The organism is Streptomyces sp. NPDC007905, assembly GCF_042959345.1.
Taxonomy (GTDB): domain Bacteria; phylum Actinomycetota; class Actinomycetes; order Streptomycetales; family Streptomycetaceae; genus Streptomyces.
Genome location: NZ_JBIBKS010000041.1, coordinates 1 through 45,940, shown reverse-complemented (window position 1 = coordinate 45,940; position 45,940 = coordinate 1). Strand labels below are relative to the sequence as shown.

Sequence of the window (45,940 nt, the reverse complement as noted above, 5' to 3'; positions counted from 1 at the left end):
CGGTCGCCCTCCCGTACCCGCACCGTGCGCGGCCGGATGCCGTGTTCCTTGAGCTTGGCCTCCAGGAACGCCAGCGTCAGCTTGGAGCCGACGACCGGAATGTCGGACCGCTCACGCAGCAGGTACGGCACGCCGCCGATGTGGTCCTCGTGACCGTGGGTGAGTACCACGGCCACGATGTCGTCCAGCCGGTCCCGGATCGAGGTGAAGTCCGGCAGGATCACGTCCACGCCGGGCTGGGTCTCCTCGGGGAACAGCACGCCACAGTCGACGATGAGCAGCTTGCCCGCGTGCTCGAAGACGGTCATGTTGCGGCCGATCTCACCCAGACCGCCGAGCGCGACGACCCTCAGCCCTCCCTTGGGCAGCGGCGGGGCGGCTTTCAGCTCTGGATGCGGATGACTCATACCTTGACGCTACCGGAGAGTCGGAGAGCGTGATCCATTGCCTGCGCGATCTCTCTGCTTCTCGACGGACGGGGGTTGCCCGTGACGGGTGCCCCGGAACCTTCGGCTCACGCCGACGGCCGGGGCGGGGAAGGTTGAAGATGGTACCGCTTGCCGTGCGTAAGCCACGCCAGGCGTATGGGAGAAGATCTCGTGCACCCTGTCGTGCCGCCCGGATTCGGTGCCTCCTGGCAGGCCTCGGCACTGGTCCACTCGGAGGAGTCGAGACGCGGGCGCCGTCGCCGCTCAGCAGCAAGTGGGCTGAGAGGGCCCCGAGGCGGCGGCACAGCCTTGTCCCCTCGGGGGCTTCGCGGAGCGGGGGGAAGGGCGCATGGGGATCCCGTGCGCGGCCCGTTCATGGCCGGGCGAGCCTGCCGGCCTCTCCATGTGCGGTATGGAGTTGGGGGTCTCGCGGGGTCTCGGCTCCTCCGCAGCGGTTCGGGCGTCCAGTTGCTGCCGGCGGGCAACCCATGCGGCGGCAGTGACGTGGTCGATCGGGGCCCTGGGCGCGCGGTACCCGGGAGCGGTGCAGGAACGCCTGGCCGAGCAGCCGACCCGCCGCACGAAGGCACTCTCCGGTGCGAAATACTCTCCCGATGAGTTCACGTACGTCCCCGATCAGCCGGCCGATCACGATACGGAGGGCCGTCGCGCGGGATGCCAAACGGCTCACGCGGCTCGTGCGTGGCTCGGGCGCCTACGAGGGTAAGTACGCAGCGGCAGTCGCGGGCTACCGGGTCGGTCCTGATTACATCGAGGCCCACCGCGCTTTCGTAGCCATCGGCGCCGGCGAGCAGGGAGGCCGGGTCCTCGGGTTCTACTCGCTCGTCCTCGCTCCACCGGAGCTCGACCTGCTGTTCGTCGCTGACGACGCGCAAGGACGGGGTATAGGACGACTGCTCGTCGCGCACATGCAGTCCGAGGCCCGTGCCGCCGGGCTCGACCGCGTCAAGGTCGTGTCGCATCTTCCCGCCGAGGGCTTCTACCACCGCGCCGGTGCAGTGCGGATCGGGACCGCGCTCGCGAACCCGCCCGCCGTGCCGTGGGACCGTCCCGAATTCGAGTTTCGCATTCCTTCGGAATGACGCGGTGTGCCGGTTCGCAGGGCATGGCTTCGCCTGCATGGATGGTGGCCGGCATGCAGGAGCCGCTGGACCCCGCGCGCTCCGTGTGTGCCGTCGTCTCTGCCATGCGGGGGGATCGCCTGCGCCAGTGGTCTCTCGCGGCGAGTTCGCCATGTGCGCCCTGGGGGGTCGGTCCTCGGTCGTTCTGTCCACCATCGCGCTGTACGCGAGGAGGGGCACCGCGGACTGCGGTCTGCGCGCGCCGCGCTCTGCCCCTCGTGCTCTGCTCCTGGTGCCTGCAAGGCGTCCGCTCCGGCCAGTGCCGCGAGCGCGCCGCCGCAGCGTCACGCCGCAGCCGTCCCGCTCGTGACGTGCTGACGGCGTCATCAGGGCGACGGTCTCAGCTCGCCGGAGTGACCGGTCCCTGGCCATGCCGCGAGACCAGCCGGAGGCCGGCAGGCCGGGCCAAGTCGCGAACCGCATGTGCAGACAGGTGATCATCTTGTTTGCCGCTCGACCTCGCCGGTGGTGATCGGCACCGCATAATCCTCGGAGCGGCTGTTTGTCCGTCGCCGGTAGGGGGACCCTCCGCCCATGAGGAAAAAGCCAGGTCGTCGCCGTATGGGGCAGAACCGGATGCTGCGGCTGTTGGACGCCCTGGAGCGTGAACCCAGGGCGGACGCCGTGATCGACGCGCTGACCGGGGGAGTACGGGCCCTGCCGCTCGGCCGCGTCCGAGACGGACTGCATGGCAGATGGCTCGGCCATCCCGTGCACCCCTTGATGGTGCAGGTGCCGATCGGCAGCTGGATGTCCGCAGCGGTACTCGACCTGTGCCCCGGCCGCTCCCGGGAGGCCGGCCTCCTCGTGGGCGTCGGGCTGGCGGCGGCCGGGCCCGCCGCGCTGGCGGGCGCCGTCGACTGGTCCGAATTGCATCGTCAGCAGAGGCGGGTGGGGCTGGCGCACGCCGTGGCCAACACGGCGGCCGTGGCCCTGTACGGCGCCTCACTCGTTTGCCGCCTGTCCGGGCGAGCCGGAGCGGGCCGGGCGACGGGTTTCCTCGGGCTGACCGCGGTCGGTCTGGGAGGGATGCTGGGCGGTCACATGGCCTACCGGCAGGCTTCCGGCGCCAACCACGCCGAGGAGGTGCCGCACGTCGTCAGTGAGGGCTGGCATCGGATCGGTTCCGTCGACGAGTTCCCCGCAGGCCGGCCCGTGCGGCGGACCGTGGACGACGTGCCGGTGCTGGTGGTGCGCGAACCCGGCGGAAGCTTCCACGCGCTGGCCGAGCGGTGCAGTCATCTGGCGGGGCCGTTGTCCGAGGGCACGGTCGCCGACGGGTGTGTCCGGTGCCCCTGGCACGGGAGTGTCTTCCGGCTCTCAGACGGCTGGAACGTCCGCGGACCCGCCACCGCGCCCCAGCCCGCCTTCGACACCCGCGTCGTCGACGGGTACGTGGAGGTCAGCCTGCGCCGGGAGGACCGGACGACGCGGGAGCCGGCCGGCCGCGAGATGGACGAGACGTCGACGGGGACGGAAGAAGGCAGGGATCATGGGCACAGCGGCTGACGGCCGTTTCGCGGAACGCCTGAGGCGACGGCTGCGACGCACCGGGCGTACGTACTCGGCGGGGCAGGAGCGCCCGCTGCGTGGTTACACGGCGGCCATGGCGGCCTTCGGCGCGTACACCGCCGCCTGGACGACGGTGGTGAAGATGCGCGGGCGCCCGCTGCCGGACCGGCCCGTGCCCTGGGATGTGGCTCTGACCGCCGTAGCGACGTTCCGGCTGAGCCGGCTGCTGAGCAAGGCGTCGGTGACCAGCCCGCTCAGGGCCCCCTTCACCACGTTCCGCGGCCCGCAGGGGCCGGCAGAGCTGCATGAGGAGGCGCGGTCCGAGGGTGGCAAGGACACGGTCGGCGAGTTGGTCACCTGCCCGTTCTGCATGAGTGTCTGGGTGGTCTCGACCCTTACCGCCGGGCAGCTGCTCTGGCCACGCGCCACCCGCACCGCCATGGGGGCGCTCGCCGCGCTGGCCGGCGCGGACGCGTTGCAGCTGACGTACAGCGCGCTGGTGGACAAGACCACCGGTGAGTGACCCCTCCCACGAGCACGCCGCAGCTCCGCGGCGGAGCTGCGGCGTGACGGTCACCGTCCCCGGCGCAAGGGGTGCGCCGGGCTGGTGTGGAGGGCACCGGAACCTTCGGCGCGGGCCTGTCCCGCTACCTGCTGGCTCGGGACGTACGAGGTGAACCGGCCCGACCGCTCTGCCCGCCGTCTGCTCGGGAAGTCGAACCCACCCCGGCCATCGTGGGCGAGGCGAGCGGGACGACTGCTTGGTAGGACTCGGCGATCTCCGCCGGGGCGAGTCGGCGCGCCACCACGTTCCGCGGGTCAGCGACCGTGAGCAGCTCGTCGCCCACCGTCGGCTCCACACGCGGCTCGCAGAGGTGTCCGAACAGCAGCCCCAAACGGGTCCTTGGCCCACCAGATGATCCGCACCTGCAGCGGTCGGCGCATGCAGGCCCCTTTCCTGGGAAAATGGGGTTGGTCTGTTTCCGCCGAGGAGGGCCATGGACGTAACCGGTTCCGGCACGGGACGTTCTCCCGTGTCCGGTCACCCGATGTGGCCTGGCGCTTCCCTCGGTACAACCCTGGAGGACGTGCAGGCGGCTGTCGTTCTCGTCGATGACGACGGCCTCATCGTCTCCGCCAATGCCGCGGCGCAAAGTGTGCTGGGCCGCAGCTCGGAGGGACTCGTCGGGCAGGATTTCCACGACCTCCTGCACCGTGACAGTCATGGGCACGCCACGCCCCGCACGCGCTGTCAGCTGAGGAGGGCGCTTCTCGCCGGGAGGACCGAACACGGCGACTACGAGTGGTTCGCCCGCGGGGACGGGACGCTCGTCCGACTGGCCTGGCTCGTCGCGCCCTGCTCACCCGTATCGGGGAAGGCGGCTGCGCTGGTGCTGTTGTACGGATCGGACCGGAGCGCATCCGACGGGGACTCCGATGAGATCCCGGCCCAGCTGACGGAGCTGGACCGCCTTGCCCTGCTGGCGGAGACGACCACGCAGCTGACATCCACCTTGGATGTGGACGAGGCGCTGCGTCGGCTGGCGGGGCTGACGGTGCCCCGGCTCGCGGACTGGGCGGTGATCGACCTGCTCACCGAACGAGACGAGGTACGGCGTGCTCTGGTGGTGGAGTACGAGGGCGGCATCCTGGTCGAGCGGGAGGACCTGCAAGGGCCCATGCCGCCCGTGCCGGAGGAGTCCCCGATGCCCCTGTCACGGGCTCTGCGCGGCGCCGCGTCCTCTCTCGCCGGCCCCGCCACCTATCAGGGGCCGCCCGATTCGGGGATCGCGGTGGAGCAGCGTCGTCTGTTCACCGAGACGGGTATGCACTCCGCTGTCATCGCGCCCATCCGGGGTCTGCGCGACGTGCTCGGAGCGCTGACCCTGGGACGTGCGAAGCGTTCTGGTCCCTTCACCGCCGCCGACCTGCCGCTGCTGGAAGACATCACCCGCCGGGCGGGCCTGGCGCTGGACAACGCGCGTCTGTACCAGCGCCAGCGCAAGGTCGCCGAAACCATGCAGCGCCACTTGCTGCCCCAGCTCCCCGTCGTGCCCGGGGTGGAGATGACGGCGCGGTACGTACCCGCTCCGCACGCCTCCTCCGTCGGCGGTGACTGGTACGACGCCTTCGCCCTGACCGACAGCACACATGCCCTGGCCATCGGTGACGTCGTCGGACACGACCTCGATGCGGCAGCCGGAATGGCGCAGCTCCGCAACATGCTGCGGGCCTTCGCATGGTCCCGGCCCCAGGCCACGGCCAGCGCCGTCGTCACCCAGCTCGACGAAGCCGTGAAGCACATAGCCGAGGTCCCCATGGCCACCATGATCCTGGCCACCCTCGCCCTGGGGGAGGACCGGTGGTGGCGACTGCGCTGGACGAACGCCGGCCACCCTCCCCCTCTGCTGGTCGGCCACGACGGTCAGGCCCGCTACCTCGGCGACGCTCACGGCATTCTGCTCGGGACCGGAGTCAGTAAGCCCCGTCCCGATGCCGTCACCGTCCTTCCGCCCGGCGCCACCGTCCTGCTCTACACCGACGGCCTGGTCGAGTCTCCGCACCACTCCATCGACCAGGGACTGGACCGGTTGCGCCGGCACGCGGCCTCTCTTGCCCACCGCCCTCTGGATTCCTTCTGCGACATGCTGCTGAAGCGGGTACGCCCCGACGACAACGACGACGACGTCGCCATGCTGGCGCTGCGCACGCCCGCTCGCGCATAGAGCGGTGATCATGAAGAGTGCTTCGGCACTGGTCGGCGCCCACCGGACAGTCCGGCACACGACACGCGCCGAGCAGTCAGGCGCGCTGCCTTCACCAAGCCCTCCACGGCAGGTTGGCCGGCAAGCCGTCGTCACTCGGTGCTTCGTCCAGCCCAGCGAACGCCGCGGCCGCCGTAGCTGGAAGGCGGACCGCAGCAAGCCCGTCACGGTTGAAGGGCCTCATGTCAAGGAGGGGAAACAGGGTCCGGGAAGGGCGGTGTCAGTTGATCCGGGCGTACTCGCGGAACTCCCAGTCGGTGACGTAGCGGTGGAACCGGGCGAGTTCGTCCCGCTTGAAGGTGAGGAAGGCGTCGACGAACGACTTGCCGAGGGCGTCGACGAGCTGATCGTCGGCCTGCAGGGCGTCGAGGGCCTGGCCGAGGTCGGTGGGTAGCCGGTCGGCGGTCCCGGTGTCGGCGGCGAGGCCGGTCGCCGGCGCCGGAGGCTCGGCCGCGGCAGCAATGCCGAGGTGGAGGGCGGCCAGGAGGCCGGCGACGGCGAGGTACGGATTGGCCGTGGCGTCGCCGAGGCGGACTTCCAGCCGGGACGCGGCACCGCGCTCCGGCGGGATGCGCACCATGGCGTTCCGGTTGTCCAGGCCCCAGTTGATCAACCAGGGGGCGGTGGTGCCGGGACCGAACCGCTTGTAGGAGTTGACGGTGGGGTTGAGCAGCGCGGACAGGGCGGGCGCGTGTACGAGGACGCCGGCCAGGGCGTGACGGGCCGTGGCCGAGAGGCCGTGGGCCTCGCGGGGGGCGTGGAAGACGTTGTTCCCGTCCGCGTCGATCAGGGAGACGTGCAGGTGGAATCCCGATCCGCCGCCGTCGTTGAAGGGCTTGGCCATGAACGTCGCCAGTCGGCCCTCGGTGCGGGCGAGTTCCTTGACCGCGGCCTTGAACCGGAAGGCGCGGTCCGCGGCGTTCAGTGCTTCCGAGTGGTTGAGGTTGATCTCGAACTGTCCGCCGTCGAACTCGCGGTTGCCGCCACTGACATCCAGGCCGAGGGCGTGCAGGGCGCGCACCGTGCGCAGAAGGTGTCCGTCCGGGTCGGCGCGGCGCCCGGTGGTGTAGACGTTGCCCGGGGCGGGGGCGTAGCGCCGCCACCCTGTGGGCGTGTCGGCGTCCGGTTCGAGCAGGACGTATTCCAGTTCGGGGCCGACGAGCGCGGTCAGGCCCGCGTTGTTCAGGCGGGTGAGGACGCGGCGCAGCAGGTCCCTGGGCGATTCGGGCACGCTCCGGCCGGTGGCCGGGTCCAGGACGTCACCGATGCACCAGGCGGCGTTCGGCTCCCACGGCAGCGGGACGACGGTGTCAAGGTCCGGGCGCACCAGGACGTCGGGCATGCCCGCCTGAATGCCGCCGGCGATGTCGGAGTGATCACCCAGAGCACCGGTGTGATAGACGGCGCGGCTGAAGGCGAGGCCGTGTCCGGCCGCCTGCGGCAGATGGTGCAGCAGGATGTCCCGGCTGCGGTCGGATCCCATCAGGTCCGGGTAGGCGACGCGGAGGACGTCGATCCCCTGGGCGTCAAGCGCCTCGATCGTCTGTCGGACCTGGCGGTCTGTGTGCGCGCTCAAGGGAACTCCAGGGAGGCGGTGAGGGCTTGCATTCTGTCCGATGCGCCCGCACGGCATCTATGCGGCCTCATGGCCGATCTATGCGGCCTCATGGCCGAGCGTCGGCGCCGGGACGTCTTTCATTTGGCATCAAACGATATGGGCCGGCCGCACCGCCCACAAGAGGGGCACGCGAGTTCACCTGCCTCGGGCCAGGGCCGAGGATGCCGGATCCGGCGGCTGCGGAGATACATTTGGCTGCAAATGAAGCCTGGGCGGCCCCCGTCGCCCCGACGACGAGGAGAAGCCCGTGCCCGGGCCCCGCCGATCCATCACCGAAACCGAGCGGGCCGTGCAGCGGCGGCTGGGTGGCCTGACTCTGCAACGCGAGGCCATGGCCGCCGTGGGCAATATCCACCGGGCGGCCGCCGCCGTCCGGCAGCACCTGGAGAACTCGGTGCTGCGTCCGCACGAGCTGACGTGGACCGGCTTCGTCGTGCTGTGGGTGCTGTGGATCTGGGGCGAGGCGGAAACCTGGTCCGTGGCCGAGGAGGCGGGGATCTCCAAGGGCACCCTGACCGGCATTTCGCGCACCCTCGAGTCGCGCGGCCTCGTGGCTCGTTCCCCCCACCCCGAGGACCGCCGCCGGGTCCTGCTCTCGCTGACCCCTGAAGGGGAGAAGCTCATGGAGAAGCTGTTCCCGGCCTTCAACGCCGAGGAAGCGTTCGTCGCCGCCCCGCTCAGTCCCGACCAGTGCCTCCAGCTCGCCGACAGTCTGCGTGTCATCGTCGGCCGGCTCGAGGAGCACGGGGAGCAGCGCAGGCGGGAGCTCCTCGATGGCGAAAGCCTCGCCCCACGGCGCTCGGGCCGCCGCCCGCGCCCGTAGCCGTCCGCCGCCCGCGCCCGCGCCCGCGCCTGTAGCCGTCCCCCGCGCGCGCCCGTAGCCGGACCGTCGGGGGCCACGGGCCCCGGCGAGGTGCCGCTCGCGCCTCGGAGTGTCGCGCTCATCGCCAGAGGTGGCGAGCGCTCGCCCGACCCTGTCGGACCCCGCCGGATCCGCGGGCCCCGTCCGATCCGCCGGGCTCCGGCTCGAGGAGTGGTCTCGCCCTTCAGGCGGAAACGTTTGAGCCCAAATAAATCCTCCGGCAGGGGCTTGACGCTCCCCCGACTCGGCTGTTTATTTGGGTTCAAACGAACTGGAGGTCGGGACATGACCCGCGAGTCCCAAGCGGCTGTCATCGCCGGGGTACCCGTTGACACCCGGCACTGGATAGGCGGCGAGCGCGTCGCCTCCGGTGAGACGTTCACCGACATCTCACCGATCGACGGCAGCGTCATCGGGGAGATCGCGCGGGGTACCGCGACGGAGGCCGCCGCGGCCGTTGCCGCCGCCAAGGCCGCCTTCCCCGGCTGGGCCGCCACCCCGCGCTCCGAGCGCGCCCGCATCCTGCACGCCATCGCCGAGGGGGTCGAGAAGCGGATCGAAGAGCTGGCCATCGTCGAGACCACCGACAACGGCGCCCTTCTGCGCTCCCACCGCAGCGGCGTCATGCCCCGCGTCGCGCACAACTTCCGCTTCTTCGCCGACTGGTTGCTGAAGCTGGAGCAGGAGGACTTCGAGACCCGCGGTCACACCAACCACGTCAGCTGGGACCCGGCCGGCCCGTGCGTGCTGATCACGCCCTGGAACGCACCACTGATGCTGGCCACGTGGAAGGTGGCCCCGGCGCTGGCGGCGGGAAACACGGTCGTCCTCAAGCCGGCCGAGTGGTCTCCGCTGACCGCCTCGCTGCTGGCCGACATCGCGGCCGAGGCCGGGCTTCCGGCCGGTGTCCTGAACGTGGTGCAGGGCTACGGCTCGGAGGTCGGCGACGCGCTCACCTCGCACCCGGACGTGCGCCGGATCAGTTTCACCGGCTCCGTTGCGACCGCGCAGCGGATCGCCGCGTCGGCCGCCGCCAACCTGACGCCTCTGAGCCTGGAACTGGGTGGCAAGTCCCCGCTGCTGGTGTTCGCCGACGCCGACCTGGACCTGGCCGTCGAGCTGGCGGTGGAGCAGTACGACAACGCAGGGCAGGTATGCCTCGCCGCGACCCGCATTCTGGTCGAGGAGACGGTCGCGGAGGAGTTCACCCGCCGCTTCGTCGACAAGGTGTCCCAGCTGAAGCAGGGCGACCCGCGGGACCAGGCCACAGACATCGGCCCCACCATCCACCCCCGCCAGCTGGAGAAGATCGACGGCTTCGTACAGCGGGCACTGGAGGTCGGCGCCCGCTCGGTCGTCGGCGGACACCCCAAGGAGCGGCTGTACTACGCGCCGACCCTCCTCACCGGCGTTGCCCAGACGTCCGAGATCGTCCAGGAGGAGGTCTTCGGCCCGGTCCTGACGCTCCAGACCTTCACCAGCGAGGAAGAGGCGGTCCGGCTCGCCAACGGTACCCGCTTCGGCTTGGCCGCCACCGTCGCCACGAGCAGCCCCGCCCGCGCCGAACGCGTCACCGCGCAGCTGGTCGCCGGCACCGTCTGGGTCAACTGCTTCTTCGTCCGCGACCTCAAGGCGCCCTTCGGCGGCTCCCGCCAGTCGGGTGTGGGCCGCGAGGGCGGCACCTGGAGCTTCGACTTCTACTGCGACGTCAAGAACACCGTCACCGCACCGAACGGATGGAAGCACCATGGGTGAGATCGTCGGGGCGGGCCTGCTCGCCCACGTCCCCACCATCGTGCTCCCGGAGGAGACCCGGCGGGAGCTGAACGAGGGCAAGGAAATCACGCTCGTCACCGGCCTGAGGCAGCTCCGCAAGGACATCTTCGAGCGCGATGCCCCCAACGAATACGACACGGTCGTCGTCCTCGACTCCCACTGGGCCACCACCGTCGAGTTCGTCGTCACCGCACACCCCCGCCGGGCCGGCCTGTTCACCTCCGAGGAACTGCCGCGCGGCATGTGCCGCATGCCGTACGACTTCCCCGGTGACCCCGAACTCGCCCACAACATCACGTCGTTCGCGGACAAGCACGGCACGTTCATCACGGCGATCGACGACGCGTACCTGCCGATCTACTACGCGACCGTCAACCTGTGGAAGTTCCTCGGTGAGGGCCTGCCGGACAAGCGGTGGGTGACGATCGGCGTCTGCCAGACCGGTGACATGGAGGACCACCTGCGCCTCGGCCGGGCGCTGGCCGACGGCATCGCCGCCACCCCGGGACGCCGTGTCCTGCTCATCGCCTCCGGAGCGCTGTCGCACACCTTCTGGCCGCTGCGTGAGATCCGGGACCACGAGGCCAGCGACCCGCTGCACATCTTCACGCCCGAGGCGCGCGCGGCCGACGAGGAGCGGATCGCCTGGTTCAAGGAGGGCCGCCACGACAGGGTCCTCGACACCATGGACGCGTTCTGGAAGCACAAGCCCGAGGCCAAGTTCTTCCACTACCTGATGATGGCCGGCGCACTCGGCGAGCGGGCGTGCACGGCCCCGGCCCGCCAGTACGGCGAGTACGAGAACTCGGTCGGCACCGGTCAGGTCCATCTCTGGTTCGACCGCCCCGCCGACGGCTGGACCGGCACCGGCCTGCCCGCCGCGCGCACCCCGCACAGCCGTATCTAGGAGCCCTTCATGCCCGAGTACCGCCGCGTCCTCCTCGACGGCGCCGCCGTCCAGGTCACGGTCGACGGGGACGAACTCGTCGCCGGGGACGGCCGTCGCCTCAGGACCGAGGAGGCCCACCACCTGCCCCCGGTGCTGCCCTCGAAGGTGATCGCCGTCCACCTCAACCACCGCAGCCGCGTCGAGGAGTTCCGGATCGGCCTGCCGGACACCCCGACCTACTTCCACAAGCCGACCTCCGCCCTGAACAGCCACAAGGGCGCGATCGTCCGCCCCGAGGGCTGCAAGTGGCTCAACTACGAGGGCGAGGTCGCCATAGTGATCGGGAGGACGGCCCGCAACATCTCCCCGGCCGAGGCGGGGGAGTACATCGCCGGCTACACGATCGCCAACGACTACGGCCTGCATGACTTCCGCGACACGGACGCCGGGTCCATGCTCCGGGTCAAGGGGGCCGACACCCTGTGCCCGCTCGGTCCCGGCCTGGTCACCGACTGGGACTTCCACGGCAAGCGGCTGCGCACCTACGTCAACGGCACGGTCGTCCAGGACGGCTCGACCGACGAGATGACGTGGGACATGCACTACCTCGTCGCCGACATCGCCCGCACCATCACCCTGTGCCCCGGCGACGTCCTGCTGTCCGGCACCCCCGCCAACTCCCGTCCCGTGCAGCCCGGCGACGTCGTCGAGGTGGAGGTCGAGGGACTGGGCCGACTCACCAACCACGTCGTCACCGGCCCCACCGCCGTCCGCACCGACGTCGGTGCCCAGCCCACCGAGTCCGAGGAAGTGCTCTCGACCGCCCTGGGCGGCGACTGGGAGTTCCGCGGCATCCGCCCGCCCAGGCGCTGAGCCCCGGCCGCGTCCATGGTCGATACACCAGATCGAGGAAGAGGGACGGAATGGATCTGAACAAGTGGCTGGCCTCGGCGGTCGCGTCGAACGCCGAGTGGGCGAAGACCTTCGGCCCCTTCGATCCGCACCCGGCACTGGCCGTCGACGACAACCGCTTCGCCGCCGCGTTCGAGGTCTTCACCGATCGGCTGAAGGACAACTACCCCTTCTTCCATCCCCGTTACGCGGGCCAGATGCTCAAGCCGCCCCACCCGGCAGCGGTGGTGGGCTACCTGACCGCGATGCTGATCAACCCGAACAACCACGCCCTGGACGGTGGTCCGGCCACCGCCGCGATGGAGCGGGAGGTGGTCCAGCAGCTGGCCGCGATGTTCGGCTACGACACCCACCTGGGGCACCTGACCACCAGCGGCACCATCGCCAACCTCGAGGCGCTGTTCGTGGCGCGCGAACTGCACCCGGGCAAGGGCGTCGCGTACAGCACCGAGGCCCACTACACGCACGGCCGGATGTGCGGGGTTCTCGGGGTGGAAGGCTTCCGCGTCCCCACCGACGACCTCGGCCGCATGGACCTCGACGCGCTGGAGGAGCTGCTGCGCGGCGGCCGGGTCGGCACGGTCGTGCTCACCGCCGGTACGACCGGGCTGGGCGCCGTCGAGCCGGTCCACGAGGCGCTGGCGCTGCGTGAGCGTTACGGTGTGCGGATCCACGTCGACGCCGCCTACGGCGGATTCTTCACCCTGCTGGCCGGTGCGGACGGCCCCGAGGGTCTGCCTGCGGAGCCCTGGCAGGCCGTCGCCCAGGCCGATTCCATCGTGGTGGACCCGCACAAGCACGGCCTGCAGCCCTACGGCTGTGGCGCGGTCCTCTTCCGCGACCCCTCGGTCGGCCGGTTCTACCTGCACGACTCGCCGTACACGTACTTCACCTCCGAGGAACTGCACCTGGGCGAGATCAGCCTGGAGTGCTCCCGGGCGGGCGCGGCGGCCGCCGCGCTGTGGCTCACCTTCCAGTTGCTGCCGCCCACCCGTGAGGGGCTGGGCCAGGTGCTGGCGGCCGGCCGGCGGGCGGCGCTGCGCTGGGCGGAACTGATCGAGGGTTCCGAATCCTTCGAGCTCTACCAGCCGCCGCAGCTCGACATCGTCAGCTACTTCCCGCTGACCGCGGGCACCGCCCTCTCGGAGATCGACGCGGCCAGCAACCGGATCCTGCAGGAAGGGATGACCGACACCCAGGACCCGGTCTTCCTCAGCACCCTCCGCGTGGGCGCCGAGCGCTTCACCAGCCGCCACCCGAAGATCACCGCCGACGCCGACGGCGCGCGCATTCTGCGCAGCGTGCTGATGAAGCCCGAATCCGAGACCCACGTCGAGCACCTGCACCAGCGGCTGGAGCAGCTCGCCCGCTCCTGACCGCCCCGTGCGCCACCGGCTGACCGGGGCCCGGCCGACGGTGATCCGACCAGCCGGGGCGCCCCATTCGAACCTCACGCGACGGCACACCTCTCCCCGCCCGCCGCGTCTGTCGCAGACGGCGTCTGAGCCCCTGCTGATCTCCCTGGAGCGTGACGACATGGCCCGCGTCCGTGGCTACTTCCCCCCCAAGACGGCGACGGGTGCCTCGTCGCTGATCCCCTCCCCGCCGTGGCACTACTCCGGCGACCTGCTCACCGTCGAGTACCGCACCGACCCGGCCCGGGTGCGCGAGCTGCTGCCCGAGCCGCTGGAGCTCGCCGACGAGGACCCCGGCGCGGTCGCGCTGATCTGGGCCGACTGGCAGTCGTGCTCGGCATCCGGCGCCGAGCTGCTGGATCCGGTGCTCGCCCAGTACAAGGAGGCGTTCGCCGTCGTCCGCTGCAAGTACCAGGGCCGGACCTACACCCGCTGCGTGTACATCTGGGTCGACAAGGACTTCGCCATCGCCCGCGGACTGCACCAGGGCTACCCGAAGAAGCTCGGCTCGATCCACCAGAGCCGCCCGCACCCCTACGGGCCGGCACCCCGGATCGAGGCCGGGGCACGGTTCGGCGCGACCCTCGCCGCCGCCGACCGGCGCCTGGCCCAGGCCGTGGTGACCCTGCGCGAGCCGGCGGACACGAACGGGTTCGTCAACGCCCACCCGATGGCCCACCACCGCTGGCTGCCGTCGATCGAGAAGGGAAAGGGCCTCGCCCTGGACGAGCTGATCGAGTCCGGCGCCGCCTCCTTCGAGGGCGGCAGGCCCTGGGTCGGCGACGCCGAACTGGAACTGTTCGAGTCACCCACCGAGGAGCTGGCCCGGCTGGAGATCCGCGAGCCGATCGCCGCGTACTACCGGCAGGTCGGCGTGGTGTGGGACGGCGGCCGGCTGCTCGAGTCCGCGACTTCAGGCGCCGAGTGAGAAGGCCCGGAGACCCCCATGCACACCGTCACCCATGAGGAACTGCTGAGACGGGCCGAGAATCTCCGCCTGCCCACCCGGCACCACATCGGCGGCCGGGACGAAAGCGGCAGCGGCGCGGCGTTCGCCGTCGTCGCCCCCCGCGACGGACAGCTCCTCACCCACGTCGCCGACGCGCGCGAGGCCGAGGTCGATCTCGCCGTCGCGGCCGCACGCCGCGCCTTCGACTCCGGCCCCTGGCCGCGCATGGCGCCCGCCGACCGCGGCCGGACCCTGTTGCGGATCGCCGACCTCCTCGAAGAACGACGCGAGCAGCTCGCCCTCACGATCAGCCTGGAGATGGGCAAACCGATCACCGAGGCGCACGACATCGAACTGCGCGCCGCCATCAACGCCTTCCGCTGGTACGGCCAACTGGCCGACAAGCTCACCGACGAATCCCCGCACACCGCACCCGACACCCTCGCCCTCGTCACACGGGAGCCGGCCGGCGTGGTCGGCGCGGTCGTACCGTGGAACTTCCCGCTCACCCTGGCCGGCTGGAAAGTCGCCCCGGCCCTCGCCGCAGGCTGCGCCGTCGTCCTGAAGCCGTCCGAATCGTCCCCGCTGTCGGCCCTGCTGCTGGGCCGCATCGCCACCGACGCCGGACTGCCCCCGGGCGTCCTCAACGTCGTCACCGGTGACGGCCCGACGGCAGGCCGGACCATCGGCCTGCACCCGGACGTCGACGTCCTGGCCTTCACCGGCTCCACCGCCGTCGGCCGCCACTTCCTGCGCCACGCCGCCGACTCCAACCTCAAACGCGTCTGGCTGGAGCTCGGTGGCAAGTCGCCCAACATCATCCTTCCCGATGCCCCCGACCTGGAGAAGGCCGCCGCCACCGCCGCCTGGGGCATCTTCTTCAACCAGGGCGAGATGTGCACCGCCCCCTCCCGGCTCCTCGTGCACTCCTCCATCGCCGAGCAGGTCACCGACGCCGTGGTCCGGCGGGCACGGGAGCTGAGAGTCGGCGACCCGCTCGACCCGGCCACGCAGATGGGCGCCCTGGTCTCCCAAGCCCACCTCGACCGCGTCCACGGCCATATCGTCACCGGCCAGGCCGAGGGTGCCCGGCTGCGCACCGGCGGGGAGCGCACCCTGACCGCCACCGGTGGCAGCTTCCTCCAGCCCACCGTCTTCGACCACGTCGGCCCCGGCATGCGGCTGGCCCGCGAGGAGATCTTCGGCCCCGTGCTGTCGGTCCTCACCTTCGACGACCTCGACGAGGCGGTACGCCTGGCCAACGCCACCGAGTACGGCCTCGCCGCCGGCCTGTGGACCTCCGACCTGTCCACCGCCCACCGGATCTCCCGCGCCCTGAAGGCCGGCACGGTCTGGGTCAACTGCTACGAGGAGGGCGACCTCACCGTGCCCTTCGGCGGCATGAAGCAGTCCGGCAACGGACGCGACAAGTCCGTCCACGCCCTGGAGAAGTACACCGAACTGAAAACCACCTGGATCCAGCTGTGACACGCCCGCTGATAGCCATCCCGGCCCGCTTCTCCGCGACCACCTCCGCCCTGCGGTACGAAGCCGAGGTCACCGCCCGCGCGCTCGTCGAGGCGGTCTGGCGCGCCGGCGGCGAACCGGTGAGCATCCATCCGTCGGATCCCACCGACACCGACGTCGCCGCCCGGCTCGCCCGCTTCGACGGCGTCCTGCTTCCCGGCGGCGGCGACATCGCCCCTCACCGCTACGGCGCAACCGACCGCCACGACAGCGTCTACGACGTCGACCACCTCCAGGACGCCTTCGACCTCGAAGTAGCCCACCAGGCACTGGAGAGGGGGATCCCGCTGCTGGCAATCTGCCGGGGCCTCCAAGTCGTCAACATCGCCCGCGGCGGCACCCTCCACCAGGACATGGGCGGCCCCGACCACGAGCACCGCCACCTGCTGCACCCGGTGACCATCCGCCCAGGAACGCGGACGGCACACGCAGTGGGTGCCGAAAAGGCCGAAGCATCCTGCTACCACCACCAGCGGGTCGAGCGCCTGGGCTTCGGCCTGACCGTGGCAGCCACCGCCGAGGACGGCACGATCGAAGCCCTCGAACTACCCACCGCAAGCGGATGGTTCGCCGCCGTACAGTGGCACCCGGAGGACACCGCGCACAGTGACCCCGCCCAGCAGAACCTGTTCGACACTCTGGTGTGCGTGGCTATGGCCGTCTCGGGTTGAGCAGCCCGGACGGCACACCGGCGACCCGGTCCGGCTCTGTCGATCGTCATCCGACCCCGGGCCCGCCGTGCGGGCCCTGAACTATGACGCTGACTACCCCAACTACCGTAATCCCAGCACTGGATGCGTCCGTTACGCACGCTGAACGCAGCGGTGCCCGGTTCTCGCCAGTCCGAGGTAAATGCCTGGACTGAGGACCTCTCCCGACGGGACACTTCCGACTTCCGAACCTCCGGGAGTGTGATGGCGACAACAGGTACGCGAGGGCCGACGCCCGGCAGGAGCGCGGTCGTTCTGGCGCTACGCCGCTACGGCCGGGAACTGCTGCGACTACGACTGCTGACCTTGCCCGCGCTGCTGTTGCCGGCCGTGGGCAACATCGGCAACCGCTACGTCACCCCCCTGCTGATCGCCAAACTGGCAGGACAGGCCGCCGACGACGGCGGTCTCTCCCTCAGCTCGGCGCTGCCGTACGTCTTGGGCTTCGGCGTGACGCTGCTGCTCGCCGAGGCCGTGTGGCGGATCGGGCAGCACTGCCTGAACCGCGTGGACGCCCTTGGCATGGAACACCTGTACGTGAGCGGCATGGACGAACTCCTCGCCAAGGACGCGGCATTCTTCCACGACAACTTCGCCGGCTCCCTGACCAAACGGGTGCTGAGCTTCGGCAAGCGCTTCGAGGACTTCGTCGACACGGTGACGTACCGGATCGTGGGCAGTCTCGTCCCCCTGGTCTTCGGGGCCGTGGTGCTGTGGAGCTACGAACCGATGCTCGTCGCCGGCCTACTTGTGATGATCGTGCTGACCGTCGTAGCCGCGACACCTCTGATCCGCCGCCGGCAGAGGCTCGTCAACGACCGTGAGGCGGCGATCGCCCGGGTCTCCGGCCACGTCGCCGACAGCCTCATGAACATGGAGACCATCCGGGCGTTCGCGGCCGAGGGGCGGGAGGCCGACGAACACCGCAGCCGTGTCGCGGATTCCCGGCGCCTGACGCTGAGGTCGTGGGACTACGGCAATCTGCGTGTCGACACCCTGATCGCCCCCATGTCCGTGCTGACCAACGTGCTGGGCCTGTTGGTCGTCATCGCCTTCGGCGGCTCGGGCCAGGGAGTGGAGGAGGTCATCGTCGCTTTCACCTACTACTCCAACGCGACCCAGATCATGTTCGAGTTCAACCAGATCTACCGGCGCCTGGAAAGCTCGATGACCGAGGCCGCGCAGTTCACCGAGCTGCTGCTGGATCCGCCCACCGTGCTCGACCCGACGGAACCCGAACCGCTCGCACCGCGGGACACAGGCATCCACTTCGAGACGGTGACCTTCGCCCACACGGGTGCCAAGCCGATTTTCCAGGCACTCGACCTGGAAGTGCCTGCAGGCGCACGCATCGGTCTGGTCGGCAGGTCCGGCGGCGGCAAGACCACACTCACCCGGCTCCTGCTGCGGATGTCGGACATCGACGACGGACGCATCCTGATCGGTGGTCAGGACATCAGCCGGCTGCGCCAGACCGACCTGCGCTCACTGATCGCCTACGTCCCGCAGGAACCCGCTATGTTCCACCGCAGCCTGCGGGACAACATCGCCTTCGCCCGCCCCGGTGCCACCGACGAGGAGATCCACGCCGCGGCCGCGGCCGCGCACGTCACGGAGTTCGCCGACCAACTCCCCGACGGCTTCGCCACCCTGGTGGGGGAGCGGGGAGTCAAACTCTCGGGCGGCCAGCGCCAGCGCGTCGCCCTCGCCAGGGCCATCCTGCGCGACGCCCCGATCCTGCTGCTCGACGAGGCGACCAGCGCGCTGGACTCGGAGAGTGAACTGCTCGTCCAGGACGCCCTGTGGCGGTTGATGGACGGACGTACGGCCCTCGTGGTCGCCCACCGCCTGAGCACCGTCGCCGGCATGGACCGTCTCGTCGTCCTCGACCGCGGAAGCGTCGTCGAGCAGGGCACCCACGAAGAACTGCTCGCGGCGAACGGTGCCTACGCCAAGCTGTGGCAGCACCAGTCGGGCGGCTTCCTCGGCGAGAGCACCGAGTCGACCCTCGGACGCCCGGTCCCAGAAGCCGGTCTCAACGGGCTGCCCGGACCGGCCGACCCGGCGCCGGACGGTGGCCGCGGGACGTCGTCACACGCTCGTACGAGCACCGGGTTCACGTGATCGAGTCGGTTCCCGGACATCCTCGACCGTTGGCGGCGTCACGCTGATACGTCGCGTGCGGCAAACGGCGAAGCGCCGCGGGAAAAACGACCACTGCTCCCGGACCGGCTGACGCGGTCGGGAGCACTCGGGTGATGCTGCTTGCCGGTACCGGGCCGGCTGGGTGTGTCTCGATAGGGGCCTGCCGACCAGGCGTCATCACGGTTCTGACCGTTTGCGGCTGCCCGGGGCCGGCTACGCGATGCGCCGTCGGGTCGGAAGGTGAACGAGCATGACCGGCATGTCCCCTGCCCCGCGTACCCGCCGACGTCCGAGGGGGGCGGTGGGCCCGTGGCTGTGGCTGTGAGCGTGTCCGTGCCTTCGGCGCTCGCTCCGGGGCCGTGTCCGGCGCCGGCCGCCGGGTGGTGTCGTCATCGTGCACGAAGCCGCGGGCCAGGAAGTCGGGGGCCTCGGCGAGGGCGCCGGTGTCCGCGTCGACGATCGCCCCCACCGTGAGCACGCCCGCGGACCGCGCTGCCGTGGCGAGCGCCCCACCGGGGCTGCCGGGGTCTGCCCTTACTCGGCCGAGGCGTCGGCCCCGGAGTCGGCCGCGTGGACCGGGACCAGCAGGGTGAAGGTGGCCGGAGCTCTGCTGGTAAGGGAGAGCCGGCCGCCAAATGACATGGCGAGGTCGGAGGCGAGGGCGAGGCCGATGCCCGTTCCGTGACCGCTGCTCGTGTGTCCGCGGTCGAACAGCCGGGCCGGCTCGCCCTCCACGGTCCCTTCGTCGCTCACGTCGAAGGCGAGGGCGTCGTCGAGATCGCGCACCACGACCCGCACGGTTCCGCGCCCGTGCAGGCGGGCGTTGTCGAGCAGGATGTCGAGCACCTCGGTGACCGGCCCGCCGGGGATCTGGACATCCCTGGGCGCGTCGTGTGTGCCGCACTCCAGCCGCCTGCCGTCGGCGGCGAACTGGCCGTGCCAGTGCTCCTCCGCTTCCCGGAGAAGCTGTGACGCCGCGGTGTTCCCGGCGGCCGGCCGGGGGCGGCCTGGGGTGCGGGACAGGCGCAGTACTTCCTCCACCGTGTGGTGCAGGCGATGGGTGGTGGCCAGTGCCTCGGCCAGCACCGGCCGCAGCCGGGCGTTGTCGTCCTGAGCCAGGCCCGCTTCCAGGGCGAGTTGCAGGCCGGTGAGGGGAGTGCGCAACTGGTGGGAGGCATTCGTGGCGAATTCGCGCTCATGGCGGAGGAGTTCGGCCAGGTAGTGCAGCATGGCGTTGTGGGTGCGGGCCACCTGGTCGATCTCGGCGACGCTGCTGGGGGCTGCCCTTGCGTTCAGGTCGCCTTCCGCAACGGCCCGGCAGTGGCGGGAGAGGTCCTCCAGGGGTGCGGCCAGCACCCGGGCCTGACGGCGGGCGACGAGCACCGCGACGGTGAGCGCGACGACGGTCACGCCCAGCAGGGCGGCCCACGCGGCCAGCACCCGAGCGCGTACTGCGCCCGCGGGCGAGGACGCCCGGACCACACCGATCACCCGTTCGGCGTGGGAGACCGGTACGGCGGCGACCAGATCGCCGCCCGAGCGTCCGCGGACCAGCTGCCCTGCCAGGGCACGGCGGACCGGAGCGTCCCCCGTCTCGGGGCCGTTGCCCGCCCGCAGCCGCTGCTGCGGGTCGTACAGGCCGATGCGTCCCCCGGCGGGCGCGTGGGACAGTTCCACCGGGTCGCCGACCGCGTAGTCCGGGCTCACCCGTACCGCGGCGGCCAGGGCCGCGCGTTCCAGGGTGTCGCGCTGTCCGGCGTACAGGGAAAACCTGATGGCCAGGGCCAGGGGTACGGCGAGCAGTACTACAGCGACCAACGCGGCGGTCAGGGCGACTCGCACCACGCGCTGTCTCATGCCCTTCATGATGCGCCCTGCCCCGTCCCTGCGGAGACCCGTGCCTCCGCGTTCCGGTGACGGCTCTCAGCGTCCTCTCCGCAGGCGGCTCCCGGGCTGGCGGGGCGGACCGAACCCCCCGAGCAGCCCGAGCACCGCGATCCGCCCACCTCAGCTGAGCCCCTGACTTCCGATGTCACCGCTCCGGGGCGCTCGGCCAACCGTTCGCACACCATCTGCAGCGTCTGGGCATCGGCTCGGGCAGCCGCGCGGCCGTGCTCTGCCGAGGGTCGCCGGTCGCCGTGCCACGGATGCGACACCAGTTATCGGGGCCGTCGCTCGTGCCCGCACGCTTCCGCGACACCGCGGCAGCGACCCGGCCATCGCGTCGACACCGTCATCGGATACCGCGGCCGCCGCACACTCACCCAGGCCAACCGTCCGGAACCCGCCTGATCGTCCTGCTGTGCGCGGAGTAGGTCTGACTCCATGTAAGCCGTCTCGGTCGCCTCACAGGGGCTGACGGGCGATGAGCACGAGATACGCGCCGTAGACCAAGGACATCGCGGCCACGCTGCCTCCCACCAGCGCCGCCTGTTTCGGTCCTGTGCGCCATGCCCGCACCAGGCCACAAGCCATGGGCAGCAGCAGCGGGAACGCCGGGAGCAGGAAGCGGGGCTTGGATGAGAAGGGGCCGGAGACCGTGATCACCATCGCCAGCAGGACACCGGCAAAGACGACCAAGGGCAGCGGTCCCCTGTCCAGACACAGCAGGAGGAACAGCACGAGACTCGCCGCGACGATCACCAGGGCGAGCGGTTGTACGGCCCCGCCGCCGTGCAGCAGCAGCGCCTTGAGGAATCTCAGCGTGCCGGCGCCGAGGTCGAGGCGGGAGTTCCAGGCGCTCTGGGCCTGGAAGTACCCGTGCAGCAGATCACCGGACTGCTGCCCAACCCACAGCACGTAACCGGCCCAGCCCAGCGGGGCGAGGAGAGCACCTGCCCAGAGCCCGGGAGGTACGCGGCCGCGGCGCCGTACCGCCTCGCAACCGGCCGCCGTGACGACGGCCACTGCCGCCGCGATGCCGCTCGGCCGGGTCAGGCCCGCCAGCGCGGCGAGTGCGCCGGCCGCCATCCAGCGGCCCTTGAGCACGGCATACAGGGACCAGGCAGCGAGCGCGCTGAACAGTGGCTCGGTGTAGGCCAGGGAGAGGACGACCGAGTGCGGCAGAGCGGCCCAGAGGGCGACCAGGACCGTGGCCACCGCGCGCCCGTGGAGCCGGTGACCGATCGCGTAGATGCCGTACGCGGCCAGCGCCGCCGCGCACCAGGCGATCAGCAGCGCCGCTGCTCCCGGACCTACGTGCAGGACGCGGCTGAGCACCCTGATGAGCACCGGGTACAGCGGGAAGAACGCCCAGTCCCTCTGCAGCGCGCCCGTTGCGGAAATGTGGATGCGGGTGCCGTAGCCGTGCTTGGCGATGTGCAGGTACCAGACCGAGTCCCAGGAGTGGGCGAGACTCTTCAGCGGGGGCCGACCGGTGAGCGCGGCCAGGAGGGCCAGCACCGTGACGCCGGTGAGGCGGATGGCCGCGAAGAGTGCCAGGGCCGGAACGACACCTGGCGGCTGGGCGCCCAGCGAAGCGCGACCGGAGGAGGCTGCCATGTCCCGTCCGAAGGGGAGGCGCGGACCCTTACAAGCGGAGGTACTCACTCTCCGACGGTGAGTGAACCGGCTCGCACCCGCAAAAGGAGCCTCCGCTGTCGGTGCTCGGCCGCAAGCGTGGCCGTGAGGCTTTTGCCGTCGTCTAACCATCGGCGAGCAGGGCGTTAACCGGCCGTTTCCTAGCGTGGTTGCCATGACCGCCCGGTCGGTCCTTGAAGACGGTTCCTGAGCCGCAGGTCAGAAGCTTGTCGCAACGCATTTGATACACCCGACAGCAAGTGACCGGCCAAAGGGCCGAATGTGACAGGCGAAGCGGTACCTGGGATCGAGATGCTCGTGATGCCTTCCAGAACAGGATGGTGGCGCAGGGCGGTGGCAGCAGCCGCGGCCACGCTGGGCGCGTTCACAGCCGCGTCGGGCCTGCCATCATCGACCGCCGCTGCGCTGTCCCACGGGCCCGTTCGGTCCGACGCCGGCGCACCGGCTCCGGTCGTCGACTGCCGGGTCACCAAGTGTGTCGCCCTGACCTTCGACGACGGACCGACCCAGTACACGGCGGCCGTACTGGACGCACTCGAGCGCCAGCACACCGTGGCCACGTTCTTCCTGATCGGGCCGCACGCTCTTCAGTACCGGAAGGATGTACTGAGACAGCAGCGGGACGGCGACGCTGTCGGCGACCACACGGTCACCCACCTCCGCCTCACCCGCCTCCGACCCGCCCGGATCGACTACGAGCTGGAGACCGCGGCGGGGCAGATGGCTTCCGTCACAGGGCACCTGCCGACCCTTTTCAGACCGCCCTTCGGAGCATGGAACGCCAAGGTGCGTGCGGCAGCAGGTGCGGAAGGTCTGTCGGTGGTGATGTGGAGCATCAGCGCCAAGGACTGGAAGTACCACAACGCGCACCTCATCGAGCAGCGCGTGCTGACCCGTGTGCGACCGGGCGCGATCATCGTCCTGCACGACCGATACGCGACCACCCCACCAGCCGTCCCCCGCATCGTCCACGCGCTGAAGGGCCGCGGCTATGTCCTGGTCACCGTCCCCCAGATGTTCGCCACGACCGGCGGTCTGCAACCCGGCGTGGTCTACCACCATGGGCCGTCGCCGAGCTCTCTGTAGGGCGGCACTGCACTCGGCAGTGCCGAGTGCAGTGCCGGATACACAGCCGCAACCGCCCTGTGCCAGTCCATGGGGCGTGAGGCGAGACAGGACGGCGGCCAACCGGGTGCTTCACCAGGCCACACCGGGCGGTACCGCATCACCTGCTCGGTGCACGGATGTAGTCCTCCAGGCGTGCCACGGCGAATGTCGGCGGTCACGTGAGGACGCCGAGTAACCACCATCCCTGGCTGCGCTGCGCTGCTCTGCTGTGCGGGCGGTGCACCGCGCCCGGAAGTTTCTCACGGCGGCAGTCACGGTCGTGCTCGTCATGGCGGCAGGCATTGCGGTCACTGCTCGGGGCACCGGCCGCAGACGTCGCCGTCCGCTTCCTGGCCCAGTGCCAGGCGAACGGCTACCAGGCGCTCAGTCACTACTCGCCTTCCTCAACACACACGCAGGGCGCACGCCCGCCCCTTGCGCCCCTTTCCGCACCGATGCCGACTGAGGTGTGGCAGACAGGGGGCCCGGGCGGGCACAGCGGACCTCGAACCTCCTCCACCTCCGGACGCTGCCCAGCCGAAGACCCCGTTGCCCCGCGTAATCTCCGGTCAGTCAGCCGGAACGCCCGGCCGACACCATCTCGAACCGCTTCGGGAGCCGATGGACGGCACCGGAGGCCCTTGCCGGATCGGCGATCGCGTCGGCAGCGGACCCTGGCAGTTCCTCCTCCGCGCACCAGCGCTGCGGGAGGAGCAGGACGCCGGCTGTGAGCAGCAGTACGGTCCACAGCCGCAGGGTCCCGAGCAGGGGCGCGTCGCCGATGACACCCGGCGCCAGATGCAGGCCCGTGAAGGCGGCCGGAGACCACACCGGGACGGGGCGCCGCAGGCCCATGAGCTCCCAGCACAGTGCGCCGAGGAGCAGGCCGGCAGTGTAGTAGTCGTAGACGCCCGGGTCCAGCGCGATCCGGGCGCCGACCCCCAGCAGCAGCACCGCCTGCCAGCGGCGTCGCACGACCGCGAGCACGCCCAGGCCGCCGCCCAGGCAGAGCTGCGCCATGCGGTCCCACGAGGGCGTCCCAGCCGTGGCGACGCCGAGCGCGCGCAGGGCGGAGGAGGGCTCGTTGACGATGGTGTACTGCGCGACGGTGAGCGTGCCCGGGTCGGCGATCACGAAGGGCAGCCAGGCGAGCAGGACGGTGGCGGCCGCGTAGACGGCGACGTGCCACCGCCGAATCCGGGGCGCGGCCAGGACCAGCGGCAGGAAGGCCAGTGCCCAGGGCTTGGAGTCGGCGGCCAGGCCCAGGCAGAGACCCGCCAGCGCCGGGCTGTCCGCGATCAGGGCCCGGACAGCGAGCACGGCGAAGAGCAGCGCCAGCACGTCGTCGAGGTGGCCGTAGTGCACGGACAGCGACTCCCACACGACGAGGAACACGCCCCCGCCCAGGAGCACGGTCCGCCGCAGGGCCGTCGGCCGTCGCAGCAGGTCCGGCCGCGCGAGCACCGCGCAGCGCTCCAGGGTGTGCAGCGCCAGCAGGCCGGCGGCTGTCATCGCCAGCTGGCTGGCCACCATCCCGTTGTCCGACCCGATCGAGCGCAGCACTTGGGCGCCGACGAAGGCGACCGGACCTATCTGGAGGCTCGGATAGTTCGCGTACAGGTGCAGGCCGCCCGCCGGGCTCGCGCCGGAACCGTTGAACAGCAGCGCACTGCCGTGGGCGAAGTAGTGCCACGAGTAGCCGCCGCCCGGCAGGTACGCGAGCAGCCACACCAGCGCCCACAGCCCGAGCGCCCACCGATGCCAGGTGCCTCGCAACGACACGTTCCCCACCTCCCCTTCAGCTGATCGCTTGTGTGCGGATCGCATCCTCGAGGAAAGACGTTCATCCCGTCCGGCCGGTTTCCGCCGTTTGGTGTGATTTTGCTATGACTTGCGCCGCCGGACGCTTCCAGCTGACCGGCTGGACTGGCACATGCAGCACCTGCCCCGCCTCCCGCGCCTCGGTGTTGCGCCGGCGCAGGCACGCGTGAAGGGCCCGGGTCCGAGTGCTCGCCGACGCCTGCTTCTGGCGTATCCGCCGCCACCGCGACTGATCAGCCTGGGGCAACAGCGGGGCGGTCGAAGCCGTTGACGCCGGTTGCGACCGCCCCACGGGAGTCTGCGGACATGCCTGGGCTGCCGCAGGCGGCTCGGCCGCCTGCGGCAGCCCGCGACTCATCGGTGTCAGCCCATGTCCGTCAGGAGGGTTTTCAGTTCCTTCTGCTGCTGGGCAGGCGACATCGGCGGGTTCGAGTGGTCGATGCCGAATGTCTTGAGGACCTTGTCCATCTGGGCGTCGATGGAGGTCCAGCCGGTCTGGTCGAGCGGCTGCAGTGACGCCTGGTCGGCGTCCCACAGGTCACGCAGTGACTGGGCTGCCGCGTGCGCGCCGGTCGCGTTCCCGGAGCGGGCGTCCTTGAGCGAGGTGGAGGCGAGCTTCTTGAGTGCGGCGACCTTGGCGGGCGGGAACTTCTTCACCGCCTGGCCGGGAGCCATCTGGACGGCGGAGGTGTTGTCTTCCTCCGCCGCCGGGCCGACGTGCGGCTGGTTGTGGGCCCAGACCAGCAGGCCCGCGGTGGCGACGGCGAGCAGTGCGAAGCCGGCCAGCGCGGTGCGTTCCTTGCGCGGGTTGCTGGTGGCCGGTGCCGAGTGGGTCGCCTCGTGGGTCTCGGTCACGTCCGAGCGCGTCACTGTCAGGTAGACCACCGTCGCCAGGATCAGGCCGAGGAAGATCAGGCTGGTGGTGAACGTGCCCAGGTCGAGACCGGTCGGTTCGCCCGGCTGGGCGACCTTGGGGGAGGCGAGCCAGTCGCCGATGTTGGCGCCCAGCGGGCGGGTCAGGATGTAGGCGAGCCAGAAGGAGAGCACCGGGTTGGCGCCGAACTTCCACAGCGCCGTGATGGCCGCGATGAGGCCGAGCGGCAGCAGCACGGAGACGCCCGGGCTCCAGCCGGTCAGTTCCAGGGTCCAGTCGCCGGTTGCGGTGCCGAGCGCGAAGGTGACGAGAACGGCGAGCCAGTAGAACGACTCCCGCGGCAGCGTGGTGACCGAGTGGATCGACAGGGTGCGCTCGCGCAGCCACCACACGCCGAAGACCACCGCGAGCAGTACCGAGAAGACCGCGGAACTGATCCACAGCGGCACGTTCAGCTGGTCGGTCAGGATGTCGGTGTACAGGGTTCCCGTGACGCTGACAACGACCACGGTCAGCCAGTAGGGGAACGGGACGTACCGCTTCAGCCGCAGCTGGACGGCCAGGACCACGACGAACACCGCGGTGAAGATCCAGGCGGTGTTGACCAGGCCGACGCCCAGCTTCATGTTGATCCAGTCGGCGAAGCTCTCACCGACGGTCGTGCACAGGATCTTGATCACCCAGAACCAGATGGTGACCTCGGGGACCTTGTTGAGCATGAGGCGCCCGCTGCGTGTGCGTGCTTCGGTTGTCGTTGTCATGCCGGGAGGCTTACGCGGGGAACCTGCACATAACCTGACTACGCGGTCGCACGGGCGGCCGGGAGTGTCACCTCGACGTGACCGCGGCCGTCCGCGATCGCGCGGACCTCCGCACCGGCCGAGGCGGCGATGCGCCGGACCACCGGCAGCCCCAGCCCGTACCCGCCGCCACCGCTCACCCCCGCTTCGAAGACCCGGTCGACGTCCGCGGGATCGAACCCGGGGCCGTCGTCCAGGACATCGACCACGATGGCCTCGCCCTGGTCGCGCGCGGTGATCCACACCCTGGACTTCGCATGCCGCAGGCCGTTCTCCAGCAGGGGTGACAGCAGCGACACGGCGACGTCGGCCGCCACGGCGACCTCAACCTTCGCGGGAAGGGCGACCTCGACCGCGCGGCCGGCGATCGCCTGCCGTGCGGCGGAACGCAGATCGCACCGGGTCCCCGGGTCCGTCCGTGCGCGCGCGGCGCGCAGAAGCGTCGTGATCGCCGTATCGAGGCGGTCGACCTCGCTCAGCACCGCCTCCGGCGGCACCGGCCCGCCGGACAGCTGCGCCAGCTGCGCCTCGGCCCGCAGGACCGTGAGCGGTGTGCGCAGCTCGTGGGCGATCTCGTCGGTGAGCCGGCGCTCGTCCGCCAGCGCGTTGTCGACGCGCTCCAGGAGATGGTCCAGGGTCCGCCCCAGTTCCCCGAACTCGTCGCGGGGGACCCCGAGGTCGAAGCGGCGCCCGGGTTCGTGATGGCCCCAGTCGTCGGCGAGGGCGGCCATCTCGTGCACGACCCGCAGCGCGCGGCGCACCACGAGGTGTGCGACACCGCCGGCGAGGAGGATCGTGAGGCCGCCCAGTATCAGCGACAAGGTCAGGCTGCGCTGCTCGGACGTCTCGTAGGGCGTGAGGTCCACCCGGACGATCACCATGACGTGGTGGCCGCGGACCGGGACCTTCCGCGCGTACAGGAGGTAATCGCCGACCGTCGCGGTCTGCGGCCGCCTGGAGTCCGCCAGCTCCTCGACACGGCCGACCACACCCGGCGGCACGTTCCCGTCGACCAGGCGGCCGTCGGCATACACCCAGGCGACCTCGTCCAGCGCCTCGCTGCTGTTCTCCGTCAGGACGACACGGCCGCCCTCGGCGGTGACGTTCGCCGCGACCGCCTCGGCGCGAGTACGCGCCAGATCGTGCGCGTCGGCGTCCGTCACCCGGCTCAGCAGCACGTGCGAGACCACGACCAGGATCGCCACCACGGCGGTGGCGATCAGCACGGTGAGCGCGACGACCCGCTTACGGAATCCCGTCACTGCCATCGGTAGCCCACACCGCGGACGGTCGCCAGACGCCCGGCCACACCCAGCGGACCGAGCTTGGCCCGCAGCCGGCGCACATAGGAGTCGAGGGTGTTGTCGCTGACCTGCGCCCCGTGCGGCCAGCCGGCGGCGATGAGGGCGTGGCGGCGCACCGCGTCGCCCTGCGAGGCGATCAGGCGGCCCAGCAGCCGGAACTCGGTCGGGGTCAGACTCATGCTCACCGCATCGTAGGTCACCACGTGCTTCGCCGGATCGAGGACGACCTCCCGCGGTGCGGGCGCCACGGTGGCCCGGCGCAGCAGCGCCCGGACACGGACCAGCAGTTCCGGGATGTCGAAGGGTTTGGTCATGTAGTCGTCGGCGCCGGCCTCGAAGCCGCCCACCTTGTGATGCAGGCCGTCCAAGGCGGTGAGCATCAACACCGGCGCGTCGACGCCGCGCGCCCGCAGGGCCAGGCAGACGTCGCGGCCGTCGGCGTCCGGGAGCCCGAGATCCAGGACGACCAGATGGGGCGCTGGTACGAGCTGCCGCAGCAGGCCGTCGGCCGTGGCGGCGACAGAGACCGTGTGGCCGTCGTGCTCCAGGGCGCGCTTGAGGACCCCGCGGACCGCCGCGTCGTCTTCGCACACCATGATGAAAGCCACGTGCAGACCCTAGATACTCCCGTCCCAGTTCTCCATCCGCCCTGGTCAGCCGCCTGACGGTCGGGAGCAGACCGCTGGTGCCGCACGCCCCTGCCCTGCCATGAAGCCGCGACGGTCGTGCCCGAGGGGCCGAGCCCGCAGCAGCGGGGGGCGCGGGACGACCACAATGGGTGCGCCATCAGCCCGGCGGTGCGGAACGGCCCGGCGCTGGTCATGAGTACGCCGCGGTGGGATGCCGGACCGCGTTCAGCCTCGGCGTGACAGGAGGGCGGGCCCGTCCTGAGGCCGTGGTGGCCGGGCACCTGTCACTACGGTCGACGACGCCGGGCCGGGGTTCATCCACCGGCAGCCGGGTTGGGCACGCCCCAGCGGTGCCCGCCGGGCCCACGAATAGCTGGGTCCTCACGGCGCACCCTTTCCGACCGCAGGGCCTCGCGGGTAGAGCCCATGCGCTTGTGGGCGCAAGCGGACGGCCGGGCGATCGCTGATGGCCGGGTTCGTACCAGTGTGGACCGCTCGGACGCCGCCACCTGTATCGATACTCCAGTCTGCCTCGGGCAGGGACAGGAGACGTGCGGTCGTCCTCCAGCGTGCGTGGTGACTCCTCGCGCGGGAAGCGCGCGACCGGTCCCCGCCGGGCACGACCGCAGTTCATGGTGCATCGGGTGGCAGTTCGGCGCGCCCTTGCATCAGCGGAAGATGCCTGTGTGACCCAGCGAGTAGCGGCCCGGCTGCGGATAGACCGCGAGGCCGTGCGGGCCGCTGCCCACCCTGATGCGGGCGAGCTGTGCGCCGGTGGCGGTGTCGATGGCGTACACCTCGGAGTTGTAGCGGCCGGACAGCCACAGGACCTTGCCGTCCGCGGAGACGCCGCCCATGTCGGGGCTGCCGCCGTTCGGAAGGCGCCACTTCTTGGTCAGCCGGTTCTTGGTGAAGTCGAACACGGAGATGGTGCCTTCGCCTCGGTTGGAGATGTACATCTCGCGGGAGTCACGGCTGATGTAGAGGCCGTGCGCGCCCTTTCCGGTGGGCAGGAGGGACGGCTTGGAGAAGGAGTCGCCGTCCAGGACCCACAGGCCGTCGGCCATCATGTCGGCGATGTAGAACTTCTTGCCGTCCGGGGAGATCTTCACGTCCTGGGGCATGGCACCGTTGAGGGGCAGCTTCTGCTGGCCGGTCACCGCCATCTTCTCGGTGTCGACCTTGAGCAGCTCGCCGCTGAACTCGCAGGAGACGATGAAGTAGCGGCCGTCCATGGAGAAGTCGGCATGGTTGACGCCGTGGCAGCTGGCCGGGACAGCCTTGACCATCTTCATGGTGTGGGCGTCGCGGAAGACCAGCTGCCGGTCGTCGGAGGCCATCACGACCGCGTACTTGCCGTCCGGCGTGAAGTACAGGTTGTACGGGTCATGTACGGCGACCGGCTTGCCCGCCTCGCCGGTCCTTGGGTCGATGGGGGTGAGCGAGTTGCCCAGGTCGTTGTTGACCCACAGCGTCTTCAGGTCCCAGGAGGGCACTACGTGCTGAGGCTGCCTGCCGACCGGGATCGTCTCGATGACCTTGTAGGTCTTCGGGTCGATGACCGACACCGTGTCGGAGTTGGTGTTAGGGACGTACACGCGGGACGGGAAGTCCTTGACCGTCGGCGAGAACTGGTTCGGGCGGTCGGCCGCGTAGAGGTCTTTCGGGTCGAGCACGGGCGGCATGCCCCTCAGACCCGTCTCCTGCTGCTGCTCGGGGTTGAAGGGGGCCCTGGAGGCGAGGGCCTCGTCCTTGTGGGGGATCGCGCTGCTGCAGGCGGCGAGCGCGGCGAGGGCGGCGCCGGTGATCAGCAGGCGGCCAATGGTCGTGGGATGCATCAGCTCAGCAGCTCCCTGATGGTCACCGCGCGCAACCGCGTCGGTCGAGTTGGGGGGAGGTCGGGTGGGGCGGCAGCCGTATCCGCGTCCGTGGAGCGCATGTTCATCACGGATCCGTTGCGGATCTCCCCGATGACCTTGCGCGTGACGGCAGGGGCGACGCGGGAGCCTCTGCCGGTGCGGCCGAAACTGCACGAGGCCGTGCAACCAGCAGCTTCGACCCGTGCTACGCGTGGGGGAGGGAGCGGCCGAGATCGCGGGCGAGCTCCGGGGGTCCTCGACACGCTGCTGCGGGGACTGCGGCTTGTGCCGCGGGCCCCGGCCTCGGTCAGGACACCTTGACGATCACCGTGGGGGAGTGCGTCGTGCCGGACGTCGACACCCGGAGGTGCTGCGCGCCTTTGGTGCTGAACTTGCCGGTCAGCGCGTAGGTGTGGCCCTTCGTCACCGTGGTGCTCGAGCTCAGCGTGGTCCACTTGCCGTTGCGCAGGTGCTGCAGGACCAGTTTGGTGCCGGACTTCAGCCCGTTGGTCTGACCGGTGAACGTGAGGCTCTGCCCAGCCTTGACCGACGTGTTGTTGGCCTTGATCGTGATCGATGCCTTGGTCGCCGGCGTCTTGCTGTGCGTCGCGCTCGGTGTCGGCATCGGCGCGTTGCCGGCGGCGAAGGCTCCGGCCGACCCGGCCGATACCAGCGCGGCGGACAGGGCGCCTGCGGCGAGCGCACGGACGCAGCGGCTGCGAGTGGCCTCCATGGTGGTCTCCCGTTGGTCGACGAAATTCCTCCTGCGGCGCGTACGCCCCACAAGGACGATCGCGCCCCTCCAGGTTTGCCCAGGATCATCTGCGTGGCGACTCGGGAGTGGTCGAGAACGAGATCAGAGGGGGACATTTGGCGTAAAGTCGCACCTCGCCCCACGGGATCCCACTTACTCGCTCCAGGAAGCCCCGTACCGGTCGGGGAGTGCGCGCGGCCGCGCAAGGGCGGCGGCCAGCCCAAGGAATACAGGGTCGGTCGGCGGCCGGCCAGGTCCACACCGGTCTGCCGGACGCTTGGGAACGGCAAAGCAGCGTGCCCCGCCCACACCGTGACGGCCAGAGCACGGCATGGCCACGGGCTGTCCCCACACGCAGTTCACATGCACGGGCTCCTACGGTGGAAGTGTGCGGGTGCTGGTGGTCGAGGACGAGGTCCGCACGGCGGCGCTGCTGCAGCGCGGGCTGTGTGAGGAGGGGTATGCCGTCGATGTCGCCGGTAACGGTCAGGAAGCGGTGTGGTGGGCGCAGGAATGCCCCTACGACGTGATCGTGCTGGATGTGATGCTGCCGGGTTTCGACGGTTTCGAGGTGTGCCGCAGGCTGCGGGCCGGAGGATGCTGGTCGCCGGTGCTGTTGCTGACGGCCCGGGGCGCGGTCACCGACCGGGTGCGGGGGCTGGATGCGGGCGCGGACGACTACCTGACCAAGCCCTTCAGCTTCGCCGAGCTGTTCGCGCGGCTGCGGGCCCTGATACGGCGGGGGGCCAGGGAGCGGCCCGCGCTCCTCGCCGTGGGTGATCTGCGGTTGGACCCGGCCAGTCGGCGGGTGTGGCGGGGGCAGTCGGAGCTACAGCTGTCGCCCAAGGAGTTCGCATTGTTGGAGCTGTTCCTGCGGTATCCCGGCGATGTACTGACCCGCACCCGGATCCTGGAGCACGTCTGGGACTTCGCCTACGACGGCGTGTCCAACGTCGTCGACCAGTACGTGGCCTACCTGCGCCGCAAGATCGACGAGCCGGGCGGAAAGTCCCATCTGCAGACCGTGCGCGGAGCCGGATACCGGCTGCGGATGCCGGCTTCCGCGAAGGGCGGATGAGCCGTCATGACCCTGAGGTGGCGGCTGGCGCTGCTGTTCGCGCTGGGCACCGCGGTCGTCATCGCCATCGCCGGGCTGCTGTTCCTCCAGCAGTTGACGGCAGGTCTGAACAACTCCCTGACCGCCACACTGCGCGCGCGGGCCGACGCGGAAGTCGCGCGCCTCTCCTTGGCCGATCCGCTGCCACCGCTTCCCCAACCCCCGCCTTCCGAGAGCCGGGACACCGGCCAGCAGGGGGACCAGCACGGCCAGAACCCGGTATCGGACGACATCACGCAGGTCCTGGCCCGTGAGGGCGCGGTGCTGGCGACCACCGACCCGGCCGTCCGGCAACCGCTGGCGGACGCCAGGCAACGGCGGGCCGCCGCGCACGCCCCGGTGCGGTTCACCACCACAGTGGAGGGCGAAAAGTACCGGATGCTGGCCGTGCCCGCCCATCATGGCGCCCGGCTGGTCCTCGTCGTGGTGGGCACCGCCTCTCACCTGGCCGAAGATGCGACCGCACGCACCAGCACCGCGCTGTGGATCGCCGGACCGTCGGCCGTCGTCCTGGCCGGCCTCGGCGCCTACGCCCTGACCGGCTCCGCGCTGCGCCCGGTGGAACGCATGCGACGACGCCTGGCAGACATCTCCGAGCACGACACCGCCGCCCGCCTCCCGGTGCCCGGCACCCGCGATGAGATCGCGACACTGGCGAGCACCATGAACGCCGTACTGGAGCGCCTGGCCCGGGCTCTGGACCGGGAACGCGGCTTCGTCGCCGACGCCGGCCACGAACTGCGCACGCCGCTGACCACGCTGAAGGCCGAGCTGGAACTGGCGCGCCGGCCGGGCCGCTCCCCCCAGGCACTGGTGAACGCGATCACCGCGGCGGAGGCCGACACCGACCGGCTGATCAGGCTGACCGAGGACCTGCTGGTACTCGCCCGCGAGGACGAAGGCCACGCCTTCCTGCGAACCGAACCGATAGCCCCGGCCGACATCCTCACCCGAGGCGTCCACGCGGCTTCGGCACGCGCCGAGACCCGCGGCGTCCGCCTGGCCCTGCGAGCCGACCCGCACATACGTGTCGCAGCCGATCCCGACCGGCTGCGCCAAGCGGTGGACAACCTTCTCGACAACGCCCTGCGCCACAGCCCGGACGGCGCCGTCATCGACGTGACGCTCAGCACCCGTCACGGGTCCGGAGGCGATGTCGCCGTGATCGAGGTACGTGACCACGGGCCCGGGTTCCCGCCCGCGTTCCTCCCGCTGGCCTTCGAGCGGTTCCGGCGCGCCGATGCCGCACGGGCCCGCGCGAGCGGTGGCGCCGGGCTGGGCCTGGCGATCGTGCGGTCCATCGCCGAGGCCCACGGCGGCAGCGTGGCGGCGGACAATCCCGAGGGAGGAGGCGCCCGGGTCCGCCTGGAGCTCCCGCTCGCCCCGGCCCCTGAGCAGGGACCGAGTCGGCGGTGAGACGTCATACGCTCGCCCGGGCCCGACGGCACCGCGGTGCCGTACGGGCGTGGAGCCGGTCGGGAGACCGTCCCGCAGGCGCGGAAGATCCCGTCAGTGATCCAGCCGACCTCCGGTCCGGGCGTTGGGCCGGTCGTCCTGCAAAAAGCGCGGCAAGACCTTGCCCATGGCGGTGTTCACCGCGGCAGTCAGCCCGACGGTGCCGTGCCAGCCGCGGTCGCGCCCATGCCGAACGCCACATTCCAGCATGTCAGCGTTCACATCAGCCGCACACGGTCGCTTCACGAGCCGCTTCGCACACTGAGGGCATCAGCATCGATCCGTTCGAAAAGGCGGACATCATGAAGTTCCATCAGAAGATCGTGGCCACGGCGGTCGTTGCCCTGACTGTCGGCGGGGCAGGGATCGGCACCGCCGTCGCTGGGTCCAGCGCGAGTACGGCTCCGGCCGCGTCCGTCGTGCGACAGGACACGCCGCCGGAGCCACCCGGACCGGACATCGACAACATCCAGCACGGCGACCAGAACGCCCCCGACAACGAGCGGCCGGGCGAACACGGTCAGGCGGAGACTCCGGAGGGCGCCGACGGCCCCGGCGGTCACGCCGATGCGTCCGCAGGTGCCCAGCACGAAGCGGGCAGCGCCGAGAAGTGAGGGAACAAGTGACAATCAGGGCGTCGGCGGCGACCTCATCACGCGGCCGGCGCCTCATCCGGTGGCGCCGTACACAAACAACCGCTACCACGGCCCCGCGGCGTATACGTGACCAACTTGCCGAGCACGGACCATACGGCCGTAGGGGCTGGGGGTAACCGGACACCGAGGGCACCGCCTCGACGAAGCGTCACAACTGATCAGGCATACGCCCAGGGGCGAGCGACGCGCGTACCGGTGCTTGTGCACGCTCCCGCCCCCTTCGACCGGCTCAGCCGGTGACGGGGAGTGGCAGCGGCGGGGGACGACGAGGGCCCGTCCGAGGCGTCGCCGCAGCCAGAGCAGCGAACGTCGGGTGGGTGTGGACGAGATCTACTCAGCGTTCGTCGCTTTGAGGGCTGAGCCGGTCACGGATCCGGAGAGGGGTTCACCAGGGTGGCCGGTGGCTGGGCAGAGCCGGCCCGGCGGATGCGACGCCGGCCTATCTGGTGATCATCAACCGGCTGCAACGGACCGCTGTGCAGATGATTCAGCCGGAGGCAGACCACGGCAACCTCAGTGGAACTCGGCGCTCGCTGAACCGGGCCGACGGCCCTCTCGTCAACATGCTGGTGGGCATGGATGGGCTGCGTGTTCGCGTGCAACGCTGGTTCGGCGTACAGGGGACACCCGATGGCAAGGGCCATGGGCAGGAGGACGAGGGCGACCAGGACGACGGTCAGGGCCACCCGCACCACACGCTGTCTCGTGCCCTCATCATGCGGGCCGCCCACCGGCCGGGACGGGAGGGGCACGGACTTTTGCCGTCGTCTAACCCTCGGCGAGCAAGGCGTTAACCCACTGCTTCCTAGCGTGGGTGCCATGACCGTCCGGCCCGGGAATGCCTGGAGGCAGTGGTGATGGCAGCACACGCACGGATGTCCGCCGCCGTGGGACTGGCGCTCGTGGCGGCGGTGACCGCGGGCTGTTCGGGCTCCGGTTCGCACTCCGGTTCCGGTTCGGCGTCGAAGCCGCCGGCTTCCTCGTCCAGCGGCGTCGCGCAGAATAACGCGGCGCCCACCGAGTCGAATCCGCCCGGCGACATCCCCGACAACCAGGCGTATGTCGTCTACCGGCCGACCGGCGGGTCCTTCACCGGCTTCACCGTGAAGGTGCCCGAGGGGTGGGCCCGTACCGACCAGGGCAGCACGACGGTGTTCACGGACAAGCTGAACACCGTCAGGATCACGGCGGTCTCCGCTTCCACGGCTCCCACGGTCGGCTCGGTCACCCACACGGTGGTCCCGCAACTGCGCGCCCGGGTGCCGAAGTTCGCCGCGCCGAAGGTGTCGGAGGTGTCCCGGCACGCCGGCCGTGTCGTCCTTCTGACGTATCAGGGCGACTCGGCGAAGGACCCGGTCACGGGCAAGGTCGTGCGCGACGCGTTCGAGCGGTACGCCTTCTACAAGGCCGGCCATGAGGTGGACCTGACCCTGTCCGGCCCGGCCAACGCGGACAACGTCGACCCGTGGCGCGTCATCAGCGACTCCTTGGCTTGGAAGTGACCACCGTGGTGGACGAAGCGGTCCTCACCGCTCGCGAGCTGTATCGCTTCTACCGGGCCGGCGAGGAGGAGACGCTCGCGCTGCGCGGGGTGTCGCTGCGGGTGGGCCGAGGCGAGACGGTCGCGGTCGTGGGGCCCTCGGGATCCGGCAAGTCGACCCTCCTCGGGTGTCTCGCCGGACTCGACGAGCCCTCCGGCGGCGAGGTCCGCGTGGACGGCGTACGGATCAGCCACCGGCCCGAGACCGAGCGGGCCCGGCTGCGCGCCCGGCACATCGGCGTGCTGCTCCAGACCCGCAACCTGCTGCCCCACATGAGCATCCGCGACAACATCCGCCTCGCCCAGCGCGCCGCCGCGGGAAGACCCGCCCTCTCCGCGCAGGAGCTGCTCGACCAGGTGGACCTTGCCGGACGGACTCACGCCCTGCCCCGGCAGCTGTCCGGCGGTGAACTGGCCCGCGCCGGGCTGGCCGTCGCACTCGCCAACTCCCCCGACGTCCTGCTGGCCGACGAACCGACCGGCGAACTGGACGGCGCCACAGAGCAGATCATCCTCACACTGCTGCGCGAGCGGGCCGCCCGGGGTTGCGCGGTACTCATCGTCACCCACAGCGCGGAAGCCGTACGCGTCGCCGACCGGGTCATCGGTCTGGAGGACGGAAGGACGGTCGGTGCCTCGGCGCAGCCCGAGCCGGAGCCGCAGGAGGCCCACGATGTCACCGGATGAGCCGCTCGTCGTCTGCCGGGACGCGGCCCTCACCTTCGGCAGCGGCCCACAGGCCGTCGTGGCCGTGCACGGAGCCGACCTGGAGATCAGGGCCGGTGACCGGCTCGCGGTCGTCGGCCCCTCCGGGTCGGGGAAGAGTTCGCTGCTGCACCTGCTGGCGGGGCTGGAACGGCCCACCAGTGGCACCGTCAGCCGGGCCGAGTCACTGGACCCGTACGACATCGGTCTGGTCTTCCAGGGCGACAGCCTGATCCCCGCCCTGAGCGTGGCCGAGAACACCGCCCTGCCCCTGGTCCTCGCCGACCGCCCCGAACTCGAGGCGCGGGAGGCCGCCCTCGCCGCGCTCGCCCTGGTGGACGCGGCCGACCTGGCCGACCGGCTGCCCGAGGAGATCTCCGGCGGCCAGGCCCAGCGCGTGGCCGCCGCCCGGGTCCTGGCCCAGTCGCCGCGCCTGATCCTCGCCGACGAGCCCACCGGCCGCCTCGACCACACCACCGGCGCCCGCGTCCTGGACGCCCTGCTCACGGCCGCCGACCACACGGGCGCGGCCCTCGTCGTCACCACGCACGACCCTGCCGTCGCCGCGCGCCTCAGCACCCGGCGCAGCATGCGCGACGGCCGGCTGCTCGCACCCGAGGAGGTGTCATGATCGGCTCGTGGACGGCCGGCCTGGCCCGCCACCGCACCGGACGGCTGCTGGCCGCGCTGGCCGGCATCGCCCTCGCGGTCGCCCTCGTCGCCGCGCTGGGCTCCTTCCTCTCCGTTTCGAAGGCGACCATGACCCAGCGTGCCGTGCGCTCGGTCGCCGTCGACTGGCAGGTCCAGGTGCAGCCCGGGGCCGATCCCGGCACGGTGATGTCCCTCGTCCACAAGGCGCCCGGCACCCGCGCCGCCCTGCCCGTCGGCTTCGCCCACACCACCGGCTTCACCGCCCACGTGCAGGGCAGCACCCAGACCACCGGCCCCGGCATGGCGCTCGGCCTGCCCGACGGCTACCGCGCCCTGTTCCCCGACGCGATCCGCACCCTCTCCGGCTCCCCGAACGGCGTCCTGCTCGCCCAGCAGACCGCCTCCAACCTGCACGCCGCCCCCGGCGACACCATCGGCGTCCGGTTTCCCGGCGCCGGGGTGCGGCAGGTGAGGGTGGACGGCGTGGTCGACCTGCCGCAGGCCGACTCCCTCTTCCAGACGGTCGGTGCCCCCAGCCAGTCCCAGCCGAGCGCGCCCCCGGACAACGTCGTCCTGTTGCCCGCGGCCAGGTTCGCTGCGCTGACCCGAGGCGCCACCGGCGTCACCACCCAGATCCACGTCGCCCGCGACGACGCCCGCCTGCCCTCCGATCCGGCCGCCGCCTTCACCGCCGTTACCGGCGCCGCCCACAACCTGGAGGCGCGCTCCGCCGGTGCCGCGCTGGTCGGCAACAACGTCGGCGCCGCCCTCGACTCCGCCCGTCAGGACGCCCTGTACGCCCAGATGCTCTTCCTCTTCCTCGGCGTGCCCGGCGCGGTCCTGGCCGCCGCGCTGACCGCGGCGGTCGCCTCCGCCGGTGGCGAGCGGCGCCGCCAGGAGCAGGGCCTGCTGCGGCTGCGCGGCCTGCGCCCCCGCCAGATCACCGCACTGGCGGGCCTGGAGGCGGCGCTGACCGGTCTCCTCGGCGGCCTGGCCGGCCTGGGTATCGCCGCACTGACCGGCCGCCTCGCCTTCGGTGCCGCCTCCTTCGGAGCGGGCGCGGGCACGTGGGTCGCCTGGTACGGCATCGCGTTCGTCCTGGGTGCCGCCGTGGCCGCCGGAGCTGTACTTGTCCCCGCGTTGCGCGACCTGCGCACGGTGACCGTCGCCGAGACCCGCAAGGAGTCCGGTGCCCGCAGCACCCGCAGCCCCTGGTGGATGCGGTACGGCGTGGACTTCGCCCTCCTGATCTGCTCCTGGCTGGTCTTCCGCGCCTCCTCCGGCAACCAGTACGCCCTCGTCCTCGCCCCGGAGGGCGTGCCCAGCATCTCCGTGTCGTACTGGGCCTTCCTCGGCCCGGCCCTGCTGTGGATCGGCGCCGCCCTGCTGCTGTGGCGGCTCACCCTCCTCGCCCTCACCCACGGCCGCCCCGCCCTGGCCCGGCTGGCCCGACCGCTGACCGCGTCCCTCGCCGGCACCACCGCCGCGACCCTCTCCCGGCGCCGCCGGCCGCTGGCCCGCTCGGTCGTGCTGCTCGCCCTCGCCGTGTCCTTCGCCCTCTCCACGGCCGTCTTCAACGCCACCTACCAGCAGCAGGCCGAGATCGACGCCCGCCTGACCAACGGCGCCGACGTCACCGTCACCGAACCACCCGGCGCCCGCGTCCCACCCGGCGCCGGATCAGCCCTGAAGATCTCCGGCGTACGGCACGTCGAACCCCTCCAGCACCGCTTCGCCTACGTCGGCTCCGACCTGCAGGACCTCTACGGCGTCCGCCCCACCACCATCGCGCAGGCCACCTCCCTCCAGGACGCCTACTTCGCCGGCGGCACCGCACAACAGCTCATGCACAAGCTCGCCCAGCGCCCGGACAACCTGCTGGTCAGCGTCGAGACCGTCCACGACTTCCAGCTCACCCCCGGCGACACCGTCAACCTGCGCATCCAGGACGCCCGCACCAAGGCCCTGCGCGCCGTCCCCTTCCACTACGCCGGCGTCGTCAAGGAGTTCCCCACCGCCCCGAAGGACAGCTTCTTCGTCGCCAACGCCTCCTACATCGCCAGGGCGACCGGCAGCGACGCAGTCGGCGCGTTCCTCCTCGACACCGGCGGCAGCCACCAGAAGCAGGTCGCCGCGCAACTGCGGGGGCGACTGGGAACGAGCGCCACCATCACCGACCTCACCCAGACCCGCGGCACCGTCGGCACCAGCCTCACCTCCGTCGACCTGGCCGGCCTCACGCGTATCGAACTCGTCTTCGCCGTGCTGCTGGCCGCCGGAGCCGGCGGACTCGTCCTCGCCCTCGGACTTGCCGAACGCCGACGCACCTTCGCCATCGCCACGGTCCTTGGCGCCAGGACACGCCAACTGCGCGGCATGGTCCTCACCGAGGCCCTCGTCCTGGCCGCCGGTGGCCTGGCCGGAGGCGCCCTCATCGGCTGGGCACTGTCCGAGATGCTCGTCAAGGTCCTGACGGGCGTCTTCGACCCACCGCCCGCCGGCCTCGCGGTCCCCGGCGCCTACCTGGCGCTCACCGCTGCCGCCGCCGTCGTCGCCGTACTGGCCGCGACCGCCAACGGCATCCGCAGCGCCCGCCGACCCGCGGTGGAGGAACTGCGTGACCTATGAACAGCCCGTGCCCGCAGACCGTGCCGACCGCCTCGCATCCTCCTACGCTGTCGCCCATGGGGACCCCCGCCACACCGGACCGCAGCCGCCTGCGCGTCCTCGTCGTCGAGGACGACACCACCATCGGCCACCACCTGGAGACCGGTCTGCGCGGAAACGGCTACACGCCCACCTGGAGCCGTACCGGCACCGCGGCCCTGGCCGAGGCCACCCGCACACCGTTCGACGCGGTGCTCCTGGATCTCGGCCTGCCCGACACCGACGGCCTCGACATCGCCCGCACTTTGCGTAGCCGATTCCCGGATCTGCTGATCGTGATCCTCACCGCACGCACCGACGACATCGACATCGTCGCCGGTCTTGACGCGGGCGCCGACGACTACCTCGTCAAACCCTTCAGCCTCACCGTGCTCCTCGCCCGCCTCCGCGCCCATCTGCGCCGCCACACCGGTTCCTCGCCCGTGCTCGGCCCGATCCGGCTGGGCGACCTGGTGATCGACCCCGCCGCACGCCGATGCACACTCCAGAGCATCGACGTCTCCCTGCGCCCCAAGGAGTTCGACCTACTCGCCCTTCTGTGCCGGCATCCGGGCGAGGCGGTCTCGCGCGAGACCCTGATGGCCGACGTGTGGGACGAGAACTGGTTCGGCTCCACCAAGACCCTCGACGTCACCATGGCCGGCCTGCGACGCCGCCTGACCCAGGCCGCCGACGCGCTCACCCGTCCGTGTCGCCTGCCCCGGATCACCACCCTGCGCGGGCACGGCTACCGGCTGGAAGGGGCCGTGGAAGCAAGTCGACCGATCGACGACCGCCGAGGCGGCAGTTCTCGTTCAGCGTGGTGAAGGCATCGTCGTCGTAACCCGGAGGCGTGGGTGACATCGCCCTGCGACAGCCGCCTGCGTGCCGCGCCGCGCTACTGCGTGCACGCCGACCGACGTGCCCTCCGAGACAGCATCCTCTCGTTCCTCACGGCCGCGGGGTGGGCAGGCACTGACAGCGGAGCGTGAACGGCGACGGAATGACGTCCGCATAGACTGCGCTGTCGGCCGCCAGGGCCAGTCGGGACGCGGACCCGCGCTCACCCCCCGGCCCACGCAGCAGTCCTTCGAGGTGGGAAACGTGGCGTCGAGTGCGGCATCTCTTGTACCGGTCAACTCAACCCTCGGGGTACTGCTCGCCGCTCTACTGCTGGTGGCGGTGGCGGTGGCGGGCTGGTTCCGTCTGGACCCGCACCCGTACAAGAGCCGGGCCCGGGAGATCCTCCTCGCCGGCTTCCGCGCCGCTGTCCAGCTCGTCCTGGTCTCGGTGGTCATCACCTGGGCTGTCAAGTCGGTGCCGGGGCTCCTGGCGTTCCTCGTGGTCATGTTCGCGGTGGCCGTGCGCACGGCCGGACGGAGAATAACCGGCAACCACACCTGGTGGCTGACGGCCGCTCCGATCGCCGCCGGCGTGATACCGGTCGTCGTGGCGCTCCTCGCCACCGGGCTGGTCCCTGTGAAGGGCGTCGCCCTGATCCCGGTCACGGGCATCCTCATCGGTGGCGCGCTGACCGTGACGGTCCTCGCCGGACGCCGTGCCCTGGACGTACTGTCTCAGCGCCGCGGCGAGGTGGAGGCGGCGATGGCCCTGGGGTTCACGGACCGTGATGCGCGCATGGAGATCGCACGTCCCGCTGCCTCAGAGGCCCTCCTGCCCGGACTCGACCAGACCCGTACCGTCGGACTCGTCACGCTCCCCGGCGCCTTCGTCGGCATGCTCCTGGGAGGGGCTGGCCCTGTGCTGGCTGGAGCCGTGCAACTGTTCGTCCTCATCGCACTCATGGCCGTGCAGGCCGTCGCGGTGGCGGTGACCCTCGAACTCGTCGCCCGTCACCGCCTGTATCGCCCCGGGCCGGACACTCACACCGGTTCTCCGCGCAAGGCCAGAAGGTTTCTCAAGGTACCGGGACCGAGCCGTGCTCCCGAGTAGGGACCGTGCCAGGTCATGCGTGTTCGCCACGAGTGCGATCACGACCAGCCGTGGGTGAGGTGCGACTACGGTGGCGGGTTGAGGGCCGTCCGGGCCGTACTACGGCGCAGCGGGCCGTGTCTCCCAGCTGGGGGAGCGCGCCCGGCCCCGCACACAGCCGGTACACACCACAGGGTCCGCTGTTCCTCCTCCCCGGTCGGCTCGTGCCGGGAGCCGGTGACAGCACGGATGCAACTGTGCTCACACGCTGAAGTCGGGAAGCAGCGATCACACGGCCCGGCGCTGAAGACGACTCCGGCTGCCGCCCGCGCAGCGCCCGCGTGCCAACGACGATGCGGCCCGCTGTACGGCCGGGGTCGGTCCGGCCGTGAACACCCGCCGCCGCATCTGAGTGAATACGGTCTGACAGTCGAGGCCGGTATAGCACCGATCGGTGCGATACCGGCCTCGAGGGGCGGGCCCGTCAAGGCCGGCGACCGCTCTCCGTGCCTCGTCGCCGAGGGTTGCAGCGCGCCGACGGCGACGCGATCCCGGCGACGATCAGGTCTGTCAGCGCATATCTGTGAGGAGGGTGTTGAGTTCGGCCTCCTGGTGGGCCGGCGACATCGGCGGGTTCGGGTGGTCGATGCCGAAGGTCTTCAGGACCTGGTCCATCTGGGCGTCGATGAACGTCCAGCCGGTGTTGTCCAGCGGCTGCAACGAGGCCTGGTCGGCATCCCAGAGGTCTCGCAGCGACTGGGCAGCGGCGTGGGCCCCGGTCGCGTTCCCCGACCGTGCGTCCTTGAGCGAGGTCGATGCGAGTGCCTTCAGTGCGTGGACCTTCGCGGGCGGGAACTTTTTCACGGCCTGGCCGGGGGCGAGGTGCACGGTGGAGGTGGCGTCGGTCTCCGGCGCCGGGCCGACGTGCGGCTGGCTGTGCGCCCAGACCAGCAGGCCCCCGGTGGCGACGGCGAGGAGGCCGAAGCCCGCCAGCGCGATGCGCTCCCTGCGCGGGTTGGCGGTGACCTGCGGGGTGTGCGTGGCGTCGTAGGTCTCGGTCACGTCGGAGCGCGTCACCGTCAGGTAGATGACAGTCGCCAGGATCAGGCCGAGGAAGATCAGGCTGGTGGTGAAGGTGCCCAGCGCAAGGCCGGTCGGCTCGCCCGGCGGAGCGACCTTCGGGGAGGCGAGCCAGTCGCCGATGTTGGCTCCCAGCGGGCGGGTCAGGATGTAGGCGAGCCAGAAGGACAGGACCGGGTTCGCGCCGAACTTCCACAGCAGCGTGATCGCGGCGATGAGGCCGAGCGGCAGCAGGACCGAGACTCCCGGGCTCCAGCCGGTGAGCTCGAGGGTCCAGTCACCGGTCGCGGTGCCGAGCGCGAAGGTGACGAGAACGGCGAGCCAGTAGAACGACTCACGCGGCAGCGTCGTGACCGAGTGGATCGAGAGGGTGCGCTCGCGCAGCCACCACACGCCGAAGACAACGGCGAGCAGGACCGAGAAGACTGCGGAGCTGATCCACAGCGGCACGTTGAGCTGGTCGGTCAGGATATCGGTGTACAGCGTGCCCGTGACACTGACAACGACCACGGTCAGCCAGTACGGGAACGGGACGTACCGCTTCAGCCGCAGCTGGACGCCCAGAACCACCACGAACACCGCGGTGAAGATCCAGGCCGTGTTCACCAGGCCGACGCCCAGCTTCATGTTGATCCAGTCGGCGAAACTCTCACCGACGGTCGTGCACAGGATCTTGATCACCCAGAACCAGATGGTGACCTCGGGAACCTTGTTCAGCATCAGCCGCCCGCTGCGGCGCGTGCGGGCTTCGCTTGTCGTCGTCATGCGACGAGGTTGGCTCGGTCAACCTGCACACAACCTGACTACGCAATCGCCTATGGCGTGGGGAAGGTCACTTCGACGCGACCGTGACCATCCGCGATCGCACGGACTGCCACTCCTGCGGACGCGGCGAGACGCCTTACCACGGCCAGTCCCAACCCGTGCCCGTTGCCGCTGGTCACGCCGGCTTCGAAGACCCGATCAACCTCCGCCGGATCGAACCCCGGGCCATCGTCGAGGACATCGATCACGACGCCCTGGGGCTGGATGCGCGCCGTGACCCAAACGCGCGAGCTCGCATGGCGCAGGCCGTTCTCCAGCAGGGGCTACAACACAGCCACGACGAGTTCGGTTGCCACGGCGACGTCGACGTCGGTCGGGACGGCGAGCTCGATGGAGCGACCGGCGATCGCCTGTCGCGCCGCCGCTCTGAGATCGCAGCGGGTACCGCCGTCGATCCGTGTGCGGGCGGCACTCAGAATCGTCGTGATCGCCGTGGTCAGACGGTCGACCTCGGTCAGAACAGACTCTGGTGCAAGATGGTGACCGGAGAGTTGCGCCAACTGTGCCTCGCCCCGCAGGGCCGTCAAGGGCGTCCGCAACTCGTGGGCGATCTCATCGGTGAGCCGGCGCTCGTCCGCGAGCGCGTTGTCTATGCGGTCAAGCAGGCGATCGAGAGTTCGCCCGAGCTCCCCGAATTCATCGCGAGGAACGCCGAGGTTGAATCGGCGCCCGGGTTCGTGATCGCCCCAGTCGTCGGCAAGAGCGGCCATTTCGTGAACCACCCGCAACGCACGCCCCACCACGAGGTACGCGACGACGCCTGCGAGCAGGATCGTGATGCCACCCAAGATGAGCGACATCGCCAGGCTGCGCTGCTCTGACGTCTCGTACGGCGTCAGATCCACCCTCACGACCGTCACGACGCGGTGGCCTTCGAGCCGGATCGGCTGGGCATACAGCAGATATCTGCCGGTCGTGGTGGACTGGGACTGCCCGGAGTCGGCAAGCGCCTCGACGCGGTCAAGGAGGCCGGCCGGCACGATCCCGTCGATGAGGTGCCCGTCGGCATACACCCACGAGACCGTGTCCAGCGCTTCGTTGCCGCTCTCGATCAGCACGACGTGGCCACGGCGTACGGTTACGTTCGCCGCCACCGCCTCTGCACGCGTATGCGCCAGAGCGTTCGCGTCGGCGTCGGTCACCCGGCTCAGCAAGACGTGCGAGACCACCACCAGCACTGCGGCCACCGCTGTCGCGATCAGAACGGCAAGCGCGACGACTCTCCCACGGAAACCCGTCACTCCCATCGATAGCCCACCCCACGGACCGTCGCCAGGCGATTGGCCACGCCCAGCGCGCCGAGTTTGGTCCGTATCCGGCGAACGAAGGAGTCGAGGGTGTTGTCGCTGACCTGCGCGCCATGCGGCCAGCCGGCAGCGACGAGGGCGTGCCGGCGTACAGCGTCGCCCTGTGAGGCGATAAGCCTGCCCAACAACCGAAACTCGGTCGGCGTCAGGCTTTCGCTTGCCGAACCGTGGATCACGACATGTTTCGCCGGATCGAGAACGACGCCCCTTGGAGGGGTCGTCGCGGTTGTTCTGCGGAGCAGGGCGCGGACCCTCACCAGCAACTCCGGGATGTCGAACGGTTTCGTCATGTAGTCGTCGGCTCCCGCCTCGAAGCCGCCCACCTTGTGATGCATGCCATCCAGAGCGGTGAGCATCAGCACCGGGGCATCAACGCCACGTGCCCGCAGCGCCAAGCAGACATCGCGACCGTCGGCGTCCGGGAGCCCGAGATCCAGGACGACCAGGTGAGGGACCGGATCAAGGTTCCGCAGCAGGCTGTCCGCCGTAGGAGCGACTGCGACCCTGTGGCCGTCGTGCTCGAGTGCGCGCTTGAGTACGTCGCGGACCGCCGCGTCATCCTCGCACACCACGATAAAAGCCACACGCCGACCCTAGTAGACTGTCGCGACTAAGTGTCGTTCTGGTTGGTGGAGTTGGGGTCGGGGAGGCTTCGCTTGATGCTTCCGTTCGGCCGGGCAGGGGTGCC

37 protein-coding genes are annotated in these 45,940 nt (G+C 70.7%); 23 read left to right on the top strand and 14 right to left on the bottom strand.

Annotated features, from left to right (window positions below):
• The coding region (locus ACFZDC_RS39750) for an MBL fold metallo-hydrolase (protein ID WP_391331683.1) at positions 1-407 on the bottom strand (407 nt) is incomplete at its 3' end.
• A gap of 635 nt (positions 408-1,042) precedes the next feature.
• Here ACFZDC_RS39750 and ACFZDC_RS39745 point away from each other — a divergent pair.
• The 4 genes from ACFZDC_RS39745 to ACFZDC_RS39730 all read left to right on the top strand — a co-directional run bounded on the left by ACFZDC_RS39745 (position 1,043) and on the right by ACFZDC_RS39730 (position 5,808).
• The gene (locus ACFZDC_RS39745) at positions 1,043-1,531 is read left to right on the top strand and encodes a GNAT family N-acetyltransferase (protein ID WP_391331681.1); all 489 of its coding nucleotides are present in this window, start codon (positions 1,043-1,045) and stop codon (positions 1,529-1,531) included.
• 600 nt (positions 1,532-2,131) lie between these two features.
• Entirely contained in the window at positions 2,132-3,079 is a 948-nt protein-coding gene (locus ACFZDC_RS39740) for a Rieske 2Fe-2S domain-containing protein (protein ID WP_391331687.1), read from the top strand.
• Positions 3,063-3,605 carry a DUF1360 domain-containing protein gene (locus ACFZDC_RS39735; protein ID WP_391331679.1) on the top strand — a complete coding sequence of 181 codons (543 nt, stop codon included), beginning with the start codon at positions 3,063-3,065 and terminating at the stop codon, positions 3,603-3,605. Before ACFZDC_RS39740 ends, ACFZDC_RS39735 begins: the two co-directional genes overlap by 17 nt.
• 526 nt (positions 3,606-4,131) lie before the next feature.
• Positions 4,132-5,808 carry a SpoIIE family protein phosphatase gene (locus ACFZDC_RS39730; RefSeq protein ID WP_391331677.1) on the top strand — a complete coding sequence of 559 codons (1,677 nt, stop codon included), beginning with the start codon at positions 4,132-4,134 and terminating at the stop codon, positions 5,806-5,808.
• A 259-nt stretch (positions 5,809-6,067) separates the two neighbouring features.
• Here ACFZDC_RS39730 and ACFZDC_RS39725 read toward each other — a convergent pair whose 3' ends face one another.
• A complete protein-coding gene (locus ACFZDC_RS39725; protein ID WP_391331675.1) occupies positions 6,068-7,423 on the bottom strand; it encodes a glutamine synthetase family protein in 1,356 nt (451 codons plus the stop codon).
• Positions 7,424-7,712: 289 nt separating this feature from the next.
• On the opposite strand from ACFZDC_RS39725, the gene ACFZDC_RS39720 reads away from it, so the two are divergent.
• The 9 genes from ACFZDC_RS39720 to ACFZDC_RS39680 all read left to right on the top strand — a co-directional run bounded on the left by ACFZDC_RS39720 (position 7,713) and on the right by ACFZDC_RS39680 (position 18,629).
• A complete protein-coding gene (locus ACFZDC_RS39720; protein ID WP_391331673.1) occupies positions 7,713-8,288 on the top strand; it encodes a MarR family transcriptional regulator in 576 nt (191 codons plus the stop codon).
• Positions 8,289-8,612: 324 nt separating this feature from the next.
• Positions 8,613-10,082, top strand: coding sequence for an aldehyde dehydrogenase family protein (locus ACFZDC_RS39715; protein ID WP_391331671.1), 1,470 nt, complete (start codon positions 8,613-8,615; stop codon positions 10,080-10,082).
• A complete protein-coding gene (locus tag ACFZDC_RS39710) occupies positions 10,075-11,010 on the top strand; it encodes a 3,4-dihydroxyphenylacetate 2,3-dioxygenase (protein ID WP_391331669.1) in 936 nt (311 codons plus the stop codon). The genes ACFZDC_RS39715 and ACFZDC_RS39710 overlap by 8 nt, the downstream gene beginning before the upstream one ends.
• Positions 11,011-11,019: 9 nt before the next feature.
• Complete coding sequence (locus tag ACFZDC_RS39705; RefSeq protein WP_391331667.1) at positions 11,020-11,865, top strand: fumarylacetoacetate hydrolase family protein; 846 nt, start codon at positions 11,020-11,022, stop codon at positions 11,863-11,865.
• A 50-nt stretch (positions 11,866-11,915) separates the two neighbouring features.
• A complete protein-coding gene (locus ACFZDC_RS39700; protein WP_391331666.1) occupies positions 11,916-13,280 on the top strand; it encodes an aminotransferase class I/II-fold pyridoxal phosphate-dependent enzyme in 1,365 nt (454 codons plus the stop codon).
• Positions 13,281-13,440: 160 nt separating this feature from the next.
• Entirely contained in the window at positions 13,441-14,247 is an 807-nt protein-coding gene (locus ACFZDC_RS39695) for an acetoacetate decarboxylase family protein (RefSeq protein ID WP_391331665.1), read from the top strand.
• An 18-nt stretch (positions 14,248-14,265) separates the two neighbouring features.
• Complete coding sequence (locus ACFZDC_RS39690; protein WP_391331664.1) at positions 14,266-15,756, top strand: aldehyde dehydrogenase family protein; 1,491 nt, start codon at positions 14,266-14,268, stop codon at positions 15,754-15,756.
• Positions 15,753-16,466, top strand: a complete 714-nt coding sequence (locus tag ACFZDC_RS39685) for a gamma-glutamyl-gamma-aminobutyrate hydrolase family protein (RefSeq protein ID WP_391331663.1) — start codon at positions 15,753-15,755, stop codon at positions 16,464-16,466. The genes ACFZDC_RS39690 and ACFZDC_RS39685 overlap by 4 nt, the downstream gene beginning before the upstream one ends.
• Before the next feature lie 243 nt (positions 16,467-16,709).
• Positions 16,710-18,629: an ATP-binding cassette domain-containing protein gene (locus tag ACFZDC_RS39680; RefSeq protein ID WP_391331661.1), complete on the top strand. Its 1,920-nt coding sequence runs from the start codon at positions 16,710-16,712 to the stop codon at positions 18,627-18,629.
• A 555-nt stretch (positions 18,630-19,184) separates the two neighbouring features.
• Here ACFZDC_RS39680 and ACFZDC_RS39675 read toward each other — a convergent pair.
• Together ACFZDC_RS39675 and ACFZDC_RS39670 are read right to left on the bottom strand one after the other, a co-directional pair.
• On the bottom strand, positions 19,185-20,507 hold the full coding sequence (locus tag ACFZDC_RS39675; protein ID WP_391331658.1) for a histidine kinase dimerization/phospho-acceptor domain-containing protein: 1,323 nt from the start codon (positions 20,505-20,507) through the stop codon (positions 19,185-19,187).
• 489 nt (positions 20,508-20,996) lie between these two features.
• Positions 20,997-22,151, bottom strand: a complete 1,155-nt coding sequence (locus ACFZDC_RS39670) for a mannosyltransferase family protein (RefSeq protein WP_391331656.1) — start codon at positions 22,149-22,151, stop codon at positions 20,997-20,999.
• 372 nt (positions 22,152-22,523) lie between these two features.
• Here ACFZDC_RS39670 and ACFZDC_RS39665 point away from each other — a divergent pair, with 372 nt between their 5' ends.
• Positions 22,524-23,276 (top strand): polysaccharide deacetylase family protein, encoded by a 753-nt coding sequence (locus tag ACFZDC_RS39665; RefSeq protein WP_391331654.1) that lies wholly within the window; start codon positions 22,524-22,526, stop codon positions 23,274-23,276.
• Positions 23,277-23,870: 594 nt separating this feature from the next.
• On the opposite strand, the gene ACFZDC_RS39660 is transcribed toward ACFZDC_RS39665, so the two are convergent.
• From ACFZDC_RS39660 to ACFZDC_RS39635, 6 genes are all read right to left on the bottom strand, one after another.
• The gene (locus ACFZDC_RS39660) at positions 23,871-25,079 is read right to left on the bottom strand and encodes a hypothetical protein (RefSeq protein WP_391331652.1); all 1,209 of its coding nucleotides are present in this window, start codon (positions 25,077-25,079) and stop codon (positions 23,871-23,873) included.
• Between the two features lie 402 nt (positions 25,080-25,481).
• A complete protein-coding gene (locus tag ACFZDC_RS39655; RefSeq protein WP_391331650.1) occupies positions 25,482-26,753 on the bottom strand; it encodes a hypothetical protein in 1,272 nt (423 codons plus the stop codon).
• A 38-nt stretch (positions 26,754-26,791) separates the two neighbouring features.
• Positions 26,792-28,060: an ATP-binding protein gene (locus tag ACFZDC_RS39650; RefSeq protein ID WP_391331649.1), complete on the bottom strand. Its 1,269-nt coding sequence runs from the start codon at positions 28,058-28,060 to the stop codon at positions 26,792-26,794.
• On the bottom strand, positions 28,051-28,704 hold the full coding sequence (locus ACFZDC_RS39645; RefSeq protein WP_391331647.1) for a response regulator: 654 nt from the start codon (positions 28,702-28,704) through the stop codon (positions 28,051-28,053). Before ACFZDC_RS39645 ends, ACFZDC_RS39650 begins: the two co-directional genes overlap by 10 nt.
• 689 nt (positions 28,705-29,393) lie before the next feature.
• On the bottom strand, positions 29,394-30,563 hold the full coding sequence (locus ACFZDC_RS39640; RefSeq protein WP_391331645.1) for a YncE family protein: 1,170 nt from the start codon (positions 30,561-30,563) through the stop codon (positions 29,394-29,396).
• Between the two features lie 328 nt (positions 30,564-30,891).
• On the bottom strand, positions 30,892-31,317 hold the full coding sequence (locus ACFZDC_RS39635) for a hypothetical protein (RefSeq protein WP_391331643.1): 426 nt from the start codon (positions 31,315-31,317) through the stop codon (positions 30,892-30,894).
• A gap of 409 nt (positions 31,318-31,726) precedes the next feature.
• Here ACFZDC_RS39635 and ACFZDC_RS39630 point away from each other — a divergent pair, with 409 nt between their 5' ends.
• The 9 genes from ACFZDC_RS39630 (at position 31,727) to ACFZDC_RS39590 (ending at position 42,061) form a co-directional block, all read left to right on the top strand.
• The gene (locus ACFZDC_RS39630) at positions 31,727-32,416 is read left to right on the top strand and encodes a response regulator (protein ID WP_391331641.1); all 690 of its coding nucleotides are present in this window, start codon (positions 31,727-31,729) and stop codon (positions 32,414-32,416) included.
• A gap of 6 nt (positions 32,417-32,422) precedes the next feature.
• Entirely contained in the window at positions 32,423-33,871 is a 1,449-nt protein-coding gene (locus ACFZDC_RS39625) for an ATP-binding protein (RefSeq protein ID WP_391331639.1), read from the top strand.
• A 341-nt stretch (positions 33,872-34,212) separates the two neighbouring features.
• Positions 34,213-34,524 (top strand): hypothetical protein, encoded by a 312-nt coding sequence (locus ACFZDC_RS39620; RefSeq protein WP_391331637.1) that lies wholly within the window; start codon positions 34,213-34,215, stop codon positions 34,522-34,524.
• An 899-nt stretch (positions 34,525-35,423) separates the two neighbouring features.
• Complete coding sequence (locus tag ACFZDC_RS39615; protein WP_391331635.1) at positions 35,424-36,068, top strand: hypothetical protein; 645 nt, start codon at positions 35,424-35,426, stop codon at positions 36,066-36,068.
• Positions 36,059-36,793, top strand: a complete 735-nt coding sequence (locus ACFZDC_RS39610) for an ATP-binding cassette domain-containing protein (RefSeq protein ID WP_391331633.1) — start codon at positions 36,059-36,061, stop codon at positions 36,791-36,793. The genes ACFZDC_RS39615 and ACFZDC_RS39610 overlap by 10 nt, the downstream gene beginning before the upstream one ends.
• Positions 36,780-37,442, top strand: a complete 663-nt coding sequence (locus ACFZDC_RS39605; protein WP_391331631.1) for an ATP-binding cassette domain-containing protein — start codon at positions 36,780-36,782, stop codon at positions 37,440-37,442. The genes ACFZDC_RS39610 and ACFZDC_RS39605 overlap by 14 nt, the downstream gene beginning before the upstream one ends.
• Positions 37,439-40,090, top strand: coding sequence for an FtsX-like permease family protein (locus ACFZDC_RS39600; RefSeq protein ID WP_391331630.1), 2,652 nt, complete (start codon positions 37,439-37,441; stop codon positions 40,088-40,090). The genes ACFZDC_RS39605 and ACFZDC_RS39600 overlap by 4 nt, the downstream gene beginning before the upstream one ends.
• A gap of 56 nt (positions 40,091-40,146) precedes the next feature.
• A complete protein-coding gene (locus ACFZDC_RS39595; RefSeq protein ID WP_391331628.1) occupies positions 40,147-40,935 on the top strand; it encodes a response regulator in 789 nt (262 codons plus the stop codon).
• Between the two features lie 277 nt (positions 40,936-41,212).
• Positions 41,213-42,061, top strand: coding sequence for an ABC transporter permease (locus tag ACFZDC_RS39590; RefSeq protein WP_391331626.1), 849 nt, complete (start codon positions 41,213-41,215; stop codon positions 42,059-42,061).
• A gap of 549 nt (positions 42,062-42,610) precedes the next feature.
• Here the strand turns inward: ACFZDC_RS39590 and ACFZDC_RS39585 are convergent.
• Genes ACFZDC_RS39585 through ACFZDC_RS39570 form a run of 4 tightly spaced genes read right to left on the bottom strand, consistent with a single transcriptional unit; the run spans position 42,611 to position 45,836 of the window.
• The gene (locus ACFZDC_RS39585; RefSeq protein WP_391331625.1) at positions 42,611-43,885 is read right to left on the bottom strand and encodes a hypothetical protein; all 1,275 of its coding nucleotides are present in this window, start codon (positions 43,883-43,885) and stop codon (positions 42,611-42,613) included.
• Positions 43,886-43,935: 50 nt separating this feature from the next.
• Complete coding sequence (locus tag ACFZDC_RS39580; RefSeq protein ID WP_391331685.1) at positions 43,936-44,202, bottom strand: ATP-binding protein; 267 nt, start codon at positions 44,200-44,202, stop codon at positions 43,936-43,938.
• A 6-nt stretch (positions 44,203-44,208) separates the two neighbouring features.
• Entirely contained in the window at positions 44,209-45,192 is a 984-nt protein-coding gene (locus ACFZDC_RS39575) for a histidine kinase dimerization/phospho-acceptor domain-containing protein (protein ID WP_391331623.1), read from the bottom strand.
• Positions 45,183-45,836, bottom strand: coding sequence for a response regulator (locus ACFZDC_RS39570; RefSeq protein WP_391331621.1), 654 nt, complete (start codon positions 45,834-45,836; stop codon positions 45,183-45,185). Before ACFZDC_RS39570 ends, ACFZDC_RS39575 begins: the two co-directional genes overlap by 10 nt.
• Positions 45,837-45,940 lie beyond the last annotated feature (104 nt).

Bases quoted from the DNA above. Each gene is read 5' to 3' on its own strand.
- ACFZDC_RS39585 (WP_391331625.1), bottom strand. From the start codon at position 43,885: ATGACGACGACAAGCGAAGCCCGCACGCGCCGCAGCGGGCGGCTGATG.
- ACFZDC_RS39605 (WP_391331631.1), top strand. From the start codon at position 36,780: ATGTCACCGGATGAGCCGCTCGTCGTCTGCCGGGACGCGGCCCTCACC.
- ACFZDC_RS39710 (WP_391331669.1), top strand. From the start codon at position 10,075: ATGGGTGAGATCGTCGGGGCGGGCCTGCTCGCCCACGTCCCCACCATC.
- ACFZDC_RS39675 (WP_391331658.1), bottom strand. From the start codon at position 20,507: ATGAGACAGCGCGTGGTGCGAGTCGCCCTGACCGCCGCGTTGGTCGCT.
- ACFZDC_RS39745 (WP_391331681.1), top strand. From the start codon at position 1,043: ATGAGTTCACGTACGTCCCCGATCAGCCGGCCGATCACGATACGGAGG.
- ACFZDC_RS39695 (WP_391331665.1), top strand. From the start codon at position 13,441: ATGGCCCGCGTCCGTGGCTACTTCCCCCCCAAGACGGCGACGGGTGCC.
- ACFZDC_RS39655 (WP_391331650.1), bottom strand. From the start codon at position 26,753: ATGACAACGACAACCGAAGCACGCACACGCAGCGGGCGCCTCATGCTC.
- ACFZDC_RS39715 (WP_391331671.1), top strand. From the start codon at position 8,613: ATGACCCGCGAGTCCCAAGCGGCTGTCATCGCCGGGGTACCCGTTGAC.
- ACFZDC_RS39740 (WP_391331687.1), top strand. From the start codon at position 2,132: ATGGGGCAGAACCGGATGCTGCGGCTGTTGGACGCCCTGGAGCGTGAA.
- ACFZDC_RS39670 (WP_391331656.1), bottom strand. From the start codon at position 22,151: ATGGCAGCCTCCTCCGGTCGCGCTTCGCTGGGCGCCCAGCCGCCAGGT.
- ACFZDC_RS39730 (WP_391331677.1), top strand. From the start codon at position 4,132: ATGTGGCCTGGCGCTTCCCTCGGTACAACCCTGGAGGACGTGCAGGCG.
- ACFZDC_RS39650 (WP_391331649.1), bottom strand. From the start codon at position 28,060: ATGGCAGTGACGGGATTCCGTAAGCGGGTCGTCGCGCTCACCGTGCTG.
- ACFZDC_RS39700 (WP_391331666.1), top strand. From the start codon at position 11,916: ATGGATCTGAACAAGTGGCTGGCCTCGGCGGTCGCGTCGAACGCCGAG.
- ACFZDC_RS39595 (WP_391331628.1), top strand. From the start codon at position 40,147: ATGGGGACCCCCGCCACACCGGACCGCAGCCGCCTGCGCGTCCTCGTC.
- ACFZDC_RS39705 (WP_391331667.1), top strand. From the start codon at position 11,020: ATGCCCGAGTACCGCCGCGTCCTCCTCGACGGCGCCGCCGTCCAGGTC.
- ACFZDC_RS39635 (WP_391331643.1), bottom strand. From the start codon at position 31,317: ATGGAGGCCACTCGCAGCCGCTGCGTCCGTGCGCTCGCCGCAGGCGCC.
- ACFZDC_RS39620 (WP_391331637.1), top strand. From the start codon at position 34,213: ATGAAGTTCCATCAGAAGATCGTGGCCACGGCGGTCGTTGCCCTGACT.
- ACFZDC_RS39625 (WP_391331639.1), top strand. From the start codon at position 32,423: ATGACCCTGAGGTGGCGGCTGGCGCTGCTGTTCGCGCTGGGCACCGCG.
- ACFZDC_RS39640 (WP_391331645.1), bottom strand. From the start codon at position 30,563: ATGCATCCCACGACCATTGGCCGCCTGCTGATCACCGGCGCCGCCCTC.
- ACFZDC_RS39690 (WP_391331664.1), top strand. From the start codon at position 14,266: ATGCACACCGTCACCCATGAGGAACTGCTGAGACGGGCCGAGAATCTC.
- ACFZDC_RS39735 (WP_391331679.1), top strand. From the start codon at position 3,063: ATGGGCACAGCGGCTGACGGCCGTTTCGCGGAACGCCTGAGGCGACGG.
- ACFZDC_RS39575 (WP_391331623.1), bottom strand. From the start codon at position 45,192: ATGGGAGTGACGGGTTTCCGTGGGAGAGTCGTCGCGCTTGCCGTTCTG.
- ACFZDC_RS39615 (WP_391331635.1), top strand. From the start codon at position 35,424: ATGGCAGCACACGCACGGATGTCCGCCGCCGTGGGACTGGCGCTCGTG.
- ACFZDC_RS39680 (WP_391331661.1), top strand. From the start codon at position 16,710: ATGGCGACAACAGGTACGCGAGGGCCGACGCCCGGCAGGAGCGCGGTC.
- ACFZDC_RS39600 (WP_391331630.1), top strand. From the start codon at position 37,439: ATGATCGGCTCGTGGACGGCCGGCCTGGCCCGCCACCGCACCGGACGG.